Source organism: Chryseolinea serpens (assembly GCF_900129725.1).
Lineage (GTDB): Bacteria > Bacteroidota > Bacteroidia > Cytophagales > Cyclobacteriaceae > Chryseolinea > Chryseolinea serpens.
The window spans coordinates 689,583-747,253 of the sequence record NZ_FQWQ01000005.1; the positions used below are offsets into that span (position 1 = coordinate 689,583).

The 57,671-nt window shown below is 49.3% G+C and carries 52 protein-coding genes (2 of these 52 cut by a window edge); 37 read left to right on the forward strand and 15 right to left on the reverse strand.

Annotated elements, in window-relative coordinates; all coding sequences use genetic code 11:
- The 5 genes in view from BUB30_RS31035 to BUB30_RS31055 are tightly spaced (at most 47 nt apart) and all read right to left on the reverse strand, a layout consistent with a single transcriptional unit that may run on beyond the window.
- Positions 1–435: the 5' end (the start) of a glycosyltransferase family 2 protein gene (locus BUB30_RS31035; protein ID WP_073142337.1), read on the reverse strand. It extends 564 nt beyond the left edge of the window; 435 of the gene's 999 nt are visible here — the first part of the coding sequence; the start codon lies at positions 433–435; its stop codon lies off the left edge, out of view.
- An 8-nt stretch (positions 436–443) separates the two neighbouring features.
- Positions 444–980 carry a DUF4199 domain-containing protein gene (locus BUB30_RS31040; RefSeq protein WP_073142339.1) on the reverse strand — a complete coding sequence of 179 codons (537 nt, stop codon included), beginning with the start codon at positions 978–980 and terminating at the stop codon, positions 444–446.
- Positions 977–1,510, reverse strand: coding sequence for a DUF4199 domain-containing protein (locus tag BUB30_RS31045; RefSeq protein WP_084138489.1), 534 nt, complete (start codon positions 1,508–1,510; stop codon positions 977–979). The genes BUB30_RS31040 and BUB30_RS31045 overlap by 4 nt, the downstream gene beginning before the upstream one ends.
- Before the next feature lie 7 nt (positions 1,511–1,517).
- Positions 1,518–2,777 carry a dihydroorotase gene (locus BUB30_RS31050; protein ID WP_073142342.1) on the reverse strand — a complete coding sequence of 420 codons (1,260 nt, stop codon included), beginning with the start codon at positions 2,775–2,777 and terminating at the stop codon, positions 1,518–1,520.
- Between the two features lie 47 nt (positions 2,778–2,824).
- Positions 2,825–4,819, reverse strand: a complete 1,995-nt coding sequence (locus tag BUB30_RS31055) for a BatA domain-containing protein (protein WP_073142344.1) — start codon at positions 4,817–4,819, stop codon at positions 2,825–2,827.
- 466 nt (positions 4,820–5,285) lie between these two features.
- Here BUB30_RS31055 and BUB30_RS31060 point away from each other — a divergent pair, with 466 nt between their 5' ends.
- Positions 5,286–5,918 (forward strand): outer membrane beta-barrel protein, encoded by a 633-nt coding sequence (locus BUB30_RS31060; protein WP_073142346.1) that lies wholly within the window; start codon positions 5,286–5,288, stop codon positions 5,916–5,918.
- A 170-nt stretch (positions 5,919–6,088) separates the two neighbouring features.
- Here the strand turns inward: BUB30_RS31060 and BUB30_RS31065 are convergent, their stop codons facing one another.
- Positions 6,089–6,427, reverse strand: coding sequence for a single-stranded DNA-binding protein (locus BUB30_RS31065; protein WP_073142348.1), 339 nt, complete (start codon positions 6,425–6,427; stop codon positions 6,089–6,091).
- Positions 6,428–6,597: 170 nt separating this feature from the next.
- Between BUB30_RS31065 and BUB30_RS31070 the strand changes: the two genes are divergently transcribed.
- Positions 6,598–6,963, forward strand: a complete 366-nt coding sequence (locus BUB30_RS31070; protein WP_073142349.1) for a hypothetical protein — start codon at positions 6,598–6,600, stop codon at positions 6,961–6,963.
- A gap of 172 nt (positions 6,964–7,135) precedes the next feature.
- On the opposite strand, the gene BUB30_RS31075 is transcribed toward BUB30_RS31070, so the two are convergent.
- A complete protein-coding gene (locus tag BUB30_RS31075) occupies positions 7,136–7,462 on the reverse strand; it encodes a HesB/IscA family protein (RefSeq protein WP_073142351.1) in 327 nt (108 codons plus the stop codon).
- A 19-nt stretch (positions 7,463–7,481) separates the two neighbouring features.
- Entirely contained in the window at positions 7,482–7,895 is a 414-nt protein-coding gene (locus tag BUB30_RS31080) for a hypothetical protein (RefSeq protein ID WP_228450765.1), read from the reverse strand.
- A 74-nt stretch (positions 7,896–7,969) separates the two neighbouring features.
- On the opposite strand from BUB30_RS31080, the gene mce reads away from it, so the two are divergent.
- On the forward strand, positions 7,970–8,368 hold the full coding sequence (gene mce, locus BUB30_RS31085; RefSeq protein WP_073142353.1) for a methylmalonyl-CoA epimerase: 399 nt from the start codon (positions 7,970–7,972) through the stop codon (positions 8,366–8,368).
- A 7-nt stretch (positions 8,369–8,375) separates the two neighbouring features.
- Here mce and BUB30_RS35355 read toward each other — a convergent pair whose 3' ends face one another.
- Entirely contained in the window at positions 8,376–8,537 is a 162-nt protein-coding gene (locus tag BUB30_RS35355; RefSeq protein WP_178377240.1) for a hypothetical protein, read from the reverse strand.
- Positions 8,538–8,678: 141 nt separating this feature from the next.
- On the opposite strand from BUB30_RS35355, the gene thiL reads away from it, so the two are divergent.
- A complete protein-coding gene (gene thiL / locus BUB30_RS31090) occupies positions 8,679–9,716 on the forward strand; it encodes a thiamine-phosphate kinase (protein WP_073142355.1) in 1,038 nt (345 codons plus the stop codon).
- Here the strand turns inward: thiL and BUB30_RS31095 are convergent, their stop codons facing one another.
- Together BUB30_RS31095 and BUB30_RS31100 are read right to left on the reverse strand one after the other, a co-directional pair.
- Positions 9,717–10,082, reverse strand: a complete 366-nt coding sequence (locus BUB30_RS31095) for a hypothetical protein (protein ID WP_073142357.1) — start codon at positions 10,080–10,082, stop codon at positions 9,717–9,719. It abuts the gene before it with no gap.
- A gap of 29 nt (positions 10,083–10,111) precedes the next feature.
- A complete protein-coding gene (locus BUB30_RS31100) occupies positions 10,112–10,741 on the reverse strand; it encodes an acyl carrier protein phosphodiesterase (RefSeq protein WP_073142359.1) in 630 nt (209 codons plus the stop codon).
- A 118-nt stretch (positions 10,742–10,859) separates the two neighbouring features.
- Here BUB30_RS31100 and BUB30_RS31105 point away from each other — a divergent pair, with 118 nt between their 5' ends.
- From BUB30_RS31105 to BUB30_RS31265, 31 genes are all read left to right on the forward strand, one after another.
- Complete coding sequence (locus tag BUB30_RS31105; protein ID WP_143165154.1) at positions 10,860–11,258, forward strand: hypothetical protein; 399 nt, start codon at positions 10,860–10,862, stop codon at positions 11,256–11,258.
- Between the two features lie 51 nt (positions 11,259–11,309).
- Positions 11,310–12,584 (forward strand): metal-dependent hydrolase family protein, encoded by a 1,275-nt coding sequence (locus tag BUB30_RS31110; RefSeq protein ID WP_073142362.1) that lies wholly within the window; start codon positions 11,310–11,312, stop codon positions 12,582–12,584.
- 169 nt (positions 12,585–12,753) lie between these two features.
- On the forward strand, positions 12,754–14,538 hold the full coding sequence (lepA, locus tag BUB30_RS31115; protein WP_073142364.1) for a translation elongation factor 4: 1,785 nt from the start codon (positions 12,754–12,756) through the stop codon (positions 14,536–14,538).
- A 32-nt stretch (positions 14,539–14,570) separates the two neighbouring features.
- Positions 14,571–15,149: a hypothetical protein gene (locus tag BUB30_RS35850; RefSeq protein ID WP_178377241.1), complete on the forward strand. Its 579-nt coding sequence runs from the start codon at positions 14,571–14,573 to the stop codon at positions 15,147–15,149.
- A 61-nt stretch (positions 15,150–15,210) separates the two neighbouring features.
- Complete coding sequence (locus BUB30_RS31125) at positions 15,211–16,107, forward strand: bifunctional 5,10-methylenetetrahydrofolate dehydrogenase/5,10-methenyltetrahydrofolate cyclohydrolase (RefSeq protein ID WP_073142367.1); 897 nt, start codon at positions 15,211–15,213, stop codon at positions 16,105–16,107.
- Between the two features lie 35 nt (positions 16,108–16,142).
- Positions 16,143–16,772 (forward strand): 7-carboxy-7-deazaguanine synthase QueE, encoded by a 630-nt coding sequence (locus BUB30_RS31130; RefSeq protein ID WP_073142369.1) that lies wholly within the window; start codon positions 16,143–16,145, stop codon positions 16,770–16,772.
- Positions 16,773–16,784: 12 nt separating this feature from the next.
- The gene (locus tag BUB30_RS31135; protein WP_073142371.1) at positions 16,785–17,762 is read left to right on the forward strand and encodes an aminodeoxychorismate synthase component I; all 978 of its coding nucleotides are present in this window, start codon (positions 16,785–16,787) and stop codon (positions 17,760–17,762) included.
- Positions 17,746–18,342, forward strand: a complete 597-nt coding sequence (locus BUB30_RS31140) for an aminotransferase class IV (RefSeq protein WP_073142372.1) — start codon at positions 17,746–17,748, stop codon at positions 18,340–18,342. Before BUB30_RS31135 ends, BUB30_RS31140 begins: the two co-directional genes overlap by 17 nt.
- A gap of 8 nt (positions 18,343–18,350) precedes the next feature.
- A complete protein-coding gene (locus BUB30_RS31145; protein WP_073142374.1) occupies positions 18,351–20,273 on the forward strand; it encodes an OmpA family protein in 1,923 nt (640 codons plus the stop codon).
- A gap of 288 nt (positions 20,274–20,561) precedes the next feature.
- Positions 20,562–23,699, forward strand: coding sequence for a SusC/RagA family TonB-linked outer membrane protein (locus BUB30_RS31150; protein ID WP_073142376.1), 3,138 nt, complete (start codon positions 20,562–20,564; stop codon positions 23,697–23,699).
- A 23-nt stretch (positions 23,700–23,722) separates the two neighbouring features.
- Complete coding sequence (locus tag BUB30_RS31155; RefSeq protein WP_073142378.1) at positions 23,723–25,303, forward strand: RagB/SusD family nutrient uptake outer membrane protein; 1,581 nt, start codon at positions 23,723–23,725, stop codon at positions 25,301–25,303.
- A 12-nt stretch (positions 25,304–25,315) separates the two neighbouring features.
- Entirely contained in the window at positions 25,316–26,131 is an 816-nt protein-coding gene (locus BUB30_RS31160; RefSeq protein WP_073142380.1) for a hypothetical protein, read from the forward strand.
- Between the two features lie 377 nt (positions 26,132–26,508).
- Complete coding sequence (locus tag BUB30_RS31165) at positions 26,509–29,877, forward strand: SusC/RagA family TonB-linked outer membrane protein (protein WP_073142381.1); 3,369 nt, start codon at positions 26,509–26,511, stop codon at positions 29,875–29,877.
- A gap of 19 nt (positions 29,878–29,896) precedes the next feature.
- Positions 29,897–31,381 carry a SusD/RagB family nutrient-binding outer membrane lipoprotein gene (locus tag BUB30_RS31170; RefSeq protein ID WP_073142383.1) on the forward strand — a complete coding sequence of 495 codons (1,485 nt, stop codon included), beginning with the start codon at positions 29,897–29,899 and terminating at the stop codon, positions 31,379–31,381.
- A gap of 127 nt (positions 31,382–31,508) precedes the next feature.
- The gene (locus tag BUB30_RS31175; RefSeq protein ID WP_073142385.1) at positions 31,509–31,928 is read left to right on the forward strand and encodes a 6-pyruvoyl trahydropterin synthase family protein; all 420 of its coding nucleotides are present in this window, start codon (positions 31,509–31,511) and stop codon (positions 31,926–31,928) included.
- Between the two features lie 44 nt (positions 31,929–31,972).
- A complete protein-coding gene (lpxB, locus tag BUB30_RS31180; protein ID WP_073142387.1) occupies positions 31,973–33,097 on the forward strand; it encodes a lipid-A-disaccharide synthase in 1,125 nt (374 codons plus the stop codon).
- Between the two features lie 965 nt (positions 33,098–34,062).
- On the forward strand, positions 34,063–36,963 hold the full coding sequence (locus tag BUB30_RS31195; protein WP_178377242.1) for a PAS domain-containing protein: 2,901 nt from the start codon (positions 34,063–34,065) through the stop codon (positions 36,961–36,963).
- A 64-nt stretch (positions 36,964–37,027) separates the two neighbouring features.
- Positions 37,028–38,902, forward strand: coding sequence for a PAS domain-containing sensor histidine kinase (locus BUB30_RS31200; RefSeq protein WP_073142393.1), 1,875 nt, complete (start codon positions 37,028–37,030; stop codon positions 38,900–38,902).
- Between the two features lie 58 nt (positions 38,903–38,960).
- Positions 38,961–40,352, forward strand: coding sequence for a response regulator (locus tag BUB30_RS31205; protein ID WP_178377243.1), 1,392 nt, complete (start codon positions 38,961–38,963; stop codon positions 40,350–40,352).
- An 8-nt stretch (positions 40,353–40,360) separates the two neighbouring features.
- Positions 40,361–41,011 (forward strand): response regulator transcription factor, encoded by a 651-nt coding sequence (locus tag BUB30_RS31210; RefSeq protein ID WP_073142396.1) that lies wholly within the window; start codon positions 40,361–40,363, stop codon positions 41,009–41,011.
- Between the two features lie 131 nt (positions 41,012–41,142).
- Positions 41,143–42,321 carry a sensor histidine kinase gene (locus tag BUB30_RS31215; protein WP_073142398.1) on the forward strand — a complete coding sequence of 393 codons (1,179 nt, stop codon included), beginning with the start codon at positions 41,143–41,145 and terminating at the stop codon, positions 42,319–42,321.
- Positions 42,322–42,618: 297 nt separating this feature from the next.
- On the forward strand, positions 42,619–45,252 hold the full coding sequence (locus BUB30_RS31220) for a PAS domain S-box protein (RefSeq protein ID WP_073142400.1): 2,634 nt from the start codon (positions 42,619–42,621) through the stop codon (positions 45,250–45,252).
- Positions 45,253–45,344: 92 nt separating this feature from the next.
- Positions 45,345–45,857 (forward strand): chemotaxis protein CheW, encoded by a 513-nt coding sequence (locus tag BUB30_RS31225; protein WP_073142509.1) that lies wholly within the window; start codon positions 45,345–45,347, stop codon positions 45,855–45,857.
- Positions 45,854–46,324, forward strand: a complete 471-nt coding sequence (locus BUB30_RS31230; RefSeq protein WP_073142401.1) for a chemotaxis protein CheD — start codon at positions 45,854–45,856, stop codon at positions 46,322–46,324. The genes BUB30_RS31225 and BUB30_RS31230 overlap by 4 nt, the downstream gene beginning before the upstream one ends.
- Before the next feature lie 18 nt (positions 46,325–46,342).
- Positions 46,343–46,699, forward strand: a complete 357-nt coding sequence (locus tag BUB30_RS31235; protein ID WP_073142403.1) for a response regulator — start codon at positions 46,343–46,345, stop codon at positions 46,697–46,699.
- Between the two features lie 7 nt (positions 46,700–46,706).
- A complete protein-coding gene (cheB, locus tag BUB30_RS31240; protein ID WP_073142405.1) occupies positions 46,707–47,747 on the forward strand; it encodes a chemotaxis-specific protein-glutamate methyltransferase CheB in 1,041 nt (346 codons plus the stop codon).
- 22 nt (positions 47,748–47,769) lie between these two features.
- Positions 47,770–49,533, forward strand: coding sequence for a chemotaxis protein CheA (locus tag BUB30_RS31245; protein ID WP_073142407.1), 1,764 nt, complete (start codon positions 47,770–47,772; stop codon positions 49,531–49,533).
- 7 nt (positions 49,534–49,540) lie between these two features.
- A complete protein-coding gene (locus BUB30_RS31250; protein ID WP_073142409.1) occupies positions 49,541–50,125 on the forward strand; it encodes a chemotaxis protein CheC in 585 nt (194 codons plus the stop codon).
- A complete protein-coding gene (locus BUB30_RS31255; protein WP_073142411.1) occupies positions 50,122–51,885 on the forward strand; it encodes a PAS domain-containing protein in 1,764 nt (587 codons plus the stop codon). Before BUB30_RS31250 ends, BUB30_RS31255 begins: the two co-directional genes overlap by 4 nt.
- A 1-nt stretch (position 51,886) precedes the next feature.
- On the forward strand, positions 51,887–52,708 hold the full coding sequence (locus BUB30_RS31260) for a CheR family methyltransferase (protein ID WP_073142412.1): 822 nt from the start codon (positions 51,887–51,889) through the stop codon (positions 52,706–52,708).
- A gap of 222 nt (positions 52,709–52,930) precedes the next feature.
- Positions 52,931–53,284 carry a hypothetical protein gene (locus BUB30_RS31265; RefSeq protein WP_073142413.1) on the forward strand — a complete coding sequence of 118 codons (354 nt, stop codon included), beginning with the start codon at positions 52,931–52,933 and terminating at the stop codon, positions 53,282–53,284.
- A gap of 198 nt (positions 53,285–53,482) precedes the next feature.
- Here the strand turns inward: BUB30_RS31265 and BUB30_RS31270 are convergent, their stop codons facing one another.
- Entirely contained in the window at positions 53,483–53,845 is a 363-nt protein-coding gene (locus tag BUB30_RS31270; RefSeq protein ID WP_073142415.1) for a winged helix-turn-helix transcriptional regulator, read from the reverse strand.
- Positions 53,846–53,962: 117 nt separating this feature from the next.
- Between BUB30_RS31270 and BUB30_RS31275 the strand changes: the two genes are divergently transcribed.
- Complete coding sequence (locus BUB30_RS31275; protein ID WP_073142416.1) at positions 53,963–54,538, forward strand: YceI family protein; 576 nt, start codon at positions 53,963–53,965, stop codon at positions 54,536–54,538.
- 212 nt (positions 54,539–54,750) lie between these two features.
- The gene (locus tag BUB30_RS31280) at positions 54,751–55,185 is read left to right on the forward strand and encodes a hypothetical protein (RefSeq protein WP_073142417.1); all 435 of its coding nucleotides are present in this window, start codon (positions 54,751–54,753) and stop codon (positions 55,183–55,185) included.
- 114 nt (positions 55,186–55,299) lie between these two features.
- Here BUB30_RS31280 and clpX read toward each other — a convergent pair whose 3' ends face one another.
- The 3 genes from clpX to BUB30_RS31295 form a co-directional block, all read right to left on the reverse strand.
- Positions 55,300–56,532, reverse strand: a complete 1,233-nt coding sequence (gene clpX, locus BUB30_RS31285; protein WP_073142419.1) for an ATP-dependent Clp protease ATP-binding subunit ClpX — start codon at positions 56,530–56,532, stop codon at positions 55,300–55,302.
- A 99-nt stretch (positions 56,533–56,631) separates the two neighbouring features.
- A complete protein-coding gene (locus BUB30_RS31290; protein ID WP_073142421.1) occupies positions 56,632–57,306 on the reverse strand; it encodes a ClpP family protease in 675 nt (224 codons plus the stop codon).
- A gap of 207 nt (positions 57,307–57,513) precedes the next feature.
- On the reverse strand, positions 57,514–57,671 hold the final stretch of the coding sequence (locus BUB30_RS31295; RefSeq protein WP_073142422.1) for a trigger factor. 1,189 nt of this gene lie beyond the right edge of the window; 158 of the gene's 1,347 nt are visible here — the last part of the coding sequence; its start codon lies beyond the right edge, outside the window — the gene reads right to left on this strand; it ends in the stop codon at positions 57,514–57,516.

Below are 57,671 nucleotides of genomic sequence, written 5' to 3' on the forward strand. Positions count from 1 at the left end.
CTTCCGCGTCACATAGTTGAAAAATTTGGAGGGCACCGTCTTGGAGATCGGGTCGTGGCGTTTTTTCTTCCAGCCCGACACGAGGTGAAAGCCATCGTCGGTAACCATCTTGTACAAGGCTGGGATCTCGTCCGGGCTGTCCTGCAGGTCGGAGTCCATGGTGATGACCACTTTTCCCTGCGCGGCGCGGAAGCCCGTTTGCAGTGCGGCCGATTTGCCAAAGTTCCGGTTGAAGCGGATGCCCTTGATGTTGGGGTTGGCTTCGTGGATGGCCGCGATCTGCTGCCAGGTGTTGTCCGTGCTGCCGTCGTCGATGAAGATCACCTCATAGGAAAAGCCGTGTGCTTCCATCACACGGCTTATCCACTGACACAGTTCCGGTATCGATTCTTCTTCGTCCTTGGCGGGAACAACAACTGAGATGTCAAGATTCATTTCGTGAATTAAATAGCGGGTTCAGGCCGCGGTTTCTGTGTGAAAATTGAAAGGATCAGGCCGATCACGAGCAGCATGATAATGGTGAACACGAGCCCAAAGAAAAACAAGGCCGTAGGCGAGGTCATGGTGTTCACTATTTTCATGGCCATGTCGATCTGGGCTTCGGGCGTGCCCTTTGCCTCCATATCGGCCATGGCTTTGTCGCGAATACGATTAACAAACTCCGGGTCAACAAAATTGATGTAAATCGTGCTGAATACCGAAGCAATGGCGGCACAAATGAGACCAATCCAGAAGGCAATGCCGACGCCCTGGCCATACGTTATGAAGCCGTCACCATTGTCTTTAAAATATTTATGGGCCATGATAACAATGACAATACCGATGAGCCAGTTCACCACTTGCGCAAATTTGGCTTGATCAAAACCAGCGACATTGAGGAAGACAAAATAGACAATGCTTATCACGGCGCAAATCACGCCGTATCGAATGCCTACTGATCGCGTCGTGGTGGGGGATGTGGTTTCTGTAGTTTGAGTCATATAGATTGGTTTTTAGGTTGTCGTCTCAATATTACCGATACGATAATGTTAACAAAAAAGCCGATGATCAATCCCTGCGTAAAATACGTCACCGTCAATTGCCACATGTTAGTCGTGGGCAACCCCTTTAAATTACGTTCATATATGTCTTTCCCGATGCGTTCAATGTCTTCTTTTGGAAATGCTTTCAAATACGCCGTCATCTCCGCGATGTAGCCCGTCACAAATGCCTTCTCCCAGCTGCCAAAAGCAAACAGCAGCGCCGAGGTGATGGTGGTCATCAGCAGCACCACGATGGTGCCGCCTAACGTGGCCTGCCAGAAATACAACACCCCTTGTTGGTCGTAGTCCCTGAATTCCTTCAATGAAAAGTAAACAAACACGCCGAACAATAAAATCCTGAAATCGAGAAAAGGGGAGACCAGCAGCGGATGCCGGCCGAGGTAAAACATGACTACGTGCATGATAAACGCCAGCATACCGGCCACTGCGCCCCACCGCGCGGAAATGCGGAGTAATTTCGATGTCATCTGCGTCTCAGTCCTCTATTTTATGCCGTCCGTTGTTGAAGACCGCGATTGCTTTTCCCTTGATCTGCTGGTTGAGCCACGGCGAGTTCTTCGATCGCGACAAATTCGCCTTTTCGTCGAAGAGCCAGGTGCGCTCCGGGTCGAAGAGGGTGAGGTTGGCCTTTTCCTCCACTTCAATTTTTGGGATCTCCAGGCCCAACAGCTTGCGCGGGTTCACGGTCACTTTCTCGATGAGCGCATCCCAACCCACCGGCTCGGCCAGCGCACCCAGGTGCATGGCAAAGGTCTGCAGGTTGATCATACCAAAATCAGCCAGGTCAAATTCCAGGCTCTTGCTCTCCTCTTCGTGCGGGATGTGGCCGGAGCAGAGCACGTCGATGGTGCCGTCTTTCAGGGCCTTGATCAACGCCTCGTTGTCCACCTTCTCGCGAAGGGGCGGGTTCACTTTATAGTTCGTGTCAAAATCCGACAAGCGGCTGTCGTCCAGCAGCGGCTGGTAGATGGCCACGTCGCAGGTGACGTTCAGCTTCTTTTTGGCGGCGCGGATCATGTCGGCCGATTTGCCGGTCGAGATCTTGGCGATGTGCAGGCGCCCGCCGGCATAAGCCAGCAATTCCAGGTTGCGCCCCACGGCAATGTCTTCAGCAATGCGCGGCATGCCTTTCAGGCCCAGCATGGTGCTGTTAACGCCTTCGTGCATCTGGCCAAACAGGTTCAGCCAGATATCCTCGGGATGGTCGATGATGAGGCCGTTAAATTTCTGGGTGTATTGCAGCGATTTCAGCAGGATATCGGTGTGCCAGATGGATTTCAGGCCGTCGGTAAAGGCTGCTGCACCGGCTTCGTGCAGGTCGATCATCTCCGTCAACTCCTCGCCTTTGTTGTTCTTGGTGACGGCTGCCAGGGGATGGATCTGCACCAGTTGGCTGTCGTTGCCCTTCACCAGGTAGCTGATCTCGTTCTTGGTTTGTACGCAGGGTACGGTGTTGGGCAGCAGGGCGATGCCCGTAAATCCGCCGGCGGCCGCGGTGCGCGCCACCGACTCCAGGTCTTCTTTGTGTTCCAGCCCCGGATCGCCCGCAAAGGTGCCCAGGTCAAACCAGCCCGCCGAAAGTTTCATGCCGTCCGCCTTGATCACCTTGTCGGCCGTATAGTTCTTATCACCGATCTCGATGATGCGACCGTTGTTGATCAATACATTTTTTTCTTTTTGATGGAAGGAGGACGAGGGGTCGAGAATTTCAGCGTGTTGTATCAGTATCTTCATGCTTACTATTTTTCACGGGGTTGCCTCCCCAAGAGAAGCGCGTTGCTTTACTTCATAAACCTGATCAACAGGATCTCCGCCAAAAGGAAGGTCAGGGCCAGCAAAAGCGCGTATTTCCACAATGGGGTGCCCAAATATCGCTCCTTTATTTCTTTGCTGAAAGCGTCGGTCGAACCAACCTCGAAAATAGTGATGTTGTCGCCACCCCCCAGCAGTTGCTTCATTTCGGGTCCGGAATATTGGTCCATCAGCGATTCGGCCTTGTCGAGGTTGAATGCCAGCAGATTAATGGTGTCGCGGCGCATCACCACCTTATAGAAACCCCGGCTGATGGAGAATTTGGGGATGTCGAAAATAACGTCGTCGTTCACCGTGCGCTGGGCGGGGATCACCTCCTCAGGGCCTTCCCACCGCAAAGGCTCCTCGCCCTTCAGGCTGTCTACATGCAGGGTGATGAAATCTTCCAGCAGGGTGTAGTAGGGTTTCAGGTCGTTCTTCTTGCCGCTGGCCGCGATGCGGTACATCACCGGCACAAAGATGGCGTGGTTAAAAAAGTCGGTTTGCGAAGCGTCCAGCGCGCTGGCCAGCACATAGACCTTGCCGCGCTGAGGAAAAAGCGAAAGGAACGGCTGGCCGTCCTTGAATTTCAGCAAGGCCGAGTTGTCGCCTCCCCAATCCAGCCGGCGTATGGCCTTGGGCATGGCCAGGGAAACCGACCGCTCTTCGAAAACATTTTCGAAAAAGGGATTCGAGAAGTCGGGCCGGTCAAGTTCCAGCGTGGTTTTGTTCCCGGTATCTTTCAAAGTGGCCAATTGCAGAAAATTTTTCAAGCTCTCCACATCCGGTGTTGTGCCGGGAGCCAGCAGCAACGTGCCGTTGTCGAGGATGTAGCGGCGCAACGCTCCCCCTAAGGAGGCGTCGATGCTGTTGAGCCCATTCACCACCACCAGGTCGGCCTGGGGCAGCAGGCCGTAGTTGAAATTGTTCACCGGGTAAGAGGCAAAATCAAATACATCCTTGTTTCCAAAAACTTTTTCAACCACCGTGGGCGCGGCCGTATTCTTGATCTCCAGCACGCGGATCTTGTCGGTGAAGTTCAGGGCCAGATAAAATTCATTGTCAAAGCTCACCGGGAAGTCGTTGAAGGTGAGCCGGGCCTCGTTCAACCCCGACAATCCTGTGGCGAGGTCGAAGGTGGTCTCGGCCATGCCGCCTTGGGCAATGTCCAGCAGCGAGGTTCCGGCCTGTACGCCGTTCAGGGTCAGTTTCAGGTTGAGCTGTGTCACTTCCTTGCGTCCGTCGTTGCGCACCTTCACGTGCAGCACGTTCTTCCCGCCCCCGGCCGAAAACGGATTCTCGAGGTAGGCCGAATCGATAAAAACGTTCGACAATTGGCCATAGGCAATGGGCACCAGGTGCAGCCGCGCTGTGGTGTCGGGGGCGGTCACCTGCCCCAGGGTGGACTTCTGGAAGTCGGAGATCCAAAAGATCTCGCGACCTCGTTTGGCTCCTTCCTGGCGGATGCGTTCTTGTATTTCGACCTGCGAGCGGCTCACGGGCGAAAGGCGGATCTGCGTGAGCAGGTCCAGCACCTCGGCCTTGGTTTTGTAGGTGTTTGAAAAAGGCGAAAAGTCGTTTGTGATCAGCCGGTAGCGCGTATCGGGCGGAAATACCTCCACGATGCTCCGCGCAAAGCTCACCCCGGCATCCAGTCCCCGCGTCTTGTCGTCGGTGAGTGCCGACATGCTCTGCGAGTTGTCCAGGTACAGCAAAATGTTCTGTCCCGTGCCCACTTGCTCCCGGGCGGGAATCACCGGCTGGCTAAAAGTAATGACCAGGAAAAACAGGAACAGCAACCGCGCCGCCAGCACCAGGTAATGCTTCAGGCGCCGCTTGGCCGTGGTAACTTCCTTCACCTGGCGGAGGAACCGCGTATTCGAAAAATATACCCGGATCGTTCTCCTGAAATTAAATAAATGGATGATAACGGGTATGGAAAGTGCGCCCAGCGCCCACAGAAAAGAAGGGTATAAAAAACTCATGCGAACAAAACTAATTAAAAAAGGATGCTTCCAACACCCGCTCCTATAAACGACCGAACTAACCCCATCATCAGCAATCCCCCAAACAAGATTCAACCAAAGTCCGGGATCAGACCCCCGAGACTCAACCACCAACCCCAGTCTTAAGGGAACCTTCGGGTCGATCCCAGAGGGGCATTGTTGTTTTTGGAAATATCCTGCCTCGCGGACTTGCCTTCAGGAATAATTGGATTTCAATAACCCCAGCCTTTAGGCTGGGGTTACACAGACCACCCCGGAAGGGCTTTAGCCCTGAACCTTCAACGACGAATTGGCTAAAAACAGGCCATCATCTTCAAAAAAATATCATCTCCCGCCAACATCGCCCCTACACGTAGCATTAAAAAAAAACGGAAAGTACCTACTGCAATCCCATTGCAGTAAGGTGCTTTTTCTTTATAGCCCTAACCAAAAAATGTTAATGGCTATGAAAACCAAAATCTTACTCACCTGTTTCGCGCTAGCCTGCGCCCTTGCAGCATCCTCCCAAAATTTCAAGAAGTTTAGAGTAGGCATCGGCGTTGGCTATGCCAAGCCTTCGGGAAGTGGCTCTCGGGGAGGAGGCCTTGTCTATCTCGAGCCTTCCTACCGCCTCAGCGATGCCCTCTCGCTGGGCTTGCGTGTGGAGTCGGCCATCGTCGCCCGCGGACTTTCGGGTAGTTCCGTCGATATGGAGAATTTTGATTTGTCGACCCAATCCTCCTACACGCTGAACGTGCAGTACTACCTGAGTACAAATAATTTTCGTCCTTTCTTCGGTGCCGGTCTCGGGATCCACAATCTGTCGGCGATGAAGACCGATGTTATTGTTGTCGATGGAATTGATTTCACAGGACAAGGGCAGGTGCAAACGCATACAGAATCGGTAAACCTCAGCGATGCGCAATCGAAGCTGGGATTCTACCCGCGTTTAGGTTTTGATTTGGGGCACTTCACATTTTCGGTCGACTATAATTTTATTCCCAACACAAAGACCACCGTGTCGGGAAGCGACGCGAGCTTCAGGAACAACTACCTGGGTGTTCGTCTCGGGGCGAATTTTGGTGGCGGAAGAAAATAATACCGACGTTGATCGCGGCGTCCGGTGGATCGTCATCGGACTTTTTAACAGGTCAGTCACCGTGCAACTTTTGTCGTATAGGATATTCGTTGTGTTGAACGGACAAAAGCTATAAGAAGCCTGACGATCATCGCCAGGCTTTTTGTTTTGCTCCTAACGGGCATTCACTTTTATTTGTTCGCTCCCAACATCAATAGCTCGCCGACGTTGATCTCGGTGAAGTATTTTTTTTCTCCCGTGCTGTCTTCGTACTCCCGGTGAACCAGGCGGCCCTCCACGGCGATCTCGTTGCCTTTTTTCAAGTACTTTTCCGCGATGTCCGCCAGTTTACCCCACATTACCAGGTGGTGCCATTGCGTGTCGACCACTTTTTCGCCCTTGTCGTTTTTATAGGTATCATTCGTCGCCAGATTAAAGGATACCTTTTTGCTGCCGCTTTCAAAAATACGCACCTCGGGGTCCTTGCCCAGGTTGCCGATAAGCCTCACGCTGTTTTTTAAATTTTTCATACGTCGATTGGTATAGTGTGGTGAATAAACGTTGCGTTGGGAAATGCGACTCCCAACACCAGGGCTACCCGCCCGATGGTCTCGCCAAGGTGAGGCAAGAAATTAAAGCTAGTCGTATGATAAACGTTTAATTTCGTTTATATTCGATCATCAGTTGTTGGTTATTTTTTATGTCAAATCATGTTCACAAATTCTGCCAGGAATGCGGGGCACTTATTAAGGGAAGGGCCGACAAAAAATTTTGTGACGATCACTGCCGCGCCAACTACAACAATCGCATCAACAGTTCCGAAACCCACTACATGCGCTCGGTCATTCACGTGCTCCGCCGGAATCGCCGCATCCTGAAAGACCTCAACCACACCGGAAAGACCAAAGTCGATTGCGATAAACTGCGCCATCGCGGATTTGATTTCACCTACTTCACCAACATCGACGAAACCGGAACCGAGGGCCGCTACTACTATTGCTTTGATCAGGGCTATATTCTTTTGAAGGACGGCGATCTGCTCTTGGTGACAAGACAACCCCATTGATGTACACGGAATGTGTGTGATCAAATGAATGATGATGAGAAATATTCTGAAAAACAAGATGGCAACCCTTCAAGGATTGCCATCTGTCTGAACGGGCATTTCGCCGCGTTCATGAAATAATAAGTTCAATAACCTCCCCATCAACCCAGAGGCCAACGATGTGCTCTGGGAATTAAACCGCGAAGCTCTCACCACAACCGCAGGTGCGTGTGGCGTTCGGATTGATGAATTGGAAACCCTTTCCGTTGAGGCCGTCCGAAAAGTCGAGCGTGGTGCCCAACAGATAGAGGAGGCTTTTCTTGTCGACCAGGATCTTGATACCCTTGTCTTCAAAGATCTGGTCGGCGGGTTTGATCTCGTCGTCGAAGTTGAGATCATACATCAGTCCCGAGCAGCCACCGCCCTTCACGAGCACGCGGATGTTGTTGTTGTCGGGCTTGCCTTCTTCGGTGCGGAGGGCGATGATCCGTTCTTTTGCTTTATCGGTTACGCTGATCATAGTCTGCAATGTTCTTTGTTTACGAAATCGGGTTGAGCACTACGCTGAAAACGGTAAGCGTATTCATATCGCGTCCGTAATACAGCTTTTGCAGGGCGTCGAGGATGTTGCTGGCCTTGAAGTAGGACGTGTGCAATTCCGTGTCGCCCTTGGCAACCCATTGTATGGTGTAAGAATTCTCTTTCTCTTTATACTGCTGCACGTAGGCCAGCATTTTCTTTAACGCATCCACCTTGTCGGCTCCGGTTTCGTTGTGGAACAGGAAAGCCTGGTTGTGGCGCGGGTTGATGGTGATGAGGTCCAGCTTCACTTTGTGGCCATCCACCGTGCTGTACTCAAACACGAGGTCCGACGTGCGCAAGCCCAGGTAGTCCTTGATTTCTTGTTGTATGCGGGCCGCTTCTACGTGCATTTCGCTGAGTGTCTCGATCATAGATGCCAAAGTTTCACAGTTTAAACTTTCGATTTCCCCTAAAAGTTTCTTGTTTGGGTACAAAGTTAACAATTATGGAAAAACTTGAACACATCGGAATTGCCGTTAAAAGCCTGAAAAATGCACATTCTGTCTTTGAAGCCCTATTGGGTCGCGAGCACTACAAGATCGAGGAAGTGGCCTCGGAAGGCGTGCGGACCTCGTTTTTTGAGATCGGCGGGGTGAAAATCGAGTTCCTGGAAGCCACCCGCGACGATTCGCCCATCGCCAAATTCATCGAAAAAAAGGGGGAAGGTGTGCACCATCTCGCGTTTGCGGTGAGCGATATCCGCAGCAGCATCGAGGACTATAAAAATAAAGGTTTCGAGGTGATCAATCAGGAGCCCAAGAAAGGGGCCGACAACAAGATGATCTGCTTTCTCCATCCCAAAACCACTGGCGGCGTTTTGATCGAACTCTGCCAAGACCTCTAGGCCGACATCAAGGTTTCTTCATCTGGCTGGCGCTTTTGCCGCCAAATTGGATGTCGTTGTAGTATTTCGTCTTTTTCTTTCCCTTGGCGGTTTTGTAATACGGCTTCGGCGTGGCGCATGCGCCCAATACGATAAACAGGACGAGCAGAAGGCCGGTAATTTTTCTCATGGGGTCGTGGTTTTACCAGTGCATAGGTACACCGAATATAAGACTCAAATCTGTCATATTCATCGATAATCTTACTTTTGCAGGATGAATGGTTTCTTCGGACGACGGAGACGATCATTTTTTAACCTGTCACAAAAACGTATGAGCGAGAACAGATCGGAGATAAGCAACCTGGGCGAATTTGGATTGATCGACCGCATCCACAAAAACGTCACCCTCACCAACCCCACATCGCTCACCGGCATTGGCGACGATGCGGCCGTTATTCAAGGCCACGACCAGGACTGTATCCTGGTCTCCACCGACATGCTGGTGGAAGGCATTCACTTTGATCTGTCATATGTACCCATCCATCATTTGGGCTACAAGGCCGTGGCGGTGAACGTGTCCGACATCGCGGCCATGAATGGAAAGGCGGAACAGATCACGGTGAGCCTGGCGTTGAGCAACCGCTTTTCGGTGGAGGCGATCGATGCGCTGTACGCAGGCATTCGCACCGCCTGTCAGAATTATGGCGTCGACCTCGTCGGTGGCGACACAACGTCATCCACATCCGGGCTGGTCATCTCCATCTCGGTGATCGGCCGCGCACGACGGGAGAAGATCGCCTACCGCAGTGGCGCGCAAGTGAATGATATCCTTTGTGCCACGGGTGACCTGGGCGCCGCCTTCATGGGACTCCAGGTGCTGGAACGCGAAAAGCAAGTGTTCCTTTCCGATCCCAACATGGAACCCAACATTGAAAAATACGAATACCTTGTTGGCCGGCAGCTAAAACCCGAAGCGCGCACCGACATTGTTTTCGACCTCGAGGAAGCCGGCGTGAAACCCACCTCGATGATCGATGTTTCCGACGGGTTGGCATCGGAACTTTTGCACATTGCTAGAAACTCGGGTGTGGGCGTCCGGATCTATGAAGACAAAATTCCCATCGATCACACGGCTTACGAGACGGCGGTCGAATTCAACCTCGATCCTGTAACGTGTGCGCTGAATGGTGGCGAGGACTATGAGCTGTTGTTCACCATCTCGCAAGCCGACCAGGAGAAGCTCAAGAATCACCCCGACATCCATTTCATCGGCTATGTGCACGACCGCAAGGATCAGAACGTGCTCATCACCAAAGGAGGCACAGTGGTACCGTTGCGGGCCCAGGGATGGGACCATTTCCGGTCGTGATCAATCTTCCGGGAAGGGAATGAAGACGAAGTTGGTAAACTGCTGATCGACCACGAAAAGACAGCAAAATTCATCCGGATCCTTATAGGCTGCCTTAAAGTCGTCCACCTTGTCGGGGGTGACCAGGCCGCGCTGCAGGAATTCGTCAAAAAAAGAAGCATAATAATACCAGGCGGTGCCGTTCACGGCGGGGGCCATCAGCATTTGACCGATGGGTTGTTCTTCCTTGCAAAGGGGGAAAATGGGATATTCAAAGCCCGCCGTCCTGATCTGGTAGGAGGCTTCTTTCAAGGTGTCGGCTACCCGCACAAAGTCTTGTGAAATGGTGCCGAGGTATTTACCACTGAGTTCGGGGTCGTTATGCATATAAAAAGTTGTGACGTAAAGGTAAACGATTAATGCTGACCGTTAGACATGGCGAGTGGAAACACCGGTCCGGGCAACGGGTGCAGGAATGCGCGCGACATGGCAATGAGGTCCGGGAAAAAAATTTCGAATTCGGTTTTGAAGGCGTCATACGATTGTTCCAAATCCTGAACGGACTGTTCCATATGCGAGTCGTGGCGGGTTCGGCTGGCCAATCCGCTCAGGGCCTGTTGCAGTCCTTGCAGGTTGCCATAGTTCAGCAGCCAGTTGCCACGCTTCATGTGTGGCAGAAGACGACGCACGCCTTCCGGTAACACCGGGCTTTGACTCTCTAAAAAGCGGTAGGCCTCGCGGGCGAAGTCGGGGAGTGGTTGGGCGTGATACTGGTCCCAATACCGGGAAAGAAAATGGTCATAGAAAACATCGACGATCACGGGGGCGTAGTGCCTGTACTTGGGCCGCAACCGGGTCTTGCTTTGCAACACCACGGGGTGATGGTCGGTGAAGGCATCGATCTCGCGGTGCAAGGCGATCCCTTTGGCAATGCCGTCGCCAAATTGTTCAAGCAGGTTCCGGCCTTTCACAAAATCGCCGATGAAGTTGCCCACCATCACGGAGGGATTGTTCCCCGATAAATAAATGTGTGCCAAAAAATTCATGCCGTGTAAAGGTATTGGTTATTTGTTATTAAGTTCTTAGGTTGGACGTTCATAGTGATCATGTTCAGTTTACCCTCGTCTGTCCCGTTGATACACCTTAACTTTAACCTAAACTACCATGTCTGCACTTGCCCAAATGAAATTGTTGATCAGCCTCGCTCAAATAGACGGCACCGTGGCCGACCGGGAGCGGAACTATATCATTAACATCGGCCGGGCCAACAACGTTTACCCCGACGAGGTGAAACCGCTGTTTGACAAACGCCACGACCTCATCGTTCCCGAAGATCTTTCCGACGACCGGAAGTTCGACTACCTTTTCTCCCTGGTGCAGCTCATGAAGATCGACGAGCGCATGTACAAGGAGGAGATCATGTTTTGTTCCAAGATCGCTTCCAACCTGGGCTACGATCAGCAGGTGATGTTCGAATTGCTGCTCAACGTGAAAGCCGCGGTCATGGGCGCCGATGAAATGAGCCGTTTGAAAACGTTGGTGCAGAAATATCTCCAGCATTAACTTGTCATTTTTCTTTTGAAGCCTATCTTTCCCTCATTAACCTAAAACCGTATGAAGAAAATTTACCTCCTGCTTTTGTGCATGGCTTCCCTCGCGAGCTATGCGCAGAAAACCTACATCCATTGCGGCAACCTCATCGACGGCAAGGCCAACGACGTTCAGCCCGAGATGACCATCGTGGTGGAAGGCAACAAGATCACCGCCATCGAAAAAGGATTTTCGAAACCCGGCGCCAGCGACGTGCTCGTCGACCTCAGCAAAAAAACGGTCATGCCCGGACTCATCGACATGCACGTCCATCTCGAAAGCGAGACCAGCAAAGACCAGGCCCTCCAGCGCTTCACCCTTAACGACGCCGACGTAGCCTTTCGCGCCGCAGCCTATGCCCGCAAAACGCTGATGGCCGGGTTCACGACCGTGCGCGACCTGGGAGGCTCGGGTGTAAATACCGCCTTGAGAAATGCGATCAACCAGGGCATTGCCGTGGGACCGCGCATCTTTTCGGCAGGAAAATCCATTGCCACCACGGGCGGTCATGCCGATCCCACAAACGGCTATCGCAAAGACCTCATGGGCGATCCCGGACCGAAGGAAGGCGTCATCAACGGCCCCGACGATGCCCGGAAAGCCGTGCGTCAACGCTACAAGGAAGGTTCTGATATGATCAAAATAACTGCCACCGGCGGCGTGCTCAGCATCGCCAAAGATGGTTCCGGTCCCCAGTTCACCGACGAGGAATTGAAAGCGATCATCGAAACGGCAAAAGAATATGGCATGCACACGGCAGCCCACGCCCACGGAGCGGAAGGCATGAAACGCGCGGTGATGGCGGGAATCACCACCATTGAACACGGCACAAAAATGACCGAGGAAATCATGGACCTGATGAAGCAAAAAGGCACCTTCTTCGTACCCACCATCTCGGCCGGAAAGTTTGTGGCCGAGCAGGCCAAAGTGCCCGGCTATTACCACCCCCTGGTGGTGCCCAAAGCACTGGAAATCGGTCCCCAAATCCAGGAAACCTTTAGAAAGGCCTACAAACGCGGTGTTAAAATAGCCTTTGGAACCGATGCAGGGGTGTATCCACACGGCGACAATGCCAAGGAGTTCGGCTTCATGGTTGAGGCCGGCATGCCCCCCATGGAAGCGATCAAGTCGGCCACCGTCGTTCCCGCCGGGATCCTGGGCATGTCTGACAAATTCGGCTCCCTCGAAACAGGCAAATTTGCCGACATCGTGGCCACCGACGAAAATCCGCTCAAAAACATCAAAACCATGGAAAAAGTGAGCTTCGTCATGAAGGAAGGCGTCGTGATAAAACAATAAAATTCCACCCCACCATGAACAATGGACTTTTCTTTTCCATTGTTCATGGTTCCCTACTCATTGATCGTTGTAATTCCTACTTTTGCAGTCTTAAACAAGGACAGGAGCAAACCCTGATGCGGAAACTGCCGCGAAATGGGAATTTTGCCCGATTTAGGAGACTGAGAGCATGGAAAACATCCGCAATTTTTGCATCATCGCACACATTGATCACGGCAAAAGCACACTGGCCGACAGACTGTTGGAATTTACCGGCACCCTGAACGAACGCCAGATGGAGGCCCAGGTGCTGGACAACATGGACCTGGAGAAAGAAAAAGGGATCACCATCAAGTCCCACGCCATCCAAATGAACTACACCATGGATGGCAAAAGCTATGTGCTCAACCTGATCGACACCCCGGGTCACGTGGATTTTTCCTACGAAGTGTCGCGCTCCATTGCCGCCTGCGAAGGCGCCCTGCTCATTGTGGATGCCAGCCAGGGCATTGAAGCCCAAACGATATCCAACCTCTATCTCGCCCTGGAACACGACCTGGAGATCATCCCGGTCCTGAACAAGATCGACTTGCCCCATGCCATGCCCGAAGAGGTGACCGACGAAATTGTGGAGTTGGTGGGCTGCAAGCGCGAAGATGTGATTCGCGCCAGCGCAAAGGAAGGAAAAGGCATCGAAGAAATACTGCGTGCCGTCGTGAACCGCGTCAAGGCCCCCAAAGGCGATCCCAAAGCGCCGTTGCAAGCCATGATCTTCGACTCGGTCTTTAACTCATTCCGTGGCATCGAGATCTACTTCCGTGTATTCAACGGCACCATCCGCAAGGGTGACAAGATCAAATTTGTAAATGCCGACAAAGAATATGGTGCCGATGAGATCGGCATCTTGAAACTGGACAAACAACCCAAGAACGAGATCAGCACCGGCAACGTGGGCTATCTCATTTCCGGTATCAAAGTGGCCAGCGAGGTGCATGTCGGCGATACGATCACAAACGTGCTCAATCCAGGCGAGGCCCTCAAAGGATTCGAGAAAGTGAAGCCCATGGTGTTTGCGGGTATCTATCCCGTGGACACGACAGAATTTGAAGAGTTGCGTGCGTCCATGGAAAAGTTGCAGCTTAACGACGCGTCACTGGTATGGGAATTGGAAACGTCGGCCGCGCTCGGCTTTGGCTTCCGTTGCGGATTTCTCGGCATGCTCCACATGGAGATCATCCAGGAACGTCTGGAGCGCGAGTTTAACATGACCGTGATCACCACGGTGCCCTCGGTGCAATTCCAGGCATTCCTGACGGATGGAACACAGATCTATGTCAATGCTCCTTCCGAAATGCCGGACCCCACACGGATGTCGCGCATCGAGGAACCCTACATCAAAGCGCAGATCATTTCGAAATCAGAATATATCGGGCCCATCATCGGCCTGTGCATGGACAAACGCGGCAGCATCATCAATCAAAACTATCTCACCACCGATCGCGTGGAGATGTCGTTTGAAATGCCGCTGTCCGAAATTGTATTTGACTTCTTCGACAAGCTGAAATCCATCTCCCGCGGATACGCTTCCCTCGACTATCACCTCATCGGCTTCCGCGAATCCGACATGGTGAAGCTCGACATCATGTTGAATGGTGAGAAAGTGGATGCGCTGAGTGCCATCGTGCACCGCGGCAAGTCGCAGGATTGGGGACGCAAACTTTGCGAAAAACTGCGCGAGCTCATTCCACGCCAGATGTTCGAGATCGCTATCCAGGCGGCCATTGGCCAGAAGGTTGTGGCCCGCGAAAACATCAGCGCCATCCGCAAGAACGTATTGGCAAAATGCTATGGTGGCGATATCTCCCGTAAGCGCAAGCTGCTGGAGAAACAGAAGAAAGGAAAGAAACGCATGCGCCAGGTGGGCAACGTGGAAATACCGCAGGAAGCCTTTATGGCGGTTCTGAAAATTGATTAAATTAACCGTTGTATTATGAAATTGAAACCGTTATGGAAAAAAACAATGGAGAATTTATTGCAGAAATGTTGAGGCACCTGGGTCGCCTCGAAGAGAACATGAAAAAGTTTGGCAGGCGGTTGGACTTGACGATCCAGCGCATGGTGAAAGCGGAGGCACGTCTTGAGAAGCACGATGCGGAATTTGAAGCCCGGTCCGCGGAATGGTGGAAAGAATTCGAAGCCCGATCGGCGGAATGGCGGAAAGAATTCGAGGCCGGATCCGCGGAATGGCGGAAAGAATTCGAGGCCGGATCCGCGGAATGGCGGAAAGAATTCGAGGCCCGTTCTGCGGAATGGCGGAAAGAATTCGAGGCGCGTTCTGCGGAATGGTGGAGCGAATTCGAAGCGCGCATGGCAAAATCCGAAGCGCGGACGGCGAAACTCGATGCTCGCATGGCGAAATCCGAAGCGCGGGCGGCGAAACTCGATGCTCGTATGGAGAAATCCGAAGCCCGAATGGAGGCATCGACTAAATATTTTTTAGATCGATTTGAAAGAAGCGACAGACGTACGGAAAGAGGGGAGAAACTTTTTATCCAGTTGATCCAAAAGAATGGCCTGAGACTTTAACGTTTGAAATGAGCGCGGTAGGGCTGTAAACACAGTAGAAAAAAATAGATATCAGATTGAAATGACGCAGGACTTGCAAACCACCACCTACACACTCATCGACGGCAAAAAAGTGTCGTCCGATATCAAGGATGAAATTGCCGCGAAGGTGGCTGAGCGCAAACAGCTTGGCAAAAAGATCCCTCACCTCGCGATCATCCTGGTGGGCGACGACGGCGCCAGCCAAACGTATGTCGACAACAAAGTGAAAGCCTGCAAAAGCGTTGGCTTCCACTACACCATGATGCGCTTTGCCGACACCATCAGCGAAGAACGCCTCATGAAACACATCGACCACGTGAACAACGACGACGATGTGGATGGCTTCATCGTGCAGTTGCCTTTGCCTGCACACATTTCCGTAGAGAACATCACCGAGAAGATCCGTTCCGATAAAGATGTGGACGGCTTCACCAACCATAACTTCGGAAGCATTATTTCAAAAAGCCCGCTGCTGTTGCCTGCAACGCCCTATGGTGTTATGGAACTGCTGCGCCGCTATGGCATAGAGACCGAAGGCAAGCATGCCGTGGTAGTGGGAGCAAGCCGTATTGCCGGCGCACCCCTCAGCATGATGCTGACCGAACAAGGTCGCGCCACCGTAACGATCTGCCACAAATTCACCAAGGACCTGCCGGCCTATACTCGCTCTGCAGACATCTTGTTGACCGCCGTAGGCAAACCCGGCTTGATCACCGCCGACATGGTGAAGGAAGGCGCCATCGTCATCGACATTGGCACCACCCGCGTGGAAGGCCCCGAATATCCGAAAGGATGGGCTATCAAAGGAGACGTTGATTTTAAAAACGTAGCACCCAAAGCATCGTACATCACCCCCGTTCCCGGCGGTGTGGGTCCGATGACCATCGTATCGCTCTTGCTGAATACCCTGCGCGCCACCGAGCTGCGCCATCCGTAACACGCGGACGACTTGCCGGTAAGCACGCGAAGATCATGGCTGTGGAAATCAAAGAAAAACATCTGGTAACAACGCTTCCGCTCATGGAAGACTTCTACACCATCCAAGGTGAAGGATTCTACCAGGGGAGTGCCGCCTATTTCATCCGCCTCGGCGGGTGCGATGTCGGTTGCGTGTGGTGCGACGTAAAGGAATCGTGGGATGTGAATGCGCACCCCTCCGTGAGCGTCGACGTCATGATGGAGCGCGCCAAGACCAGTGGCACGGAGATCGTGGTCATCACGGGTGGCGAACCCGCCATGCACGACCTCACCGCGTTAACGCAGACGCTAAAGGCCAACGGCATGCGCACGCACATTGAAACCTCCGGCGTGTATCCGCTTACCGGACAATGGGATTGGGTATGTTTCTCTCCCAAAAAATTCAAGGAACCCCATCCCTCGGTATTTGTGCAAGCCGACGAGTTGAAAGTGATCGTCTACAACAAAAGCGACTTTGCCTGGGCAGCGGAATTTGCCGCGGTGGTTCGCCCGGACTGCCAGCTGTATTTGCAGCCCGAGTGGTCGAAAGAAAAAGAGATGCTTCCCCTCATCATTGACTACGTGAAAGCCAACCCGCAGTGGCAGGTGTCGTTACAAGTTCATAAATACATGAACATTCCTTAGCACAAGCCCTCCATGAACATCACAACGTTCGCGGCAACCATGAACCAGTGGGGACAGGAAAAGGTCCCCTTTTTGTTTGTGGTGGATTTTGAAATGCAACAGCCGTTGCTTTTGCGTCTGAAGGACGTAGACGCGTCAAAACTGCTCTACCGGATCCAGGGGATCACCAATACCCCACAGGCCCCCCTAATTACCCCTACCGGCTCGGTTACGTTGGAGAAAATTCCGCTACCGCAACAGGAATATCAACGCAAATTCGATGCGGTCTACGCCCACCTGGCCTACGGTGACTCTTTCCTGACCAACCTCACCGTAAAAACCGAAGTAAAGACCGACCGCTCCCTGCGCGACCTCTTCCACTTGAGCCGCGCCCGCTATAAACTGCTGTTTGACAACAGGTTTCTGGTGTTTTCACCGGAGATTTTTGTCCAGATAAAAGACAAAAAGATCTATAGTTTTCCCATGAAGGGAACGATGGATGCTTCCCTGCCACAAGCGCGCGAAAGATTGCTGGCCGATCCCAAGGAAATTGCGGAACATGTCACCATTGTAGACCTGATCCGCAACGATCTGAGCCAGGTGGCCTCCGGCGTACATGTGTCCCGTTTTCGATACATTGAAGAAATACAAACGGCCTCAAAAACGTTGTTGCAAGTGAGTTCGGAAGTGGTGGGCGATCTGGAGGAGGATTACGCCGCCCGTATCGGCGACATTTTGGTAAGGTTATTGCCCCCCGGGTCGGTGAGTGGAGCGCCAAAACCCAAGACGTTAGAGATCATCCGCGACGTGGAGCAAGAACAGCGGGGATACTACACGGGCGTGTTCGGGGTCTTCGACGGCGAAAGACTTGACAGCGGGGTGATGATCCGTTTCATCGAAAAGCAAGGCGACCGCTATTTCTACCGGAGTGGCGGTGGCATCACCACGCAAAGCACGGCAGCATCGGAGTACCAGGAAGTGATCGATAAAGTATATGTCCCTCTTACTTGAAACCATAAAGCTGCAGGACGGCGAATACCAGAACCTGTTCTACCACGAACAGCGCATGAACCGTTCGCTGAAAACGCTCTGCGGTGAGTTCGATCATTTCGACCTGGAGGAATTTCTAAAACACCTCGAACGACCTGCACAAGGATTGTTCAAATGTCGCATTGTGTACGACGAACAATCCAAGGAAGTGGAGTTCATGCCCTACACACCCAAGCCCGTCAACAGCCTGCGCGTGATCGAGCACGATCGCATCTCGTACGAATTCAAATATGCCGATCGCAAAACGTTAAACAAGCTCTATGAACTGCGCCAGGCCAGCGACGACATCCTGATCGTCAAGCGCGGATTGGTCACCGATTCTTCGTATGCCAACATCGTGTTTCGCCGGGGCAAGCACTGGTACACGCCCTGGTCGGCCCTGCTCAAAGGAACGCAGCGCGCCAAATTGCTGGAGCGCGATGTGATCCACGAAGAAGAAATTCGCGTGGAGGATATCGAGACGTTCGAAACCTTCAAGCTCATCAACGCGATGCTGGAATTTGAGTCGCCGGAAATTGACGTATCCAACATTGTTTTCTAGTTTTAGGCATGAATCATGCCGCCGCCATCGTGCTGCTGTTGCTGTGTAGCACGGTAGCGTTTTCGCAACCCCAGGTCACCACCAAGTCAAAGAAGGCCTACGAACTCTATGTACAGGCCGATAATTTTCGCGTGCGCGGGCAATTCGAAGAGGCCATCAACCTGTTGCAACAGGCCCTCGACAAAGACGACAAATTTGTGGAAGCGTATTTCCGTCTGGGCGTCACCTATGCGAACATGAAGGAAAACCCCAAGGCCATCGGGACCTATGAGAAAGGCCTTTCCCTCACCAACGACCTGCGGCTTCAAAAACTTTTCTGGTACGAGCTCGGCGAACTCTACTTGCTCACCGGCGACTACGAAAAAGCCATGAAGGTCCTCAGCGCTTTCGTGAATAACGAAAACCAGAGCAAGCCCCGGATCGACCGGGCCACCGTGTTGTTCAGGAGCGCCGAATTTGCTTTGAAAAACAAAAACGACACGTCGGCCTACCATCAGCGGCCGCTGAGCGATACCGTTAACTGCTTCGTGCTCCAATATTTCCCGGCCCTAACGGCCGATCAAAAACAATTGATCTTCACGCGCCGTGCAACCAACGATCCCAACGACACCGAAGACCTTGTGGTGAGTAAAAAAGATGAACGCGGTCGCTGGACGACGCCGGTGTCCATTTCCAAAAATATCAATACCCGCCTCAACGAAGGGACCTGCACCATCTCTGCCGATGGGCGTAAACTAATTTTCACTTCGTGCGCAGGCCGCGACGGCATCGGCAGCTGCGACCTTTATGAAAGCCGCAAGATCGGCGAGGATTGGACGGTGCCCACCAACCTCGGTCGCAACGTGAACAGCGCCGAATGGGAATCACAACCCTCCCTCTCCGCCGACGGCCGCACCCTATATTTTGTATCCGACCGCCGCGCTGGCCTGGGCCGCAGAGACATCTGGATCTCTACCCTGGGCGATGATGGCAAATGGATGAAAGCCGTCAACGCGGGCAAATCCATAAACTCCCAGTACGACGAGATGTCCCCTTTCATCCACGCCAACAACCGGACACTTTTCTTCGCCTCTAACGGCTTGCCTGGCTTTGGAGGGTATGATATTTTTTTCGTGGAAAAGGATTCGTCACAATGGTCGGCCCCGAGAAATTTCGGCGCGCCGCTGAACGACCACGATGATCAGTACTCCTTATTCATCACCGCCGACGGTAAGAAAGGATACTACGCACACGAGGAAGACCTGCCCAACGGCCACTCCCGGAGCAAGATCTATGAGATCGACATCCCCGCCGAGAACCAAATGAAGTATCGCAGCAACTACGTGCGGGGCATCATCCGCGACAAAGACGATCAACATCCCCTGGCGGCAAACGTGGAATTGATCAACATTGGCAGCAACGCGATCGAGTCGCTGGTGGAGTCAGATTCGATAAACGGGGAGTACCTGATGGTGCTCACGCAAGGGGCCAACTATGCGCTCTATATCAACAAAGTCGGCTATCTCTTCAAGAGTTATAATTTCAACTATTCCGAGGTCCGGGATTTCCAGCCCATCGTTGTCAACATCGACCTGGAGAAAGTGAAGGAGGGCTCCGTCGCCGTTCTCAACAACATTTTCTTCGATGTAGACAAGTATGACCTGCAAGACCGATCCACCCCGGAGCTGCAAAAGATCGTTCGCTTTCTGAATGAGAACCCTGGCATCCGGGTACAGATCAGCGGCCACACCGACAATTCCGGCGCTGCGGACTATAACCGTCAACTTTCTGAAAAGCGGGCGCTCTCGGTTTATAATTATCTGATCAAATCTGGCGTCGATAAAAAACGCCTTACTACGAAAGGTTTCGGACCAGATAAGCCTGTGGCCACCAACGACACGGATGAGGGGAGACAGCAGAACCGGAGGATCGAGTTCAGGATTGTCAAGTAGAATTTTTTTTAGGGGAGGGTCACCCAACGGGAGTACTGCGGTCGTGTTCCCCCGATGTTACCCCAAAGTTTCCAAAATCGCTTTATTTGAGGGTTTTAGGGCAATCTTTACCCATTCTTTATTTGGAGTTTCATTCCAAAACAACCCATTTGTAGGGATAAAGTAGTGAAAATAAGTACCCCATACTAAGGTACGTTAGTTTTACGATTTAAGATTTTGTTATAAGTTTGAACGCTCAACTCCTGAAAAGAGAGTTGGGCGACAAATTCATTAACCTAAACCTTAGTTATGAGGAAATTTCTACTAATCTGCTTCACAGCGGTGTTTGCATTCGCGTTTAGCGAATCGCAGGCACAGGAACGCACCGTAACGGGACGAGTCACATCCAAAGAGGATGGCTCCGGACTCCCCGGTGTGAATGTGGTGATTAAAGGCACCACGAATGGAACCGTTACAGACGCCAACGGTAACTACTCGCTCTCCGTACCAGGCCCTGATGCGGTCATCACGTTCACTTTTATTGGATTATTAACACAAGAAACTGCGCTGGCTGGACGCTCATCGGTAGATGTTCAAATGGAGCAGGACGTGACCCAGCTTACAGAAATCGTTGTGGTGGGTTATGGTACGCAAGATAAGCGCACGCTTACTTCGTCCATCTCGTCTGTAAAGGGCGAAGATATTGCCCTTATGCCCGTGGCCAGCTTTGATCAGGCTTTGAATGGTAAGGCTTCCGGTGTCCAGGTTAGTGTGGGCAGTGGCTTGTTGGGTCAAGCACCCCGTATCCGTATCCGTGGAACTAACTCCATCACTTCCGGTGCCGATCCACTGGTTGTTATCGACGGTGTTCCCATGCTCGACGGTAATCCCAGTGGCGTAGCAGAAAGCAACGCGCTGGGTGACATCAACCCTTCGGACATTGAATCATACCAAGTGTTAAAAGATGGTGCGGCGACGGCCATCTACGGTTCCCGCGGCGCGAACGGCGTTATTCTTATTACCACCAAAAGTGGAAAAGCAGGGAAAGTGAAAATCAATTATGACTTTCAAGCCGGTGTGAACAGCACAGCCCGTCGCTTTAAAATGTTGGATGCCGATCAATTCATCGCTATCAGCAACGAAAAATTTGCTACCTCCGGTCAATTCACTCCCCAAGCCCTCCCGGGTCCTAACAATGTTAACACAGACTGGCAGGACGTCATTTTTAGAAATGGTGCATTTCAGAACCACAATCTTAATATCAGCGGTGGTAGCGACCAGGTGTCGTACTACTTTTCTGGTGGTTACATGAAGCAAGATGGTGCTATCGTAAACAACTCGCTGGATCGTTACACCATGCGTGCCAATATCGACTACCACGGAGTGGAATGGTTGTCGGCAGGTATGAAGCTGGCCGTTACGCGCCAGGTCAACAACGGTTTGAACACTGGAAACAGCGCGCTATCCGGCAACGTGGCCGGTGCATTAGCGGCATTCCCGAACGTACCGGTTTATGACGCCAACAATCCATTGGGTTACAACATTTCTCCAGACAATACCAAATTGGGCAGAGGCAACAACCTTCAGGATATTGCTTCCGGCTACACGAACGTGAAGTATGTATTGGATCACAACAAACAGGAAGCTGACAACTATCGCGTTCTTTCCAACGGCTACCTGCAGGCCAATTTGATGGAAGGTCTGAACATCAAAACACAATTGGGTGTAGATATTTTGGATAACTCCGACTTCCTTACGTGGGACCCTTTCCACGGCGATGGTGGTGGATCTTCAAAAGGTATTCTGTATCGCGCCTCCAACCGTAATCTGCGCTGGAACTGGCAAAATACCATCAACTTTAAACGCACGATTGCTGAAAATCACAACATTGCGGTTACCGTGGGTAACGAGTTTCAGAAAACTACCTTCCGCAGTTTCTATGGACAAGGCACAACCTTCTCCGACCCCAGCTTCCTTAAATATGATCTGATCACCGGAACGTTCAACAAACAAGAGTCGGGTGGAGATTATTATGAAACCGGATTTAGTTCTTATTTCGGACGCCTCAACTACGATTTCAAAAGCAAATACTTGTTAAGCTTCTCGGTGCGGAACGATGCCATTTCGTCGTTGCCGAAAGCTAACCGCCAGGGAACCTTCTTCGCAGGATCCGTAGGATGGGACGTTGCGCGCGAAAGCTTTTTCAATATAGAGGGCATCAGCCAATTGAAAGTGCGTGGAAGCTGGGCGCAAGTGGGCAATACTTCTATTGACCCCTTCTCGTATGTGGGTATCTATGGTCCTCAACTTTATGGATCCCAATCGGGTCTGGCTTTCTCTCAGGCCGGTAACTCCAGCTTGCAGTGGGAGCAAAGTGAGAAGCTCGATGTGGGTGCCGATATTGGATTGCTCAACAATCGGCTTTCGGTCGGTTTAGACTACTATCAGAATGACATTTCCAAGATGATTTTGGATGCACCGACATCGCCAGCGGCAGGTATCCCCAACAACACCATTTCAAAGAACATAGGAGAGATGGTGAATAAGGGTTTCGAAGTAACCATCAGCAGCGATAACCTGAAAGGCAGAAGCTTAACCTGGAACACAACGTTGACCCTTACTTCAAACAAGAACAAGATCAATGCTTTGGTAAACGGTAAGGACATTGTCGATACCTATACGATCAACCGGGTTGGTCAGCCCATCAGTGCCATCTATGGATTTAGCTATGCCGGTGTAAACCCGGCCAACGGCAACCCCCTGTACAACGTCGTGCGTGGTGGTCAGAACGTTGTCATTCAAGGTAACATTGACGATGCCTCGTACTATTTGTACAATGCTGCCTCCCCTTCGGAAGTATCGCAGAAGACGGATGCACTCAGTGCCAACACCGACAAAGTAATCCTGGGGAATCCTGCTCCTAAAGTTTACGGTGGTCTGAGCAACTCGCTCAAATGGAAAAATTTTGATTTTGATTTGCTGTTGACCTATTCCGCGGGCAACAAAATCATGAACGTAACACGCCAGTCGAATTTGGATATGGTGTTCCGCAACAACAGCACGGAGATACTCGATCGTTGGACGCTTAACCACACCAACACAGATGTTCCCCGCCTGAGTTACAACAACGGTAACTTCGTTAATCAAACCGGCAACTCGATCAGTCGTTTTGTGGAGAATGGCGATTTTATTCGGGTGCAGAACATTTCGCTGGGCTATAGCCTTCCTAAAAATGTGTTGAGCTCGTTCGCAAAAGGTGCTATCTCCAATGTGCGCATCTACGCCCAGGTAAGAAATGCTTATGTATTCACGAAGTACAAAGGCGCAGACCCCGAACTAAACTATGTTACCAACGGCGATACCAAGGTGAATAGCCGTGCAGGGGTAGACTACAACACTAACCCGTTGATGCGGACAGTTACATTTGGTCTTAGCGTAGGTCTTTAATAGAACTTGAAAATATTCTGAATATGAAAAAGAGTCCATTTATTTTATACATCACGGCGATGTTGGTGTTCGTAGCGACAAGCTGCGATGTTACCGATCTGAAGCCGGTAAACTCCATGTCAGAGGATCTTGCCTATAGCACTCCGGCGAACATCGAGTTGTCATGCGTTGGCGTTTATGACGCTGCACAGTCCGGTTTTTATAACCGGGACGAAACAAACGACCGCGGCTATATTTTCGGTGCCGCCCACATTCAACAAGGCGATATGCGCGGTGAGGACATGTTGCTCATCAACACGTTCTACTCCTTCACCTATCAGGCTACTCAAAGCACAACCACGGCCAATAATGTGAACTATTGGGAAAACGGGTTCCGGATCATCAACCTCGCCAACCTGTTCATGGAAGGCGTTCGCGGTGCGGCCGAAAAAGGGATCATCTCCACGGAAGTAGCCGAAGCCTATGAAGGCGAGGCACGCGTGTTGAGGGCTATCACCTACCACACGATGATCATTCACTTTGCTCGTCCTTACCGAGATGGCAACGGCGACAAACCAGGTCTTCCTATTTTCGAAAAGGGACACAACAGTTCGGCCACAGCAGATGAGTCAAATCAAACGCACCGCAGCACAGTAGCCGAAGTGTACAAGTTCATTTTGGATGATCTTACTTATGCAGAAGCCAAATTGCCTGAGAATAACGCTGCCCACCACGTGACACGCGCTGAAAAAGGTGCGGCTATTGCCATGAAGACTCGTGTCTACTTGCACATGGGCGATTGGGCTAACGTTATTGCGGAAGCCAATAAAATCGTGTCTACCGGTGCGCCCTTCACCAGTCCTGTTGGTGGATATAAATTGACCACGTCCGTAGAGGGCCCTTGGGCCGACAATCGTAGTTCGGAATGCATGTTGTCTATGGAAATGAGTGCCGTGGACGATTTGAATACAAACGCAGCCTTGGCGCGCATGGGCGGAAGTCCTACGTTGGGTGCCCGCGGCGAATATGCCATCAGTCCCATCATCTGGAACCAAAACTTCTGGCATAAAGACGACCTGAGAAGAACGCTGTTGGTAAGAGACAACGGAGCTCGTTATTACACACACAAATTCAGAGACTACGAGCAATGGAAAGATTTTGCTCCCATCATCCGCTATGCTGAAGTGCTCCTGAATGCAGCGGAAGCCGAAGCTCGTCAGAATGGAAAAGCACAACGGGCGTTGGATCTGTTGAATGCGATCCGCGACCGTGCAAAGGCAGGTGCCATGGCATCATATACCATGGGTGATTTTGCAACGGCAAAGGATCTTGTTCAGGGTATTCTTAATGAAAGAAGGATAGAATTGCTCGCAGAAGGTTCGCGCTGGTCGGATATCCACCGCAATGGTGTGGATCCTGATTTCAAAGAAGCCGGTGGTGGCATCCCCGCCAAAATGATCTCTTCAGATGTGACCTCGTTTGCCGCCTATACGATCGGCACACTGCCCACATCGTTTGGCGTTAAGGCCATTCCCTATGATGATTTCAGATATTTGTGGCCTATTCCCACTTCCGAAGTATCGATTAACCCGACGCTTGCGGCTGAACAAAACCCTGGATTCTAAAAAAGCATTAGCATGAAAAAACTATTAAGCATATTTTCCTTGAGCTTGCTCCTTTTGATTGCAAGCTGTAGAGACGAATCCTATGGGCCGACCACCTATGAGTATGCCACCATCGATACGTCTGATATTCCCGAGAGCGTAACGGAAGATTCCGACGAAACGGTTACGATTCCGGTTCTGTACGGCGGTACATTGTCCAATGCAACTGCGTTCACTATAAATTATAAGATCGAAGGCGGTACTTATGGTGCAGACTACGTCGTAGTAGGCGGATCTTCCGCAACGGGATCGGTATCCATTCCCGCAGGCACAACTGGTGATAAAGCCATCGGCCTGATCGAGATCGTGCCGGTTGCAGACTTGAAGAAGGAGCCGAACGTGGAATTGACCATCACCTTGGTGGATGCCTCGAATGGCCTGAGCCTCGGTTTCCCGGGCGCAAAGTCATATACTTTCACGGTTGAAGATGACGACTGCGATTATGTTGAAGCGAATTTCATAGGCACAGCTGCCGGCAGAGAATTCTATGACGACGGCAGCACGTATCCCACGGACCCAGACGCTCCTGGCTATGATGTAGGCTTTACCTCGACGGGAACAAATGAATTTGAAATGGATAACTTCTGGGGAAGCAGCTATCACGTATCATTCACTATCGATCCAACAACATTTGTGGTGACCGTACCCGGCCAGGATATTGAGGACGGATTTCATGTCGATGGAACGGGAACCGTTTCTACCTGCGGAAAAACGATCACGATCACAATGAATATGGATGGACCGGGGTATACCGGTACCTTCAAAAACGTCTATACGTTCCCGGAATAGAAAAACTAGTACTCCTATAGAAAAGTCCCTGACCAACACCGGTCAGGGATTTTTTTTGTGATTTTGACCCACCCCAGGCGTTGCTGTAGGGTGATTCAAAGGTTAAATCAAAAGAATCCGAAACCGATTTAGCGCCGCAAACCCTATGAATACCCTCCAAACCCAAAATTCCCGAACCTTTCCTCATCTTTTCCGTAACCGGTAAAATTCGGTTTTCACAAGTCAGAATCCCCCTTTTTATGGTATTTAACACTGTTTTACACTACCTCATATAGAGGTATGCTCTTTTTGCCATGTAATATTTTGTTATAAGTTTGAACAAGTAAGTTTAGACACGCATGTCTAAACCCATAACTCATTAACCTAAACTTATAACCATGCGGAAATTTTTACTTGTATGCTTAACAGCGGTGTTCGCGCTCGCCAGTAGCGAGTTGTGGGCACAGGATCGAACGGTTTCCGGCCGGATCACCTCGCCAGAGGATGGTTCGCCACTGCCCGGTGTAAACGTTGTGCTAAAGGGGTCCACCAACGGCACGGTAACGGACGTCAATGGACAATACAGCCTTTCTGTACCTGCTTCAGGCGGTACGTTGGTGATCACCTTTATTGGTCTGAAATCACAGGAAGTTGTCATTGGCGAACGCAATACGGTGGACGTTCAAATGCAACAAGACGTGACTCAGCTCTCAGAAGTTGTAGTGTCAGCGCTTGGCATCGAGCAAAATCGCGATGAGCTGGGAACGGCTTCTTCTAATATCGGCGGTAGTGCGGTTTCAAAATCAGGTGAGGCCACGCTTATTAACGGTTTGGCGGCCAAAGCTTCCGGTGTAAATATCGTTAAGAGCAGCGGTGATCCGGGTGCTGGAGCTTACATCCAAATTCGTGGACAAAGCACGATCACGGGAAACCTTCAGCCGCTCATCATTTTGGATGGTATGCCCATTTACAACTCCCAATCCGGCATGTCTGAAACGGATGGTGGTATCGATGGTGTGGCACAGCAATCTCGTTTGAACGACTTGAACCCCGATGATATCCAGTCGGTCGAAGTATTGAAAGGCGCAAGTGCGGGTGCCCTTTGGGGAACACGTGCGGCCAATGGCGTGATCGTTATTACCACGAAAAAAGGTGCAAGCGAGAAAGGCAAAATAAATGTCTCGCTGAAATACACCCACTCCATCGACAAACTTTACATCGCCCATGATTTGACCCACAACTGGGGTTCAGGCACTTTGATGCAGTATCAAAATACACCGTCAAGTGGTGGAAGCTGGGGCGACTACATTCCCAGTCGTTCAGGAGGTGCAGATGCCTTCATAACCAATCCTGCCGATCCAGGCTATGGGGGAGTATTCCAAGCCCCTGATGGAACGAAATTCTATAGCATTGCAAATGGTACCGTCGCGAATCCGCACGGTGGAAAGAACTCCCGGGATATATTCGACTACAGGGATAACCTCTTTAAGACCGGAAGCTATAATGATTTCGGTGTGACATTGAACGGTGGCGACAAGGATGGCAATTTCTACATCAGTGTCGACAATCTGAAGCAAGATGGTATCATCAAGCGCAACAGCAATTATGATAGAACGTCGTTCCGTGTGAACACGAACAAACGGTTTAACCCATTCATAAAAATAAGCTCCAATTTTGGTTATACGAAAACCAAATCCAATCGCACGCAAATGGGATCAAATCCCTCGGGCTTGTATTTGGGCGGCTTGCGGACTTCACCCGATTTCAACAACGAATACAGTGTGGGTGACTACACCAATGCCGATGGCGTGGTATCCCTTAATCGTCAAAGAGCTTACAGAAACCCTTTGGGAGCCAGCGCAAAGTCTACCTACGACAACCCGCTGTGGATGATGGATCACAACATCAGCACTTCGGACGTGGATCGTTTTATGGGAACTTTCGAATTGGAATTGTCGCCCCTCAAATGGCTTGATGTTATTGGCCGCGGTGGTGTTGATAGTTATATCGACCGACGCTATGATTTCCTCGACCCGTTGGCGTCGCTTCAACCCGGTGGAAATCTTAGCCTCCAAACCATTAAGGAAACGCAGTTCAACGCCGACGTGTTCGGACGTGGCAAATTTACGATTGACAAAGACCTGACGTTGATTGCGCTGGTGGGGATGAACCTCAACCAAAGGCAATATGAAAGAATCGGGGGTACTGCGCAATCTTTTGTAATTGATAAGGCCCCAATTCCTTTGGACTTAACGAATGCTACGTTGGGCAATCAATTTCCTTTCAATGCATTTAATCAACAGCGCACAGCGGCTCTGTATTCGACGTTGGATTTTGCCTTTAAGAATGTGCTCTTTCTCGGTTTGACAGGCAGAGCAGAAAGTGCTTCTACATTCGGTCGTGCAACACAAAGCACGTTCTTTTATCCGGCCGCAAATCTCGCCTGGCAGTTTGGCCAGTTGCTAGATTCCAAAGTGTTGTCGTTTGGTAAATTAAGAACCAGCTATGGTCAGGTAGGTGTGCAGCCATCACCCTATAACACGGCCACCTATTATGTGCCGGGCGGTGTTGCCGACGGTTGGGGAAGCCAACTTCTTTCCTCAGCTTATGGTGGCGGCTACGTTCAGAGCACAACGCTGGGTAATGCTTCTTTGAAGCCTGAACGCAAAAGCGAACTTGAATTTGGAACAGACTTGCGTTTTTTCCAGGACAGAGTTAGCCTGAGCGGTACCTACTTTACAAACAAAACAGTCGACGCGATCCTCCAGGTATCTACGGCTCCGTCTACCGGTTTCTCAAATCAAGTGGGCAACGCAGCGGAGATCACCAACCACGGTTGGGAGTTCGATTTGGGTGCTGAAGTGATCAAAGCCGGTGACTTCTCGTGGAAGATCAGCGGTAACTGGTCGATGTATCGCAATGAAGTGACCAATCTGGCGGGCACATCCTCGCTCTTTTTGAACGGCTTTGCGGGCGCTTCGTCCCGCGCTGTACAGGGTCAGCCCCTGGGCGTGCTGTGGGGTATCGATTGGGATAAGGATGCACAGGGCAACCTTATCTTAGATGAAAGAGGATTTCCGAAAGCCGCTCCCAACGAATCCGTTATAGGCAATCCGAATCCCCAATGGAAGTCGGCCATTGGAAACACATTCTCCTTCAAAGGATTTTCACTCTATGTTTTGGTAGAGAGAACACAAGGCGGTCAGATCTGGGCTGGAACACACGGCATCATGGATAACTTTGGAAGATCAAAAGATACCGACGTCATCACAACGATCTCGGGCGCAGAAGCGGCCACCATGCCGATATGGGGCGCTGTTCCCGATAATATGGGCGGAACAAACCGCGGTAAGGTCGTGTCTGAGCGCTACGCACCGAATGCCGATGGCACCTATACTTTTAGAGGTAGTGTGAGAGATTTTGGAGGTGGAAAGAAAGTTGCACTGGATCAAGGTTGGTATACCGATCTCGGCGGTGGTTTCGGCCCGGTGGCGAGTCAATACATCAAGGATGCTACCAATACGCGCATCAGAGAAGTGACACTGGCCTACTCGTTGAACTCCGCCGCATTCAGAGCGGCAACGAAGTTGACTTCCATCGACTTCTCCATTACCGGCAGAAACTTGTTCATTACCGGTCCGGATGTGAAGTACATTGGAACCGATCCCGAAACCAATCTTACGGGTAGCTCAAATGGACGTGGCTTGGAGTACTTTAACAACCCCGCCACCCGTTCGTATTTGTTCACCATCAAGATTAATTATTGATCACTTTAGAATTCGCAGTATGAAAAAATATATAACATCATTTAAAAGGATTGCCCTGGTCGTAGCGATAGGGACCTTGATAAGCTCCTGTGAGAAATTTACGGAAGGAGTTAGCGAGTTTGATCCCACAAAACCCACTGATGCTTCCTTGAAACTAGTTGTGAACTCAGCCGAAGTTGCCTACATCTCTTACATGGAAGGTGAGCTCACGCGCATTGGAGGTATGTGGAGCGGTCAATTTACCGGTACGGATAGACAGTACGTTGCCTTGAATAACTATACGTCCACGGCACCCGACTATGATAACGCCTGGTCAGCAATTTATGCCAGCACCTTTAAAGCAATACGCATCGCAGAAGAAAAAGCTGCCGCGGTCAATAACAAGCGCGCGCTCGCCATGGCGCAGATTCTGGAAGCACATACCATCGCTACAACGACGGCTTTGTTTGGAGATATTCCTTATTCACAGGCCAACAACCTGAAGGAATACCCCAATCCCGTATTTGATAATCAGATGGATATCTATGCCTCTCTTCTGACGCTACTGGATGATGCTATTAAGAACATCGATGCAGCTCCCAATGGCACCGGCTATGACGGAGATATTTTTGGTGGAACCGACGCTATTTGGAAAGCCAGAGCCAATACGGTGAAAGCAAAACTGTATCTGCAACTCGGCGATTATGTCAATGCACAATTAGCAGCAGAAAAGGGTATTTCCGCCGGAGCCGACGAAATTGTTGCTCAGCACGGGGGAACATATCAGCAGGATTTCAATATTTTTTACTCCTTCCTGGTCTATGATCGCCCTGGCTACATGGGCGCCACAGATGCCTATGCGCCAAGAATGATTGATCCGACCAGCCCGGAAACGTTTAATCGGAACAATGCGAAAACGGATGAATCCGATCGCTTTGCATACATATACTGGGGTGATTTTGCAGATGGTTATGATTTGAATGTCTCTGGAGTGGATTACGACGATGGCAATCCCGACGGTATGTTCTCTAACCAAGCTCCTTTCGGTATCCTGACGTATCGCGACAATCAGTTGATCCTGGCAGAAGCCTTGCTGAGGCAGAACAATTTTAGCACGGCCCTGGATGAATTGAACGAATACAGAGCTTATCTCAGCGCCGGGGGCTATCTCAATCCGGATTATGTTACCGGAACAGGCCATTACCAGGACTATGATGCTGCGGATTTTGCCAATGGCGGAATGGAAAATGCAGACGGCCTCGATCAAAACGATGCCTTATACAGGGAGATCGTAGAAGAAAGATACATTTCGCTGCTCAGCTCTATGGATGTATTTATCGATATGCATCGCAAGGGATTTGGTGCGTTCGCATCGAAGCAGAACTGGCAGGTTATCGGTCTCACGCCGGTAAACGGAACGACTATCCCACAGCGATACCTGATTGCTCAGGTAGAAGTTAACTCCAATACCTCTACGCCTCGCCCTTCACCGGGCCTGTTCGATGTGTTGCAAGTCTTCAAATAGTTGAAAAAACAATTAGAATAGCAAGGGCTGCCGCAAGGCAGCCCTTCTTTGTTTAACGGCCCGTCTCTGCAAGCATTTGGTGTGTTGATCCACAGCCACCTATATTTGCACCAGAATTTGTTACAAAATGGTCTACGTCAGCCGCAAAGAACACTTCAACGCCGCCCACAAGCTCTATAATCCGAAATGGTCCCCGGAGCGGAACGTAGAGGTCTTTGGACCCTGCGCAAACGATAACTGGCATGGTCACAACTTCGAGCTCATCGTGACCGTGAAGGGCAAACCCGACCCCGACACCGGTTTTGTGGTAGACCTGAAGCAACTGAGCACCCTCATCCGGAAAGAAGTGATCGATAAACTCGACCACAAAAACCTGAACCTGGATGTCGACTTCATGACCGGGAAACTGGCCAGCTGCGAAAACCTCATCATCGAGATCTGGCGCATCTTGCACGCACACCTCCCGAGCATCACCCCGAACGGCAAACTCCACAGCCTGCGCCTTTTCGAAACGCCGCGCAATTACGTGGACTACTTTGGAGAATAAACCCGAAAGGCCGTACTTCGCCCTCCGTACCTCGTAAATTCCATATGCGCTATTACATTATTGCGGGCGAACGATCCGGTGATTTACACGGCGGCAATCTGGTAAAAGCCATACGTCAACGCGACCCACAGGCGACGTTCAAGGGCTTTGGCGGCGAATACATGCGCCAGGCAGGCGTGGAACTCACTGTTCACTACGACGCCATGGCCTTCATGGGATTCACCCAGGTGTTGATGAACCTGAACAGCATCTCCAAATTCATAAAGCAGTGCACAGCCGATATCCTGGACTTCAAACCGGATGTGGTTATTCTCATCGACTATGGCGGCTTTAACCGGCAGATTGCATCGTTCGGCAAAAAGCGTGGCATAAGGATCTTCTATTACATACCACCCAAGGTGTGGGCCTGGGGCCAATACAGGGCCCGGGGACTGAAGGCAACCGTCGACCGCATGTTTGTGATCCTGCCTTTTGAAAAAGACTTCTTCAAAAAATTTGATTGGGATGTGGACTATGTCGGCAATCCGGTTTTGGATGCCGTCAAGGCACATCGGCAAAGCGATGGGTTCCTGTCCAAATGGAGCCTGCGAGAAGATCAGCCGATCATCGCCTTGCTCCCCGGCAGCCGCAAGCAGGAATTGCAACGTCTCGTGCCGGTCATGGCCAAAGTGGCCCGTAAATTTCCGGAATATACGTTTGCCGTCGCGGCGGTTTCTAATCTTGACAAGGCTTTATATGCGCCCTTTTCTGATTTGCCGAACGTCAAGTATGTAGAGGAGCAAACCTATGATTTGCTTTCGCATGCACGGGCGGCCATCGTCACCTCTGGCACAGCGACATTGGAAACCGCCCTCTTCCGCGTGCCGCAGATCGTCGTGTATAAGCTGAGCGGTCTCAATTATCGCGTGGTCAAATGGCTCATCAAGATTCCTTTCATTTCGCTGGTCAACCTCATCGCCGGAAAAGAAGTGGTAAAAGAAATGATACAGGGCGATGCTAACGTCGACAATCTCGCGGGCGAACTAAAACAACTACTCATAGATTCGCCCCGGCGAAATGAAGTCCTGAAGGGCTACGATGAGATCATCAGAATATTAGACACCGGCTCTGCTTCTGAGAATGCTGCCAATCTGATGATTGGTTATCTGCAAAGTCGATCTAAAGATTGATCCTACTGACCATGAAGATGATGTGTTGGCATTTTGGGTGATGAGCTTCACGACGGCTTGCCATTTGAAAATGGTACTTCGGTTTTATAGAGAATGGAGGTCAACGGGCAAACATTAAGGGAGATGAGAACACCACTTTTGATTTTGTTTTGTTTGTAACCTTCTTATCCTGAAGCAAAAGATTGTATACGGTTGAGAGAGAAGATAATATTATCAAACTCATCATGGATGACCGAATGGTTGACAGTATTCATTTTTTTTTCGAATCAGTATTTTAGGTGCGTAGAGAAAGACAGCGAATTTTATTTTATTGATGAAATAAGCACACCCTCGACGATTTACCTAAACCTATATAGGGTCAAGATAAACGGTAGTTCCTTTGCTGCGCCGGAGAAGAGAGTTTTGCAGAGCGTCAATAAGTCGTGTCTTCCATGGATCAGAAAAAACAATATCGCATTGTGAGTGAAGTAACTTGCGAGGAACCGCAGGTTTTAAAGTTCTTCCCGGTAACTGGAGGCCGGTGAAGCAGTAGGTAAAGGTTTATTTTGACATAGACCAAGACCTCAGAATACACCGGTCAATAAGCCGATTCCAAAAAACATAAATATTATTCCAAAGATTATATTCATGACTCTGTCAAAGTATTTCCCCAAGATTTTCTTTGGAATGAAGCTGTCGCTATAGGTAAACTGCATGGTCACGGGCTTGTTTTTGATAGCGCAATAAAAAGAGTAGACACTCCAAATGATCATGAATGCCGAGAGCCATGGCCGCATTTTATGAATATCTAATAGCATCTGAAGTTCGTTTTTTTAATTCGATTGATTAACAATTTCGGATCAGCATCCCCAATAGCCCAAGTTGCGTCTTTTAATTAAATAAGTACATCTACGTACGTATAAACGTCCTTACATCCTTGATTATCAAGATGTAATTTTGATTTTTTTTATGCGATGAGGACGAGAGTGAAAGGCGAAAAAAGCGATACCTCCTTTGCCTGCGATGACCTGCCAATGCCCGTGATCATTTATCGTAGGGACAACGGGTGCTTGCTGAAATTTAATAAGGAAGCGAAGCGGGTGTTTGGCTTGCCAGTTTCGGGCAAGGCCTTGAATATCTCGGCCATCAGGTCAGAAAAGCTTATTAACCCACCAAAAAGCAGGTCCAAAAAGGCCGTCGATTTTGGCGCGGTAATCCATCGCACGAGTAAAGGTGAAGAGATTTTACTAAGGGTATTCCGCAAACCCATCCACTTTGAGGGCGCCGATTGTTTTGTCGACTTTTTAGAAGGTGTTGGTGCTGTTGCGATCAGGAATGAAAAAGCGAGTGCCAATCTCAGCGAGACCTTGATTTTTGGAAAAATGGGCAGCGCTGAACTAGACCTGCAAACTTTTCTGCTCACGGTTAGCAAGGAACTGTTTCAGTTGCTGGATGTGACCGTCAACGAGCCTCAGACAGTACCTGTCGAGCAATTTTTAAAGACATATATCCATCCTGATTTCCTGACAGAAGTTCTGCAGAAAATTGACGAAGGTATGAACGGCCATGCCGATAAGAAGAAAGTGGTCAATACAGCCTTTGAGATGATCACGGCAAACGGCAGGCGGATCTGGGTTAAAGCCATGGGTATTTTTAAAGGCAGCACGGCTTTGGGGATCCTTCACGATGTGACGGAGCCGGCAAAGGCGCAAGAGGCATTGGTGGAGGCTAACCAGTTGTTCGAGCGGTTGGCAGACAACGTTCCGGGGATGATTTTTAAATATCAGCTCAAGGATGAAAGCAGCGGCCAATTTCTTTATGCAAGCCATGGATGTGAGTCATTGTTTGGAATTTCGGCAGAAAAAGTAAAGGCGCAAGGATTAGCGCACATCGTTCATCCCGATGATTTACCCGTGATACGGCAAACCATGAAAGATGGATTTCATAATGATCTCCCCTGGGAAATGGAATTTAGGGTGATCATGCCAAACGGTTCCCTCAAATGGATAGCCGGCGCCTCAAGTCCATACCAGGAAAGGAACGGTGAGTATTGCTGGTTCGGATTCATGCATGATGTAACGGGGCGAAAGTTGGCTGAACTCAAGCGCATAGAGATCGAAAGAATCGCGCAGGAAAATCTTAGGGCACTGGAGACTGAAATGGAAAAATTCCATTCTTTGGTGGGAACCATAGATGGCATTGTCTGGGAAGCGGATGCCCGGACTTTTGAATTTAAGTTTGTCAGTAAACAGGCGGAAAAGATATTGGGGTATCCGGTTTCAGACTGGCATACACAGCCCGATTTCTGGGCGAATAGAATTCACCCCGAGGATAGGGATACGGCTGTTAATTTTTGCAGGCTATCCACAAGCGAATTGCGCGATCATGATTTCGAATACCGCATGATCACCCGCGAGGGTCGTGAAGTCTGGGTCCAGGACAAGGTCGCCGTCATTCATAGAGATGGCAAACCCATATTGCTTCGCGGCATCATGCTTGACATCACGGCCCACAAAATAACGGAAGAGGAGATAAGAAAAAGCGAGAGACGGTTCAGACTCCTGTACAACAACACCCCGGTGATGATGCACTCCATTGAAGTTGATGGGAAATTGAGCCGCGTAAGCGACTACTGGTTACAAAAAATGGAATATTCCCGGGAGGAGGTTCTCGGAAGACGAAGCACAGAATTCATGACGGCCGAATCGAAGGAGAAATCGGCTAAGAACTTGCCGAATTTTATCAGGTCAGGCGTGGCGAACAATTTGGAATTTGACTTTGTGACCAAAAGCGGCAAAGTTTTAAATACGCTTTTGTCGTCGAGTGCTGAGTATGACGAGCAAGGCAATTTTACGCGATCGATGACCGTGGTGACCGATATCACGGAAACAAAGAAGTTGGGGAAGCGATTGGAACTTGCCAATAGGGCCGCGCGGTTGGGTGTTTGGCAAATTGATTTTGCAAATGACTCCTGGGAGTGCGATGATAAGTTGAGAGAAATATTTGGTATCGGGGAAAATGTGCTTACCCGTGAGAAGTATTGGGCGATCATTCACCCCGATGAAAGGGAAGCCAAAATTAAGCGGGATAAACTCTTGCTGCAATCGACGGGCAGCCATTACAACGACGAGTACCGGATCATAAGGTCGACGGACCAGGAAGTGCGGTACATTAAATCGCAAGGTTTGTTTTTTCGCGATGAGCAGGGGAAGCCGTTAAGCGGCGTTTCCGTCGTCTACGATCAAACACAGGAGAAGCTGGCAGAGCAGAAAACACTTCAATCGCTGAGGGAGAAAGAAACGCTGATAAAAGAAGTGCATCACCGCATCAAGAACAATCTTCAGCTGATCTCCAGTATTGTGTATTTGAAGTTGTCCACTTTTAAGCAAAATGATATTCGCGAATTTTTGGAGGGCCTGCGACAAAAAATAAAGTCCATCGCCGTGCTTCATGAGCGCCTTCTTCAAACCGAGGAGCTAGACGCGGTGAACATAGCCGACTTTTTAAATAGGGTGCTCAAAGACATTCAGGTTTCATTTTATAGACCGGACCTGATGGTAAACGCAAAACGGGAGATTTTGCCGGTTTACCTTCCGTCGGACGTGGCCACGTATTGTGGGTTAATCGTGAATGAATTGGTTACAAACGCCATTAAGCATGCTTTTCCCTCCGAAAACAAGGGAGAGATCGTTGTCCGCTTCTTGCAAGAGGAAGGGAAATTTTTATTGAGTGTTTGTGATAATGGCATTGGCCTGCCGGCGCACGTTGCGCCACGGTCTAGTGGAAGCTTCGGGATGTCGCTCATTTACATTTTCGTGCAGCAGTTGGGTGGTGAGTTTTCGATCACCAGAGGAAATGGAACGGATTTTCAAATACGATTCCGCTGAATTTTCAACTGTAAACCAGAGGGATGATTCAAATTGAGGTGTTAAAAAAAGCAATTGAAGAGCAATGATCAATAAGCGTAACCTGTCTTTGTTAGTGGTAGTATTCGTATCAACGTTGCTCATCCTGGTCGACTACTTCACCATCCGGACAACATCGGCGGTGCGGGCCTACACGAATGGCGAGTCCCGTTACTCAAAAGGACAAAAGGATGGCTCGAAGCATTTGATCATGTATATCAGTTCCGGGAATCCGAAATATTGGGATTATTTTTTGAGAGAATTGAGAGTGCCGCTGGGAGACAGTGCTGCGCGGGTCGGCCTGATGAATAATGGTGAAGAAGCGACGATAAAAGATGGTTTTCTGCAGGGCGAAAACCATATCGATGACTTGGATAACATGATCTGGCTGTTCCAAAATTTCAAAGACGTCTCTTTTATGAGGAGGGCCATTCAGATCTGGAAACAAGCCGATGTCAAAATCGGTAAGCTTGTTTTGTTGGGAGGAGACGTCAGAAAAAAAATGGTGGCCGGCGGCTTCTCGTTACAAGAAAAGGAAATGGTGATGCAAGAGGTCGATAAGTTGACGCTGGAGTTAACAACGATGGAGCGGGAATTCAGCGATGTGTTGGGGTCTGCTGCCCGGGAGATCAATATTTACCTCTTTGTCCTGAATATCTTCTTGACGCTCCTGATCATCGGAAGCGCGGGAAGCTTTTCGATGATTATGATTCGGAAATTAAGGGCCTCCAACGAACGATCGAAGGAGACGCTGCAAGCTTTGCTCCTGAGCGAACAGCGACTCAAGGAAATTCTAAACCGTTTTGAAAAACTCTCCGATAATATTCCGGGCTTTATCTATGAGTTCTGCATGCGGCCGGATGGCTCCACGTATTTCCCGTTTGCCAGTAAAGGAGTAAAAGAAATTTACGGTCTGTCGCCAAGCGAAATTTCGGAGGATGCTATGCCGTTGTTCGACCGCATGCATCCCGATGATCGCGAGCGGGTAGGCAAGGAAATAGAGCAAGCGGCCAGAACGTTGTCCGGTAGGGTCAGCGAGTTCCGTATTCATACGCCGGGTGGCACAACAAAATGGATGAGAACACAGGCCACGATCGAGCCGCAAAAGGATGGCAGTTTCCTGTGGTATGGTTATACGTTTGAAATAACCGAACTAAAAAAGGCGATGATAGTTTTGGAGGAATTGCTTAAGGAAAAGGAGGAACTCATTTCTGTGAAGGATAAATTTTTCAGCATTGTTTCGCATGACCTGAAAAGCCCGGTCAATACCCTCCACAGTTTCATCCTGTTGATCGAGAAATGTATTGACGACTTGTCAAAAGAGGAAATCAAAAAGATGGTGAATGAGATCAACAAAGCCTTCCAGGGCACCAAAGCCTTGATGGACGATCTCACCACCTGGGCGCAGTCGCGAATGAATGGAAATGGAACAACGCCTGAAAACATCGATCTAAGAAGGAACATTGATGCTATGATTTCCCTGGCCATGGAAAGTAGTGCGGTAAAACAAATTGCCATTTCCTATAGCGGACCGAATGTACTGCCTGTTTACGCCGACAGCTACCAGGTCGATTTTATCATTCGTAACCTGCTGAGCAACGCCATTAAGTTTACGCCAAGGGGAGGTGAAATTGATATTTGCGCCCGTACGGAAAATGGGTCTGTAAAACTGTCGATCCAGGACTCCGGCATCGGCATTTCGTCGGTGGACCTTAAAGATCTTTTTCAAATGGGTAAAGTCAGAAGTACGAGGGGAACCGAAGGCGAGAAGGGAACGGGTTTGGGACTCGGTCTTGTAAAGGAATTTATTGATAAGAATGCAGGAGAGATTGCCGTGGAAAGCACGAAGGGCAAAGGAACAGCATTTCATGTAACCCTGCCACGGGGTGCATCATTTGGAGATCGAATCACCCGGGACTGACGAGTTAGGGAACACGTTAATATTATCAGAGGAAATACGTATGTCGAAAGCGCGCATCATGATCGTTGAAGATTCTTTTATTGTAGCCTATCACTTGCAGGCTACTTTGGAAGGAGAAGGTTATACGGTTTTAGAGAAATTGGATTCCGGGAGTGCGGCGATTGAGTATGCCGCGCAGAACCGGCCGGATTTAGTTTTAATGGACATTATGCTCAATGGAGAATTGGATGGCATTCAAACCGCCTCCATCTTGAAATCGAGATACAATTTGCCGGTGATCTACATCACGGCGCTGACAGATAAAGACACCATTCAACGCGCGAAAATTACCGAGCCCTATGGGTATTTGACAAAGCCCTTTGAAGACCGTGAAATTTTTACGGTGATCGAGATGGCGCTCTATAAACATGAGATCGAATCAAGGCTCAGGCAAAGCGAGGAGAAATATTTTACGACGGTACAATCGATAAGCGATGCCATTGTGATCATAGACGACCAGCACACAATCTCCTACCTTAACCCAAAGGCGGAGGCCATCACCGGCTATAAATTGGGGGAGGCTCTTGGAAGGAATGTGGCTGATATTATGTACCTTCGGAATGAAGCAACCGGTGAATTCCCTGTTAACCCAATTCAATGCGACATTGTCTCTCACCACAATACAATGCCCGAGGGATTGCTGTTAGGTTCCAAACAAAACGTGTGGGTGCCCATAGGAGAGGGAAGTCTGAGTCCGGTTATTGATGCGCATGACAAACTGATCGGTTTGGTTATGATATTCAAGGATTTGTCGGAGAAGCGAGCCAATGAAAGGATGGCGAAGGACTTTGAAAAACAACGCCTCAGCGCACTCATCGAGGGGCAGGAAAGAGAGCGAAGCCGCATAGCGAAAGACTTGCACGACGGATTAGGTCAGATACTAAATGCCGTAAAGATGAACGTGAACGTATTGGTGACGGACAAACGGACAGCGCAGGATTTATACAAGTTGCTGGATGAAGCGATTATTGAATCCATACGAATATCCGAGAATCTTTTGCCTTCCAAACTAAGGGATTTTGACCTGGCGACGTGTTTGCGCTCGATGTGCAGACAAATGAACGAAGCGGTGAACATTCCTATCTCGTTTCAATCGATGGGTATTCCGGCACGGCTGGAACAAACCCATAAAGTGAATTTATATCGAATTGCACAGGAAGCTGTTACCAATGCCATCAAGCATGCTCACGCGAGTTCCATTACCGTGCGCTTGAGCGAAAGACCGCAGGCCGTTCACCTCAGTATTGAAGACAATGGAAAGGGGATCCGTCCGGCAAAAGACGATCGCAACCACAGCGGACTAGTCAATATGCGTGACCGTGCAGAAATTTTGCAAGGCAAACTTTCCGTTAAACCCGGCCCTGAAGGAGGCACCATTGTTATGATCGAAACACCTGTTCATCCCAATTAAAACCCAAAATGAAAAAGCATAAAATCATGTTAGCCGATGATCACGCCATGATCCGGGCTGGCGTAAAAAACTTGCTGAGAGAATCAGAAGACATTGTCGTAATCGGGGAAGCAGAGAACGGACGTCAGGCTGTCGATTTGTATGAAGAATTGAAACCCGATCTGATCATCCTGGATATCTCCCTTCCGGATATGAACGGCATGGAAGTGACGCAAAAAATTTTGGCCTTCGATCCCAGTGCGAACATATTGATGCTTTCCATGTACGATGATGAAGATTATGTCGGCCGGTGTATTGAAAATGGCGTGAAGGGATACGTCGTAAAGAATGAAAGTGGGGAAGAGCTGGAATATGCGGTTCATACCATTTTGGAGGGCAAAACATACTTTAGTCAGGCGGTACATAAAGTGATCCTCAACAAATACAAACGAGCTGCGGTCAAAAAGAAGGAACGGCATGAAGACATCAGGCTGACGGCCCGCGAAATCGAAATCGTCAAACTAATCGACGACGGGCTCACCAGCCAGCAAATGGCCGATAAATTATTCATCAGCCCCCGTACCGTTGAAACCCATCGGGCCAATCTCATGAAGAAATTCGCCGTGAAAAACTCAATTGAACTGGTGAAAAAGGCGAGACAGATGAATATTCTCACTTAAAGCCACACCCCGCCCTACGTAATTTTCCTTACCGCTGCTATGTAGTTCTACGAAACGAAATTCAATAAAAACATGTATTGAGCCAGGCATTTCCTTTTCTAAACTTTGAATGAAATAGGAAGGGATATACCATGGATCAAGCGATCGGAATGAAGCCGGAGTGGGAGAGGGGAAAGCAAATGCTGGCTTTGGAAAATCCGGGCAAGCCGTTTTTTGACAATACATTCGAAATTATTTTTTGGTCTTCTCCCGGCGACAAGATCCTTTTTGGCAACAAACTCTTTTTTGAAGGTTTTGGATTTGACAACGACCACCGCGCAAAAGATTTTCCTGTCTCTCATTTGTTTGTCAATCCCGAAGACTACCTCCGTATAAAATTCAGATTACTATCGGGCGAATCGGTCCGGCAGCACGCCGTTGATTTTAAAAGGCTAAATGGAAAGAAAATCGTTGCATGGTTAAATGCCCAAAGCCTGGTAAATGAGAGAGGGGAGACCGTTTTTAATTGGACCGTCCTGGATATTTCTGAGCGAGTGGAATTTGAGCGAAACCTGGAGCAAAAAAATCTGCAATTGGCGAAGATCAACAGCCAGATGGAGAAGTTCCTCTATAGTGCATCACACGATCTCCGCTCACCCATTACCTCGATCATGGGCCTGGTGAATCTGACCCGTCTTCACACCAGCGACCGAACCATCATGGAATACGTGGAAAAGATTGAGGCAAGCGCGCAACGCCTCGACAACATTATTCAGGATATCATCCGTTTTTCGAAAACTACCTACAAACACATCCATAGCGAGAAAATTGAATTCGATACGTTGGTATGGAAGGTGATCAATGCGCATCGCGGCAGTGAAAATTTCAATCGCTTGAAGATTGGGGTGGCCGTTCGGGGAGAAGGGGCTTTCTACAGCGATCCGGATAGACTGGAAATCATACTGGAAAATTTGATCCGGAATGCTATCCAATTTCAGGATGCGGCCAAGGTACGGCCGTTTCTTCACGTCCTTGTGAACGTAGTGCCTGAGCACGTTACCATTGAAGTCCATGACAACGGAATTGGCATCGCCCGGCAGTACTTTGATCAGATCTTCAATATGTTTTACAAAGCGTCCATCCAATCGAAGGGCGCAGGTCTGGGGCTTTACATTGTGAAGGAGGGAATTGAGCAACTGACCGGGAATATTTCTGTCGAGTCTGAAGTCGGATTTGGCAGCGTGTTTAAGGTTTTTATTCCCAATAGCCCGAAGGGGAAATTGATCAACCGGAAAAATCAACTCAAGCATGAGAAGGTGGACGTTAGGTAAGTATAACTACGGGGTTTGAATCCGTATAACATCTGAATTCAAAATACAGGATTCCTCTGAATTCCGTCTACATAAGGTGTAATACCTTTATAAAAAATCGAAATCGATTTCTAACGAGATGATGTATGGATCGAGAAAGAAATTTAAATGTTCAGGTTCAGTATTCAATAAATAAAGCATAGGACCGTGGACCCGGAACAAACCATAGACAGAGAATCCAGTTCCGCAAGGACGCGACTGGAGGCTCAGCCAAGGGAAGGAAACGCAAATAAATCGAAATCTAAAACACCGAGGAAAATGAACAAAAATTTGTACCAGGAAAAGGAAAATGGGGCAGGCGGCGGTTCGTCAACCGGAGCAGGTGCTTCTTTAGTGGAAGATCTTCAAAAGCGATTGCAGGAAATTCAACAGCTGGCCGATCGGAACGTGCAAGCGCTCAGCGCGGCGGTGGATGCCATCATTCAAATTGATGCCCAAAGAAATATCATTTTCTATAATGCGTCGGCCGAAAAGATGTTTGGTTTCAGCAGCGCGGAAGTAATGGGCAAGAACGTGAAAACGATCGTTCCCATGGAGCACCAGGGCGTGCATGATCAATATGTAGAGGACAACGTAAACACCGGCGTTAATAAAGTAGTAGGCATTGGACGCGACCTGGAAGCGACGAAAAAAGACGGAACGAGATTCTGGATCAATCTTTCGTTGAGCAAAACGAAGGTGGCCGACGAGACTCAATTCACAGCCTTTATCAAAGACATCACGCAGCAGAAGAATTCGACGCTGGAAATTGAAGGCCTGCAGCGCGAATTGAAAACCCGCATGGATCAGATCAACGTGGCCTGCGTAGTCTCTGAATCTGATCTGAAAGGAGATATTACGTATGTGAACGATTTGCTTTGCGAAGTATCTCAATACACCCGGGAAGAATGTATCGGGCAACCGCATAGCATGTTCCGGCACCCGGATATGCCAAAGTCGGTGTTCAAGGAAGTGTGGACAACCATCGGCAAGGGAAAAATTTTCAGAGGCGTAATTAAAAATCGCAAGAAGGATGGAAGCCCGTATTGGGTTGATGCGTTGATCGCCCCGGTATTGGGTCCTAACGGTAAGCCCATCAAATACATTGGAGTGCGTTATGTAATTACCGAGCAAATTGTGAAGCAACAGGAGCTTGAAGGGCAAATGAATGCCATCAACGCGTCCACAGCCTATATTGAATTTAATGTTGACGGCACAGTGTTGAAGGCGAATGACTTGTTTCTGAAGACCGTCAAATACGCACACGAGGAAATTGAAGGAAAGCATCACCGCATGTTTTGTGAGTCTGTCTATACAAGTTCCCGGGAATATGAACAGTTCTGGGCGAATTTAAGAAATGGTAGTGCTCAGGTGGGTGAATTTAAGCGAAGGGCTAAAGACGGTTCGGACGTTTGGCTCCAAGCAAATTATACCCCGGTGAAGGACGAAAAAGGAAACGTGGTTAAAGTCATCAAATTAGCCAACGACATCACGGGGCAGAAATTAAAGAACATCGATTTCCAGGGACAATTGGAAGCCATTGGCAGGTCAAATGCGGTGATCGAGTTCAACGTGGATGGCACGATCATTACGGCCAATGACAACTTTTTAAAGACCGTTGGCTATTCCTTAAGTGATATCAAAGGAAAACATCACCGCATGTTTGTAACACCTGAGCATGGACAAAGCGCGGAGTACAAAAATTTTTGGGATTCGCTTAGACGGGGAGAATTTTTTGTGGGAACGTATACCCGGATCAACCGGCGCGGCGAGGAAATCTATCTTCAGGCTTCGTACAATCCAATCGTAGACTTGGATGGCAAGCCGATCAAGGTAGTGAAATACGCGTTGGACATGACAGAGGTGATCCGCGTAATTAAGGCCATGGCGAAAGGAGACTTGAGCCTGCGTTGCGACACATCGGTGGATAACAGCGGACTCACCGCGGAGGTCAATAAAACCTTGGAAAATCTCAATAACGTGTTGGGCAATATCAGTCAGGGCTCGGATGTCGTCGCTAAATCTTCCGATTTGTTGCAGAAGAAGACGGATGACATGAAACGCAATACGACCGAAGTAGCCTCGGCCATTTCGCAAATGGCAAAAGGAGCACAAGATCAGGCTTCACGCACGGATGAATCTTCCAAACTTATTAATCATGTGATGGCGTCCGCGAATGACATGGAAAAACGGGCCAACGTGATCAACAAAGCTGCCGAGAAAGGTCTTGAGGGCTCGAACCAGGGAATGCGCACCGTGAAAATACTGGTCAACAATATGGGTGGTATAAAGGAATCCGCAGCGCAAACCTCCCAGTCCATTGGTGTGCTCACCAAACGTACGGAAGAAATTGGTCGCACGTTGAATGTCATTACCGACATCGCCAGTCAAACGAATTTGCTGGCGTTGAATGCGGCCATTGAAGCCGCCCGCGCGGGTGATGCCGGAAGAGGCTTTGCCGTAGTGGCGGAAGAGATCCGCAAGTTGGCAGAGGATTCACGGAAGTCGGCGGTTGAGATCGAAAAGATCATAAGCGATGTACAGCGCGACACGCAAGCCGCCGGGAAGGCCATCGAAAACATGGAGTCGAGTGTGAAGGAGGGAAACAAATCGAGTGTTGAGGCGGAGATGATCTTCCAGGAGATTGCCAAGTCGAGCGAGGAAACCTTTGGCGCCTCTAAAGAAATTCAATCCGCTACGCTGACGCAGAAGGAATCGATCAGTTCAGTGGTCAAGAATTTCGAACAGATTGTGGTGGTGTCGGAGGAAACGGCGGCGGGCACACAACAAGTTGCCACCTCCAGCCAGCAAATGAGTAGTGGGATGATGGAGATCGCAAAAGCCGGCGATGAGCTGTCGGCCGTTGCTGCAGAACTTCAGGCAGGCATTCAACAATTTAAACTTAAGAAATAACAACAGGCCCGTTGCCGGTATCGTCCAATGTAGGGTTGGGCAATCCGGTAGGGCTTGTGTTAAAAATCCTGTTTCGCCTCAAAAACATAAGTATGAAAGAAGACATAAGTACAGAGAAGCAAAAAAACAGTGCCAGTCGTGCGCTGCAGGTTGTGGTATTTAAGTTGGGCAATGAGGAGTATGGACTGCACATCGATCAAATTAAAGAAGTGGTAATCACACCCACGATCACGCGAATGCCGCAAACCCCTTCGTATGTGAAAGGTGTGGCCAATATACGTGGCAACGTGATTGCGATTTTTGACCTGGAAGACCGCTTTAACCTTTCAGGCATCACGCAAGACCAGGGAAGTAAGTATACCCTGGTGGTGGAAAGTGAAGATGTAAAATTAGGACTGCTTGTAAATGAAGTTCCCAATACGGTGTCGGTAAATGCGTCCGATTTAGACGAGTCGGTGGGCATTGTCAATGATGCCAGTGTAGAAACAAATTATATAAAGGGCATTATCAAAGCGGGACATCGCCTGATCATTCTCATCGACATTTTTAAAGTGATCGACCAGGAGATGGCAAACACGCTAAAGAAAACAGCAGTGGCGGCATGATCGAGTACACGTTAGCAATTGGTGACGTGGCCATTTCGCCAGGTCCCGCAAACTATACCTGCTTTGGACTGGGATCTTGTATTGGTCTCTTCATCCAGGATCGGACTACCGGCCTTTCCGGCGGCGCGCACATTCTTCTGCCCGAAAATGACAAGGGGCCAAACGACTGTGCAAAGTTTTACAACGTTTCCACAGCGTTAGAAGAGATGCTCAACCGGTTTAAGAAATGCGGAAATAGTCTCACGTCATTGCGGGCAAAAGTGGTTGGGGGTGCCAACGTGATTGGTGTAAATACGCGCGCCGGTTTAAGAAATTCAGAATCCGTGGTGAGCCGCTTGATCGCAAACAAAATTTTTATTGCTGCGCTCGATGTGGGCGGCAACTGGTGCCGGACGGCAAAATTTTGTGGCAGCACAGGAGAGCTGAAAGTTCGCATACCCGGAAATGGTCAGTGTAGAATTTATTAACTAATAATCAAACGAAACATGGCAAAGAGTGTATTGATCGTTGATGATTCTCTGTATATGAGAACACTCATTAAAGACGCTCTCGAATCGGGAGGGTACAGCGTGGTAGGTCAGGCGGCAAATGGTGAGGAAGCCATTGACTTGGCTTTTGAGCTGCAACCGGATGTCATCACATTGGATAATATCCTTCCCGATATGATCGGTACGGATATATTAAAAGTATACCAGGAGGAGGGATTAAAATCAAAGGTGGTCATGATCAGCGCGGTAGGTCAGGAGTCGGTGGTAAATGAGGGATTGCGGCTGGGCGCCAAAGCGTATATCGTGAAACCTTTCACAAACGATCAATTGGTAGAAGCTATCAACAAAGCATAACGCCCACATGCCAGCCCATCGCATTCGCACTGTTCTTATTGATGACTCGGCATTTATGCGAAAGGTCATCAGTGATATCATCAACAGCGACGAGTCGATTGAGCTTGTGGGAGTAGCGACAAATGGGCAACAAGGGGCTGCCATGGCAGTAGCATTAAAAGCAGACGTTGTCATTACGGATATGGTAATGCCAGACTATGATGGGTTGTATGTGATAAGTTCCATTATGGAGAGCAGCCCCCGGCCTATTATTTTGCTAAGTTCATTGGAAAAAACGGACTCGCGGATCTTTGATGCGCTAAAGTATGGCGCTTTTGAGTTTATCGACAAGCCTGCCGACATGGAGCAGGTGCGGGTTGGAGATTATCGGCTATTGGATCTGATCAAGGAAGCCTCCAGGATCGACTGCACCTTGCTGAAAGCAAAACAGCTGGCAAGGGCAAATAGTCACGTTCATAGTTTTGGTAAAACCCTGAACTATGAAATTATTGTGATCGGCGCGTCTACCGGTGGCCCGGGAGCGGTTGAAATCATCATCAATAATTTGCCAAAAAATCTGGAGATCCCCGTGGTTATTGTTCAGCACATGCCAACCCGGTTTTTGGAAACATTTACAGAGCGCTTAAATGAAAACAGCCCCCTTCCTGTTCAATTGGCCCGCAAGGGTGAAATGGTAAAAGGTGGAATGATCTATATCGCCCCCGGCGAGGTCAATACGCGCATTGAGAAAAATCACCTCACCCATGCGCCCATGTTTACATTCACGAGCAAGAAGTATGATGAATTTAACTATCCTTCCGTGGATTGTCTCTTTGAGTCGGTAGCGGATACCTATGGCAAGCACTCGATCGGCGTAATTCTCACCGGCATGGGAAAGGACGGAACCATGGGACTAATGAAAATAAAGGAAAAGGGAGGCTATACGATTGCACAAGATGAGGAGTCGTCGGTGGTGTTTGGCATGCCCAAAGCTGCCGCTGAAAGGGGGGCCGTAAAGCAGGTGGTTAGCCTAAAACAAATCCCTGGTTTCATAGTAAGCTGTTTATAGACCAAGTTTAAAATCAACGCACATGAAAAATAAGGATGACGAATACGAAGAGATTTTTCTGGCAGAGGCGATGGACAATTTCGAAGAGATCAACCGCTTGTTGACGCTCTTGGAGAGAAACAAAAACGACAAAAATACAATTCATGCGTTGTTCCGCATCACGCACACCTTGAAGGGCAACGCTTCAGGAATGGGGTTTAATGGGATCTATGAAATAGCGCACGTTCTGGAAGACCTGTTTGGAGAAGTACGCGATGGGAGAATGACGTTGGACGAAAATCTATTCACCTCGATGTACAAGGCGGCAGATGTCCTGGGTAACCTCATCAACAGCATTAAAGACAAGAGCGAAGTAAAATATAAAGGAATAAAAACCAAGTTAGAGGTGCTGATCAAGCGCGCCAAAGAGCGCACAACCGATGTTCAGCACACCGAGACTAGCGTCAACAGGCCGTTGGTCCTGGAATCGTCCGAAACAGGTGTGGAAGATGCTTTCCGGTCAGATGAGGTTGGGCCCGGTGAGTCAGACAACAAAATTTCATTTTCCGATCTGGTGCAGGTTCCGGTTCGCAAGCTTGACAATCTCCTGAACCTGGTCGGGGAGCTGATCATTGAAAAAGACAGGATACTGGCCACGCAAGCGAGCAGCGGGTTGCATGCTTCGAATGAATACGCGCGGTTGAGCAGGATCAGCTCCGATCTTCAATATTCGGTCATGGATGTACGCCTGGTCCAGGTGGGATTTCTCTTCAACAAATTCCATCGTGTGGTACGGGATGCGGCGTCGGTCGAGGGAAAGGATGTTGTGTTAAAGCTGGAAGGAACCGATACTGAAATTGATCGGAACGTGCTGCAGGTGATAAGCGATTCCCTGATCCATTTGATCCGCAATTGTGTCGGCCACGGCATTGAAGAACCCGGTGAGCGCGTGAGCATGAAAAAGCCAAAGGACGGGGTGATCACCCTCAGCGCCCGCAGCGAAACGGATGCCGTACGCATTGAGATCAGCGACGACGGAAGGGGATTGAACTATCAGAGAATAAAAGCCAAAGCCATCAGCAAGGGATTGATCACTGCTGAGGATGCTGAAAAATTAGGGAATGCCGATTTGAGCATGCTCATCTTCGAACCCGGATTTTCTACCATGGACGAAGTAACGGCCATCTCCGGCCGGGGCGTTGGCATGGACGTGGTAAAGAAAACGCTTGATTCCATTGGAGGGACCATCCGTTTAGCCAGCACAGAAGGAGAAGGAACCGTCATTCAACTCACGCTTCCCTCTTCCATGGCGGTGAAATCATCGTTGTTGTTTGAATTGAAACGTGAAGTATATGCCATACCTCTCGCCTACACCGAGTCGGTCATTTCCCTTTACAAGACCGACATTCACAAAGCGGGCGGCGGACTGGTAGCGACCCACCTGGGCAAGAATATCGCGATTGTTTTTTTGCAGGATGTTTTTGAGCAACAAGCTGAAAAGGCAGGCGCAAATAGCAAACTCTTCCAGGCCGCCTTTGACGATACCCACCCCGAAACGAAGTTGGAAATTGTCGTAGTGAATTTTAATAATCGCGCGGTAGGCATTGTGGTAGACAAGCTCTTGCAACAAAAAGAAATTGTAGAAAAGCCATTGATGAAACCGGTCGACCGGATAAAGTTTATCAGTGGTTTTACGATCCTGGGGAGCGGCAACGTATGCCTGGTGTTGAACGTACCCTATTTGCTGAATTTTATCTTTAGCCTCTCCGCACAACATAAATCTTCAAAGAATTTTAACCTAAACTAGGCTGACTATGGATAATCGAAGCCGTGAGAATTTCCTGATCCACGTGATGAACACCGGTTTTGAAAGGGCGGCAACATCTTTTTCCAGGCTGATCAATAAACAAGTTGTCATCAGCAATGCTCAATCCGTCCTGATCCGTCACGACGATAATTTTTCGTGCCTGTCGGAGGGGGAAGGCGACTTATACATATTGATCACTCAGATTATCGGCGAAATATCCGGAAAAAGTTTCCTGATTTTTAATCAGGACGAAAGCCTTGAGATATTTAAGGCAGTCGGCTTGAATGTCCAGGATACGGTGCTGAACGAAGCCTTTCTGTTGGAGATGGATAACATCATGTCGGCCTCGGTCGTCTCGGAGTTGTCCAATGCGTTGGGGCTTGAAATATATGGAGATGTTCCCCAGTTGGTAAAAATACATTCCCGGAACTTACAGGAATTTATGGAGGCGGAAGTGAGCAAAGACGATCCCTCCAGCATTATTTTTTCGAATACCACGTTTCAGTTTGAAAAACGCGGAAGGGTTCATCCACAGTTTATTTGGAAAATAAGCAGTGAAGTCTTTGAATTAATCCCAAAGAAAAAAGTATGAAGGCCGGAGTAATCGCCGCCTGCATGCTCTTCCTCGTTGCTTTGGCCGGCACCGGGGTGATGTGTTGGTCCGGCAATTCTGGACATGAAAGTTGGTTTGCAGTGGGCTTTGCGATAATGACCTTGTTGTCGGTAATGGTCATGATAAATGGAGGGATGCGATATGTACTTAAGTTGTTGGTAGAATCCGACAAAATATTAAGCCAGGAGAAAAAGTATTCCAAGTGGTCTTTCAATAACCTCATCCGCCTGCAGCAGAATCAAACCTTGTTACATAAAAAATTTGAGACCACGGCCAACTTGATTGCCAACTTATCCAGCAAAGAGATGACCGGTGAGGGCCCTGCAAATGATGCCATTGGAAAGGCCCTGCAAAATATTCGCACGGAAATGGTGCGCATAAAAGATGAAGAGGACAAACGCGCCTGGATCAACGAGGGCCTTGCCCGGTTCAGCGAAGTATTGCGAAGTAAGACTGAAATAGCGGATTTCGGAAATCAGATCATTGGCAATTTGGTAAAGTATACCAACGCCAATCAAGGTTCGCTATTTGTTGAATACGAGAATGCAGAAGGAGCCAGATATTTGCAGTTAACGGCATGCTATGCCTATGAAAAGCGGAAGTATCTGGAAGGCAAAGTTTTCGAGGGCCAGGGCTTGTTGGGGCAGTGCATGCTCGAAAAGGACTTCCTTTTTCTAACGGATGTGCCCAAGGATTACATAAAAATTACATCGGGCCTGGGTTACGCGACGCCTAGAAATATTGTGGTTGCGCCATTGATGGTCAACGACGTCTTTTGTGGCGCGATTGAACTTGCCTTCTTTGAAGTGATGAAACCCCACCAGGTTCAATTTCTAAAAAGAGTATGTGAGGATATTGCGTCTGAGATAGCTTCCATTAAGAGTATCCAACAGACACAGGTGCTTTTGGAAGAATCGAACGCGCTGACGAAAGAATTGCAGTCGAGAGAGGAAGAGACAAAGCAAAATCTCGAGAAGCTGGCGACTGCACAGAACGAAATGGCTCACCAGCAAGCTGAACTTTCCGGCATTATTAACGCAATTGACATTACGTTGGCCACGGCTGAGTTCGACCTGACTGGGAACGTGAAGGGAGCCAACGATATTTTCCTGAAGGTGATGGGATTTGAATTGGCCGAGCTCACGGGAAAGAATTACGACTTTCTGATGGGGCATGATCAAACGGTGGTCATGATGTGGGAGAACCTCAGACTGGGTAAATCCTTTTCGGGTGAGTTTAGGATGAAAGACAAGACCGGGAGAGCGTTCTGGCTGACAGGCACGTTCAACCCGATTGTAGTGAGTGGAGATGCCCCGAAGAAGATCGTGATGTTTGCCCAGTTCACGACACAGGAAAAGGAAAAGATGAGCGATTTGAATGGGATGGTTCATGCCCTGAAATTGACGCTCCCGGTAATCGAATTTAACGATCAATTTTCCTGCAAAACCGCCAACGACAAGGCTATGAAGATCTTCGGCGTGTCTCGCCTGGAACTTCGAAACAAAACGATTCTGGACTTTATTTCACCGTATTATCATTTCGCCTGGAAGAAGAAAGCCGCCGAAGTTTTAACAGATGAATTTTCAAATATCATCCTCCCACTGGTCACGCCGGATCGCGAAATTTCTTACGAAGTAACACTTTCCGTTATCCGGAATCCGGAGGGCAGAGTAACAAAGGTGGTCGTGATCCTGGTGAAGGAGGTCAAAGAAAGCGTATCGGTTTTAGCCGCCATGTAAGATGCCCCTTGAAACTGTTAGCGAAGCGGAGATCCAATCCTTCACCCAAAGCATTCTCACGCGCTATGGCATCGATTTCACGGGCTATGAACCCAAGTCCCTGCGGCGCCGGATCATTCGCGTGATGGGCCTGTTCGATTTGTCTTCCATCCATGACCTGTGGGTGAGATTTTTGCGCGATCCGAAATTCATTCATGTTTTTATGAACGAGATCAGCGTGGGCATGACCTCCATGTTTCGCGATCCGGTTCTATGGAAAAACCTAAAAAACATTTTAGCCAACGAATTTAAAGTGCGCACCACAGTTTCGGTCTGGCATGCCGGCTGCTCAACAGGAGAAGAAGTCTACTCGCTAGGAATTCTTCTCAATGAATCAGGCTGGCAGAAGAAGACTACAGCCCTCGCGATTGATATCAATACCGCGGCACTGGAAGAAGCCAGAAGCGGAGTCTATCCTAAATTCAAGATGAGCGAGAATAAAGCAAATTATCGACAGTTCAATACCCACCACGATTTCTCAAACTACTTCACCACCGATGGCGAGAATGCCATCATGAACCCCGATTTGATAGCCCACGTCACTTTCCGCTACCAAAACCTGATCACCGACCCAACCCCAAACCATTTCGACATTATTTTTTGCAGGAACGTAATGATCTATTTTGACGCGACCACCAAGATCCGCCTGCTGGCCAAATTCTACGATGCACTAAATACAGGAGGCTATCTGATCATCGGCTTTTTTGACACCATGAGTCACCTGATCGACAACAAAAAATTTCTCCTGGTTGACGCCGAAGCCAAAATTTTCCAAAAAATTTAGCCCACCCATACCCAACCTCGCCCTCACGCCCCCTATCCCAACCCCATTTGAACCCAACGACTACAGGACCGCTGAATTCCCGATTCAGTCCCGGCTACTGACTGACTACTGACTACTGACTACTGGATTCTGGCTCCTGGATTCTGGCTCCTGGATTCCTTGGCACATTTTTTACGGTACCCCAATTGATCTTGTTGAAATCACCGCTTTTAATTTCACCCAATGACCGAACCCCTCGGATTTTGCGAAGAGCCTAAACAAGTATTATCAAGCCTGCTCATCAGCAAGGAGAACAATTCCATGATCGGCATAAGCTCTCAGAAGCTCGATCCCCCAACCTTGGTCACCGTCGTCAAAGAGATCATCCTCGACAGCGAATTGGTCTTTTTGCTGGCCCCATTCGATGCAACAGGGCATATGCTCAATTGCACCGTCTTGAAATTTTCAGAAATCCAGAGCGTGGTCCCCTTCACCTCAAAATTCGTAAACCCACTTCTTAAAAAAATCGAAGGCAAGAGTTCCTGGCAACAACAACTTTATTTCTCCCTGTTCCCCACGGATGAGTTCCGATTTTGATGGACCTTTTGGCGTTCGACCTTTCTGAACGCGCCCATCCGATGATTGATCAATGCGTATTTTTTTCTACGCGGTGGGTATTTTTATGCTCAATTCCACAACATCAGCGGATGCATTTTATTCGATTATCTTAAAAGATAATGATGAATTTATTCGCAGTAGGTTAACATGAGTATACCTTTAAATGATCCTGTCACCTTAACGTTTACCCATGAAATTTTTCCGATGCTGAAGCCCCCATTTCACCATCACGTCCAACACGTCATTGAACGACTCCCCCGATTTAGTTAATTCGTATTCAACCGTTACCGGGATCGTGCCGTGCACGGTTCGGGTCACGATGCCGTTCACCTCGAGATCTTTCAGTTCCTTCGACAGCATGCGAGGTGTTATTTTGGGGATCTCGCGCGCGAGTTCTTTAAATCGTTTCTTTCCAAAGTGCAGCGATCCGATAATGGGTAGCTTCCATTTGCCGTGGATCACGTTCAGGGTGTCGTTCACCGCCAACACATACGTTCCCGAACATTTCTTCACCTGTTCCAATTCTGATATTTTGACCATAGCGACTTTTTGTTAGCTGATATACTAAAGTATACCGGTATACTTTAGTATAGTGATTACTTATGTATAGCAAATGTAGGTAATTTTGAAGCCACTTAAAAAACGAAAAAATTATCCATGAAAAAGAACATTGTATTTTTCTTCCTTTTGCTGTCGCTTTCCTTCCATGCCTCCTTTGGCCAAACCTGGTCGCTGGATAAGTCCCATGCCAAACTTGAATTCAGTGTAACGCACTTGATGGTCTCCAACGTAGAGGGCAATTTCAAATCTTTCGATGCCAAGATCACGTCGGCACAGGATGACTTCTCCAATGCCGTGATCGAACTTACCGCCGACATAAACTCCATCAATACGGACGACGACCAGCGCGACGGCCACCTGAAAAGCCCCGATTTTTTTGACGTAGCGAAATTCTCCACGCTCACCTTCAAGAGCACTTCCTTCAAGAAAGTGGGCGACAAAAAATATAAGGTGGAAGGCAACCTCACGATGCACGGGATCACAAAAAAGGTCGAACTGGATGTGACCTTCAACGGAACCGCCATTCATCCCTATACAAAAAAGACCATCGCCGGATTCAAGGTGAGCGGCAAACTAAAGCGCTCTGATTTTGCCATCGGCGCCACCGTGCCAGGAGCCGTGGTGAGCGATGAGGTTGAAATCAGCACCAACGCTGAGTTTGTGAAGGGATAAGCCAACGCAGCCGTTGAAAGCTGCCAAATGATATTTACTTCCGGACGGGCCAAAGTGCCCGTCCTTTTTTTATGGAATTCCTTCCAGGATCCGGTTGCGTCGTCGCCAGTCGTTTCCCCTTTTCAAAGGCATGTAAGGATTTGAATTAATCTAAAGTAATTCGTCAGCGATATTGACATTACTTTAGGGGAATTCACGGTCCCCATTCCCCAATGAAAAACATAAACCTAAGAACCGTTTTACGATACTTGTATGAGCAGCTCACCGGCAACTTCGCCGGCTTCCTCATCGGCGTATCGGCAACAGGCCTTGTGTCACATTTCTTCGAAACCCGGAGCATCAAAAACCTGTGGGGACTAACAGCAAAAAAGACGATCGTCAACAAAGAAACATTTCACCAATTGGAGTGGATCATATCCATCGTCTTTGGGTTCATCGTCTTCGAGATTGTAACGAAGGTGATCAAGGAAAGACTGGAGAGAAATTTCCCTAAAATAAAAATGGTTGTTTACCGGTGGATCATCCGAAAAGATCTCCACTCCAAAGTAAGGTCCTTCATCCAGGTGACCAAAGGCAAGAGCCTGGTTTTCTATGCAGGTGTTCACCAAGGCGTGAAACAATCTTTTAAAAATCGCCTCAAATCATAACGACACGTAACGCAAGAGCCCATAAAAAAAGCCTGGATCACTCCAGGCTTTTTTATTTATTCCGATCACAGATCGAAGGCCACCGCCGTTGTTGGTGTCCCACCAACAACCTCTCTAAGCTACCTTCAACTTGCTATACTGAGACTTACTAAACTTCTCCTCCGCATAAGCTCGGGTAATCACCAAACGGTCGAGGTTCTTCTCCGAAGGCAACTCGAACATCGCGTCGTTGATGATCGCTTCGCAGATGCTGCGCAACCCGCGCGCACCCAACTTGAACTCCATCGCTTTCTCAACGATGAAATCAATCGCGCCATCTTTGAACTCGAGCTCGATGTTCTCCATGTCAAACAGTTTCTTATACTGCTTCATCAAAGCATTCTTCGGCTCGGTGAGGATCTTCCGGAGCGCTTCGCTATCCAGGGGATTGAGGAACGACACCACGGGGAGGCGTCCGATCAATTCCGGGATCAAACCAAAGCTCTTCAAATCCTGCGCGGTGATGAACTGCAACAGGTTGTCTTTGTCTAAACCGGGATGGGCGTTGTCGCTTCCCGCCACAAAGCCGAGGGGCCGTGTATTCAGACGGTTAGCAATGAAACGGGAGATGCCTTCAAACGCACCGCCGCAAATGAACAGGATGTTTTCGGTATTGACCGTGATCATTTTCTGATCCGGGTGTTTCCGGCCGCCTTGGGGCGGAACGTTAACCGCCGTGCCTTCCAGCAATTTCAACAGGGCCTGCTGAACGCCTTCACCGCTCACGTCGCGGGTGATGGAAGGATTGTCCGACTTGCGGGCGATCTTGTCGATCTCATCGATATAGACAATACCGCGTTCCGCAGCTTCCACATTATAATCAGCCGCCTGGAGCAGGCGGGTCAAAATGCTTTCAACGTCTTCGCCCACATAACCGGCTTCCGTCAACACGGTGGCGTCGGCAATACAGAAGGGCACTTGCAACAGTTTGGCCAGCGTGCGGGCCAGGTAGGTTTTGCCGGTACCGGTTTCGCCGGCCATGATGATGTTCGATTTCTCGATCATCACATCGCTGTCGAGCTTCCGTTGCATCAACCGCTTGTAGTGGTTGTAGACGGCCACCGACATGATCTTTTTGGCTTCGTCCTGGCCAATCACATACTCATCCAGGAACTTCTTGATTTCCATGGGCTTGATGAGCTTGAAATTGGGGGAAAAACCGGCTTCGGTCTTGCTTTTCTTTTCCTCGCCCAGGATCTGGTTTGCCTGGGTCACGCACTTGTCGCAAATGTGCGCGTGGATGCCGGAGATCATCAGGTCAACGTCTTTCTTGCTTCTGCCGCAAAATGAACAGGTAACTTCAGCCATAACTTAAAGGAATTTAAAATAAAACCGATGTGCCAAACTCACTACAAAAGTAGTGAATATTTGGCACATCGGTGTGAAACGGATATCGGGCGAAAAGGATCAGATCTTTTTGCGCTCGAGCACTTCGTCGATCAGGCCGTACTCTTTAGCCTCAATTGAACGCATCCAGTAGTCGCGATCCGAGTCTTTTTCGATCTTTTCGTACTTCTGGTTGCTGTGCTTGGCGATGATGTTATACAGGTCTTTTTTCACCTCCAACGTTTGTTTCAGGCTGATTTCCATGTCCGACGCCTGACCCTGCATGCCGCTCATGGGCTGGTGGATCATGATGCGGGAGTGGGGCAGACCCGATCTTTTCTTGGCCGCACCGGCGGTGAGCAACACGGCGCCCATAGAGGCGGCCAGACCCGTACAGATAGTGGCCACGTCGGGGTTCACATACTGCATGGTGTCGTAAATGCCCAAACCGGCATAAACTGACCCACCCGGGCTATTGATGTACATGATGATGTCTTTCTTGGGGTCCGACGACTCCAAAAACAGCAATTGGGCCGTGATCAGGTTGGCGATCTGGTCGTCGATGCCCATGCCCAGGAAGATGATCCGGTCAGAGATCAGCCGCGTAAACACATCGATGGCGCGGAAATTCCCAGGACGCTCTTCGATGACGTACTGGGTCATGTTTTGGATTTTTTGTGCGTAACTGTCGATCGTATTGCCGCTCATGCCCATGTGGTGAACAGCATACTTTCTGAATTCATTGTTATAGTCCATAATTTGAGGTTTATGATACGATTTTTTTGAGGTAGGATGCCGGCGTGCTTGCTCGCCGGTAGAACAATCATAGGCATCCTGATGCTAAAATACAACCCTATAACCCCCTTAAAAAGAAAATGGTTTTAAGTTGCCTTAAAACCATAGTCGTGTAAAGTTATTATTTTATTGTATCCCGGCAGACACTGGCCAGCCGGTGCCATTTTCTCAGTGCTTGTGTTCTTCGACGATCTTCTTGAACTCGTCCACGGTCACCTTCTTTTCCTGTACGGTGATGTGCTCGCGGATGTACTTCAGGATCTTCTCCGAACGCAGTTGGTTGTAGAGCTTCATGAAGTTCTGGCCGTTCTCGTTTTGCAGATAGT

Bases quoted from the DNA above. Each gene is read 5' to 3' on its own strand.
- BUB30_RS31040 (WP_073142339.1), bottom strand. From the start codon at position 980: ATGACTCAAACTACAGAAACCACATCCCCCACCACGACGCGATCAGTA.
- BUB30_RS31045 (WP_084138489.1), bottom strand. From the start codon at position 1,510: ATGACATCGAAATTACTCCGCATTTCCGCGCGGTGGGGCGCAGTGGCC.
- BUB30_RS31050 (WP_073142342.1), bottom strand. From the start codon at position 2,777: ATGAAGATACTGATACAACACGCTGAAATTCTCGACCCCTCGTCCTCC.
- BUB30_RS31055 (WP_073142344.1), bottom strand. From the start codon at position 4,819: ATGAGTTTTTTATACCCTTCTTTTCTGTGGGCGCTGGGCGCACTTTCC.
- BUB30_RS31060 (WP_073142346.1), top strand. From the start codon at position 5,286: ATGAAAACCAAAATCTTACTCACCTGTTTCGCGCTAGCCTGCGCCCTT.
- BUB30_RS31065 (WP_073142348.1), bottom strand. From the start codon at position 6,427: ATGAAAAATTTAAAAAACAGCGTGAGGCTTATCGGCAACCTGGGCAAG.
- BUB30_RS31070 (WP_073142349.1), top strand. From the start codon at position 6,598: ATGTCAAATCATGTTCACAAATTCTGCCAGGAATGCGGGGCACTTATT.
- BUB30_RS31075 (WP_073142351.1), bottom strand. From the start codon at position 7,462: ATGATCAGCGTAACCGATAAAGCAAAAGAACGGATCATCGCCCTCCGC.
- BUB30_RS31080 (WP_228450765.1), bottom strand. From the start codon at position 7,895: ATGATCGAGACACTCAGCGAAATGCACGTAGAAGCGGCCCGCATACAA.
- mce (WP_073142353.1), top strand. From the start codon at position 7,970: ATGGAAAAACTTGAACACATCGGAATTGCCGTTAAAAGCCTGAAAAAT.
- BUB30_RS35355 (WP_178377240.1), bottom strand. From the start codon at position 8,537: ATGAGAAAAATTACCGGCCTTCTGCTCGTCCTGTTTATCGTATTGGGC.
- thiL (WP_073142355.1), top strand. From the start codon at position 8,679: ATGAGCGAGAACAGATCGGAGATAAGCAACCTGGGCGAATTTGGATTG.
- BUB30_RS31095 (WP_073142357.1), bottom strand. From the start codon at position 10,082: ATGCATAACGACCCCGAACTCAGTGGTAAATACCTCGGCACCATTTCA.
- BUB30_RS31100 (WP_073142359.1), bottom strand. From the start codon at position 10,741: ATGAATTTTTTGGCACACATTTATTTATCGGGGAACAATCCCTCCGTG.
- BUB30_RS31105 (WP_143165154.1), top strand. From the start codon at position 10,860: ATGTCTGCACTTGCCCAAATGAAATTGTTGATCAGCCTCGCTCAAATA.
- BUB30_RS31110 (WP_073142362.1), top strand. From the start codon at position 11,310: ATGAAGAAAATTTACCTCCTGCTTTTGTGCATGGCTTCCCTCGCGAGC.
- lepA (WP_073142364.1), top strand. From the start codon at position 12,754: ATGGAAAACATCCGCAATTTTTGCATCATCGCACACATTGATCACGGC.
- BUB30_RS35850 (WP_178377241.1), top strand. From the start codon at position 14,571: ATGGAAAAAAACAATGGAGAATTTATTGCAGAAATGTTGAGGCACCTG.
- BUB30_RS31125 (WP_073142367.1), top strand. From the start codon at position 15,211: ATGACGCAGGACTTGCAAACCACCACCTACACACTCATCGACGGCAAA.
- BUB30_RS31130 (WP_073142369.1), top strand. From the start codon at position 16,143: ATGGCTGTGGAAATCAAAGAAAAACATCTGGTAACAACGCTTCCGCTC.
- BUB30_RS31135 (WP_073142371.1), top strand. From the start codon at position 16,785: ATGAACATCACAACGTTCGCGGCAACCATGAACCAGTGGGGACAGGAA.
- BUB30_RS31140 (WP_073142372.1), top strand. From the start codon at position 17,746: ATGTCCCTCTTACTTGAAACCATAAAGCTGCAGGACGGCGAATACCAG.
- BUB30_RS31145 (WP_073142374.1), top strand. From the start codon at position 18,351: ATGAATCATGCCGCCGCCATCGTGCTGCTGTTGCTGTGTAGCACGGTA.
- BUB30_RS31150 (WP_073142376.1), top strand. From the start codon at position 20,562: ATGAGGAAATTTCTACTAATCTGCTTCACAGCGGTGTTTGCATTCGCG.
- BUB30_RS31155 (WP_073142378.1), top strand. From the start codon at position 23,723: ATGAAAAAGAGTCCATTTATTTTATACATCACGGCGATGTTGGTGTTC.
- BUB30_RS31160 (WP_073142380.1), top strand. From the start codon at position 25,316: ATGAAAAAACTATTAAGCATATTTTCCTTGAGCTTGCTCCTTTTGATT.
- BUB30_RS31165 (WP_073142381.1), top strand. From the start codon at position 26,509: ATGCGGAAATTTTTACTTGTATGCTTAACAGCGGTGTTCGCGCTCGCC.
- BUB30_RS31170 (WP_073142383.1), top strand. From the start codon at position 29,897: ATGAAAAAATATATAACATCATTTAAAAGGATTGCCCTGGTCGTAGCG.
- BUB30_RS31175 (WP_073142385.1), top strand. From the start codon at position 31,509: ATGGTCTACGTCAGCCGCAAAGAACACTTCAACGCCGCCCACAAGCTC.
- lpxB (WP_073142387.1), top strand. From the start codon at position 31,973: ATGCGCTATTACATTATTGCGGGCGAACGATCCGGTGATTTACACGGC.
- BUB30_RS31200 (WP_073142393.1), top strand. From the start codon at position 37,028: ATGATCAATAAGCGTAACCTGTCTTTGTTAGTGGTAGTATTCGTATCA.
- BUB30_RS31205 (WP_178377243.1), top strand. From the start codon at position 38,961: ATGATCGTTGAAGATTCTTTTATTGTAGCCTATCACTTGCAGGCTACT.
- BUB30_RS31210 (WP_073142396.1), top strand. From the start codon at position 40,361: ATGAAAAAGCATAAAATCATGTTAGCCGATGATCACGCCATGATCCGG.
- BUB30_RS31215 (WP_073142398.1), top strand. From the start codon at position 41,143: ATGGATCAAGCGATCGGAATGAAGCCGGAGTGGGAGAGGGGAAAGCAA.
- BUB30_RS31220 (WP_073142400.1), top strand. From the start codon at position 42,619: ATGAACAAAAATTTGTACCAGGAAAAGGAAAATGGGGCAGGCGGCGGT.
- BUB30_RS31225 (WP_073142509.1), top strand. From the start codon at position 45,345: ATGAAAGAAGACATAAGTACAGAGAAGCAAAAAAACAGTGCCAGTCGT.
- BUB30_RS31230 (WP_073142401.1), top strand. From the start codon at position 45,854: ATGATCGAGTACACGTTAGCAATTGGTGACGTGGCCATTTCGCCAGGT.
- BUB30_RS31235 (WP_073142403.1), top strand. From the start codon at position 46,343: ATGGCAAAGAGTGTATTGATCGTTGATGATTCTCTGTATATGAGAACA.
- cheB (WP_073142405.1), top strand. From the start codon at position 46,707: ATGCCAGCCCATCGCATTCGCACTGTTCTTATTGATGACTCGGCATTT.
- BUB30_RS31245 (WP_073142407.1), top strand. From the start codon at position 47,770: ATGAAAAATAAGGATGACGAATACGAAGAGATTTTTCTGGCAGAGGCG.
- BUB30_RS31250 (WP_073142409.1), top strand. From the start codon at position 49,541: ATGGATAATCGAAGCCGTGAGAATTTCCTGATCCACGTGATGAACACC.
- BUB30_RS31255 (WP_073142411.1), top strand. From the start codon at position 50,122: ATGAAGGCCGGAGTAATCGCCGCCTGCATGCTCTTCCTCGTTGCTTTG.
- BUB30_RS31260 (WP_073142412.1), top strand. From the start codon at position 51,887: ATGCCCCTTGAAACTGTTAGCGAAGCGGAGATCCAATCCTTCACCCAA.
- BUB30_RS31265 (WP_073142413.1), top strand. From the start codon at position 52,931: ATGACCGAACCCCTCGGATTTTGCGAAGAGCCTAAACAAGTATTATCA.
- BUB30_RS31270 (WP_073142415.1), bottom strand. From the start codon at position 53,845: ATGGTCAAAATATCAGAATTGGAACAGGTGAAGAAATGTTCGGGAACG.
- BUB30_RS31275 (WP_073142416.1), top strand. From the start codon at position 53,963: ATGAAAAAGAACATTGTATTTTTCTTCCTTTTGCTGTCGCTTTCCTTC.
- BUB30_RS31280 (WP_073142417.1), top strand. From the start codon at position 54,751: ATGAAAAACATAAACCTAAGAACCGTTTTACGATACTTGTATGAGCAG.
- clpX (WP_073142419.1), bottom strand. From the start codon at position 56,532: ATGGCTGAAGTTACCTGTTCATTTTGCGGCAGAAGCAAGAAAGACGTT.
- BUB30_RS31290 (WP_073142421.1), bottom strand. From the start codon at position 57,306: ATGGACTATAACAATGAATTCAGAAAGTATGCTGTTCACCACATGGGC.